The organism is Flavivirga jejuensis (genome assembly GCF_030540765.1).
GTDB lineage: Bacteria > Bacteroidota > Bacteroidia > Flavobacteriales > Flavobacteriaceae > Flavivirga > Flavivirga jejuensis.
Genome location: NZ_JAUOEL010000001.1, coordinates 519,044 through 576,714 on the forward strand (window position 1 = coordinate 519,044; position 57,671 = coordinate 576,714).

Below are 57,671 nucleotides of genomic sequence, written 5' to 3' on the forward strand. Positions count from 1 at the left end.
TGGTGATGGCGGTTTCCAAATGAATATCCAAGAGTTAGGAACCATATTTCAACAAAAAGTGCCTGTGAAAATTGTGGTGTTGAATAATGAGTTCTTAGGGATGGTTCGCCAGTGGCAACAACTGTTTTTCGATAAGCGTTATGCGTCTACAGAAATGACGAATCCTAATTTTGTTGCCATTGTTGAAGGCTATCATATCGAAGCAAAACGTGTTACAAAAAGAGAAGAATTGGCAGATGCCGTTAAAGAGATGATAGCATCTAAGGAGTCTTACTTCTTAGAGGTTTGTGTCGAAAAAGAAGGGAATGTATTTCCAATGATACCTGCTGGATCATCTGTTTCAGAGATTAGATTAAGTTAGTAGAATAAGAATAAAGACACCAAGAAAATAGAATAAAGAATCAAGAGAACAGAAAAGTAATATCATTCAGGTATATAAAATTCAATTAAAAAGATTTTTAATAATATTTTATCTCTTTTCTACCCTCTTTTATCTTATTATAAAATGAACGAAGAAATAAAAACATTCACGATCTCAATTTATACCGAAAATAATATCGGTTTACTAAATCGTATCTCAGCAATTTTTCAGAGAAGGCATATTAATATTGAAAGTTTAACAACCTCACAATCGGAAATTGAAAGCGTGAACAGATTTGTGATCGTTGTAAATATAACAGAAGCTCAAGCTAAAAAGATCGTAGGACAATTTCAAAAGCAAATTGAGGTGATTCGTGTTTATTATCATACAGATGAAGAAACTATTTATCAAGAATCTGGTATGTTTAAAATAAAATCTGACTTATTATTTAATGAGCCTCAAATTCAGAATATAATAAAAGAAAGTAATGCCAGAATAGTTACTGTAAACAAGGAGTTCTTTGTATTGGAAAAATCTGGTAGAAGAAATGAGATCGAATCACTTCGCAGAGATTTAAATATCTTTGGCATTATGCAATTTGTACGTTCTGGACGTATCTCAGTAACTAAAGAAGAAATGAAAATCACAGAAATGCTTTCAGCATTCAATAACCAATAATAACAATAAAATTAAAATGGGAAATTATTTTAACACACTTTCATTAAGAGATAAATTAGATCAATTATCAAAGTGTAGATTTATGGATGCTTCAGAGTTTTCAGATGGAGTAAGCGCTTTAAAAGGTAAGAAAATAGTCATCGTAGGCTGTGGAGCTCAAGGACTTAATCAAGGGTTGAACATGAGAGATTCTGGTTTAGATATTTCTTATGCGTTACGTGATGCAGCTATTGCAGAGAAACGTGCTTCTTTTGTTAATGCAACAGATAATGGATTTACGGTTGGTACTTACCAAGAATTAATTCCATCTGCAGACCTTGTGTTAAACTTAACTCCAGATAAACAACATACAAGTGTTGTGAATGCAGTAATGCCTTTAATGAAACAAGGTGCTACATTATCGTATTCTCACGGTTTTAATATTGTTGAAGAAGGGATGCAAATACGTAAAGATTTAACGGTTATTATGGTAGCTCCAAAATGTCCAGGATCTGAGGTAAGAGAGGAATATAAACGTGGATTTGGTGTGCCAACACTTATTGCTGTGCACCCAGAAAACGATCCAGAAGGAAAAGGTTGGGCACAAGCAAAAGCTTATGCTGCTGGAACAGGAGGCGATAGAGCAGGTGTTTTAGCATCTTCTTTTGTTGCTGAGGTAAAAAGTGACTTAATGGGAGAACAAACCATTCTTTGTGGATTGCTACAAACAGGTTCTATTCTTTGTTTTGATAAAATGGTTGAAAAAGGTATCGATGCAGGTTATGCTTCTAAACTTATTCAATACGGTTGGGAAACGATAACAGAAGGTCTTAAATATGGTGGCATCACAAATATGATGGATCGTTTATCTAACTCAGCAAAAATTAAAGCTTTTGAATTATCAGAAGAATTAAAAGATATCATGCGTCCATTATTCCAAAAGCATATGGACGATATCATGCAAGGAAATTTCTCTAAAGGCATGATGGAAGACTGGGCTAACGATGATAAAAACTTGTTAGGATGGAGAGCTGCTACGGGAGAAACAGCTTTTGAAAAAACACCAGCAGGAGACGTTGAAATCTCTGAGCAAGAGTTTTATGATAACGGTGTATTAATGGTAGCTATGGTAAGAGCTGGTGTAGAATTAGCATTTGAAGCTATGACAGATTCAGGTATTATAGATGCTTCTGCTTATTACGAGTCTTTACATGAAACACCATTAATTGCAAATACTATTGCAAGAAGAAAATTATATGAAATGAATAGTGTGATATCTGATACTGCTGAGTACGGATGTTATTTATTCGACCATGCATGTAAGCCACTTTTAGCAGATTTCATGAAGACTATTGATACCGACGTAATAGGAAAAGCCTATGCTAAAGATAATGGTAACGGTGTTGATAACGCTAAGTTGATAGAAGTGAATAACGCTTTAAGATCGCATCCAGTTGAAAAAGTAGGTGCATTTTTAAGAGCATCTATGACGGCTATGAAGCCTATAGTTTAAAACAAAATTAATATGAATAAGGAAAACGTCACATATTTTCCTAGTATTGATAATATTAAAGTAGCTGCCGATACTATTAAAAAAGTATCGGCAGTTACGCCTTTAGGCCCTAGTGCTAGGTATTCAAATTATTATAATGCTAATATCCTTTTAAAGCGCGAAGACCTGCAACAGGTGCGTTCTTATAAGATTAGAGGTGCTTATAATAAAATAAGTTCATTGACTACCAAAGAATCTAAAAAAGGGGTTGTTTGTGCCAGTGCAGGAAATCATGCGCAGGGCGTTGCATTATCTTGTAAACTATTAGAGATTGAAGGCACTATTTATATGCCAGCTCCAACACCAAACCAAAAAATAGAGCAGGTTAAAATGTTTGGTGGCGATTTTATCGAAATTAAACTTATTGGCGATACGTTTGATGATGCTAATCATGCAGCTATCTTAGAATGTGATCAGTTACATAAAACATTTATTCATCCTTTTAATGATAAAAAAGTTATAGAAGGCCAAGCCACTATTGGTTTAGAAATCTTGGAACAATCTACAGATCCTATTGACTATGTTTTTATAGCAGTTGGTGGTGGTGGATTAGCAGCAGGACTGTCTACCGTTTTCAAAGAATTATCACCTCATACTAAAATTATTGGAGTAGAACCCGAAGGAGCGCCCTCTATGTCTGTTTCTATTAAAAATAATAGAAACACAACATTAGACGTTATTGAAAAATTTATTGATGGTGCAGCAGTAAAACGAGTAGGAGATTTAACGTTTTCAATTTGTAAAGAGAACTTACATCATGTAATAACGATTCCAGAAGGGAAAGTATGTGAAACTATTTTGGAGCTTTATAATAAGGATGCTATTGTAGTAGAACCTGCTGGTGCATTAAGTATTTCTGCTTTAGATTTTTATGCAGAAGAGATAAAAGGTAAAAATGTAGTATGCGTTGTTAGTGGTAGTAACAATGATATTACCAGGACTTCCGAAATTAAAGAGCGTGCGTTATTGTATGCTAATTTAAAACACTATTTTATTATTAAGTTTCCGCAGCGCGCAGGTGCGTTAAAAGATTTTGTTGTTGACATTTTAGGAGAGAATGATGATATCACTTATTTCCAATATGCGAAAAAAACAAATCGTGAAAATGGCTCTGCTGTCGTTGGTATTCAATTAAAATTCGCTACAGATTTGGAGCCTCTAATAACTAAAATGAAGCGCCATAATTTCTATGGAGATTATCTCAATGATAAACCAGATTTATTTCAGTTTTTGGTGTGATCTCTTTCGTTTTAGCATAAGTTAGGTGTAAGATCGAACCCCATTAATATTAATATTTGTCACCTTATAGTGTCATTGAAAGGTTCAAACAGACATGGACATATAAACAATATCATAGTTAATCTAAATTTAACCGATTATTAATAACCGAAAACGTTTGAGTCATAAATATTTTCTTTACATGTAATTAAAGTGCTAAGAATTTCATATTTCTTTAAATAAGCCCTCTGGTTTAAACAGTTTAAGCTAAAATATAAATATATTAGCTATGGTATAAAAAACGATATTTTAGATATGAACACGACATTTTCAGAAATTCCAGAAGCTTATAAAATCACATCAATTTTACATCAAACAACATATTTGGTTGATGGTGAATTGAAACAATGGAAAGGCGAAACCGCAGAGGTGTATTCTACTATTTCGTCTACTAAAGACTATAAACCAACACTTTTAGGAACCATTCCTCAATTAGGAGAGAAAGAAGCTTTATCGGCATTAGATTCTGCTTGCTTAGCTTATGATAAAGGGCAAGGACTATGGCCAACTATGAAGGTTGTTGATAGAATTGCTTGCATGGAAAAGTTTGTAGAGCAAATGAAAACGAAGCGTGAAGAGGTTGTAAAACTTTTAATGTGGGAAATTGGTAAAAACTTAGCAGATTCTGAAAAAGAGTTTGATAGGACGGTAGATTATATTTATGATACTATTGAAGCTTATAAAGAAATAGATAGAAGCTCTGCAAAGTTTGAAAAAAACTCTGGAGTTTATGCGCATATACGCAGGGGTCCTTTGGGAGTCGTTTTGTGTTTAGGACCATATAATTATCCGCTAAACGAAACATTTACATTGCTTATTCCAGCTTTAATTATGGGGAATCCTGTAATTTTTAAACCAGCAAAATTAGGTGTTCTTTTAATTTCGCCATTATTGGAGGCATTTCAAAGTAGTTTTCCAAAAGGAGTTGTGAACATTGTTTATGGCCGTGGACGTACTTTAGCGACTCCAATTATGCAATCTGGAAAAATTGATGTGCTAGCGCTAATAGGTAACAGTAAGTCTGCTAATGCATTGCAAGCGCAACACCCTAAAGGAAATAGATTGCGAATGGTGTTAGGTTTAGAAGCCAAAAACCCAGCTATTGTATTACCAGATGCCGATTTAGATTTGGCTGTAGACGAGTGTATCGCAGGATCATTATCTTTTAACGGACAACGTTGTACAGCACTCAAAGTATTATACGTACATGAGTCTATAGTAGTAGAATTTAATAGACGTTTTTCTTATAAAGTCGATCAACTTAAATTTGGAAACCCTTGGGAATCTGGAGCCACACTAACACCGCTTCCAGAATCTGATAAACCAGGTTATATTCAAGAATTAATAGATGATGCTTTAGGAAAAAAGGCTAAGGTTTTAAATAAAAAAGGCGGAGAAACCAGTGAGAATTTTATTTTTCCAGCAGTATTATACCCCGTTACTAAAGATATGCGAGTCTTCAAAGAAGAGCAATTTGGCCCCGTGGTACCTATAATGTCTTTTCAGGATATAGAAGAGCCTTTAGATGATATGGCTGAGTCTAATTATGGACAACAAGTAAGTTTGTTTGGTAAAAACATTCATACATTATCTCCTTTAATCGATACCTTAGTAAACTTAGTGTGCCGTGTTAATTTAAACAGTTCTTGCCAAAGAGGACCCGATGTTTATCCTTTTACGGGAAGAAAAGATTCAGCATTTAGTACTTTAAGTGTACATGATGCTTTACGTTCATTCTCAATAAGAACTTTTGTAGCATCAAAAGATAACGATTATAATAATGCTATTTTAAAAGAGTTATTGGAGAAAAAGACATCCAATTTTATAAGTACAGATTATATTTTATAAGATTGTATTCTTTATTATTTTTACAACTAATATTATTTTTTAGGTATGAAAACATTTAAGTATTTGATTTTATCATTTTTTTCGATTTTAGTTCTAGTTTCTTGTGGTGGTAAAGAAGAAAAAAAGAAAGCAGGATTTAGCTATGAAAACAAAAAAGAGACGTCTAAAAGTGCAGAAGAGAAAAGTGCTAACGAGATAGCTATTTCGGGTAATGATAATATGCAGTTTGATAAAACTGAAATTAAAGTAAAAGCAGGACAAAAGGTAAAAATCACTTTAAGACATATAGGTAAATTAGATGTTAATGTTATGGGGCATAATTTCGTGCTTCTTAAACAAGGCGTAGATGTTGCTGGTTTTGCTGGTAAAGCAGCTGCGGCGGGTAAAGAGAGTCAATATATACCAAAGAAAACTAAAGATGTTATAGCTTATACTTCTTTAATTGGAGCTGGAGGAATTACTTCTGTAGAGTTTGATGCACCCGCAGTAGGCGTATATGATTACATCTGTAGTTTTCCAGGGCATTATGGTATGATGAAAGGTAAATTTATTGTAGAATAAAGAGTACCAATTACCACTCAAAACAATCCGTGTAATTTACATATAACTAAAATTTAGAACTTTCTAAATAGGCATTTATGACTCTTTTTTCACCTTCTTTACCGCTTACAGAATTTCCGTGTTCCATGCCTAAAATACCTTTATATCCTTTAGAGTGAATATGCTTAAAGATATTTTTATAATTTATTTCTCCTGTTGTTGGTTCTTTACGACCAGGGTTGTCGCCAATTTGGAAATAAGCAATCTCGTCCCAACATGCATCTATATTAGGAATTAGATTGCCTTCTTGTATTTGTTGATGGTAAATGTCGAATAATATTTTACAAGATGTCGAGTTTACCGCTTTACAAATTTGATATGCTTGAGGTGATTCTGTTAAAAATAACCCAGGATGATTTCGAAAATTTAAAGGTTCTAATACCATGGTTATTTGATGTGGTTCTAAAATGCCCGATGCTTGTTTTAATGTTTCAATAACATGCTCGGTTTGGTAATCCATTTTTTGTTTTAAATCGAGATGGCCTGGTACAACAGTTATCCATTTAGCATTCACACGTTTTGCGACTTCAACAGACTGTTTAATGTCATTTAAGAATTCATTTCGTTTATCAATATTGCCACTAGCCAAATTAGGTTCTTTCCAATAGATTTTATGAGCAACAAATACCCCCATGGTCATGTTCCTATCAACCATAGTTTTTGCCATACTTTTTTGAATCTCAACAGAACGATTTTTCATATTGTTATCCTCAAAAGCAGTAAAACCCTGATCTGCCATAAAATTCAATTGATCAATAGGATTGCTGCCTGCATGATGTTTAAACATGCCTATATGTGGTGCAAAATTTAATTTAAAGGCATTTTTAATTGTATTTGAGTCTAAAATATTCATGGCATTTATACCTGAAAAGCCCATGCCTAATAATGAAGCGGTAGCTGTGCTTTTTTTAATAAATGACCTTCTTTTCATAGTGATATGGTTCGCTTACACATTCAGTCTTTTTTCATAGTATAAAGAATGCCACCTAAGATATGTTTTAAAAATGTTTCATCTGTATAGCTTTCTTTAGTATGTCCTAATCCAGTGTGAAACACACGACCGCCTTCATGCTCATGAAACCATGAAATGGGATGGTTCTCTCCATTTTTACCACCCGAATAAGATGTTTCATCTAAAGTCATTAAAACATTAATGTTTGATCTTATTTGTTTGTAGTTGTACCATTCGTCAAATTTATGCCATGTATCACCCAGAAAGGACGTCGCTTTATGGTCGTGGTTAACAATATTAATCACTGCGTCTTGTTGTTTAGGGTGGCCTGCAAAATAAGCTCCAATTAATTTTCCGTACCAGGGCCAATCATATTCGGTATCGGTTGCTGCATGAATACCTACAAATCCGCCACCATTTTCAATATATTTTTTAAAAGCTTTTTGCTGATTTTCATTAAAAATGTCTCCTGATGTTGATAAAAATACAACCACTTTATAATTATTTAAATTTTTGATAAGCGTATCAGCATCCTCAGTGGCATCTACTAAAAAATTATTATCTATTCCTAATTTCTTTAATGCTTCAAGTCCAATTTCAATACTTTGATGACGGTAGGCTGCTGTTTTAGAGAAAACAATAACACTTGATACTTCAGCTTCTTGAGCATAAACAGTGTTGCATAAAATAAATAGTGCTAATACAAATAATTTATTGAGAGAAATAGCTTTCTTCATAGCTTATAAAAATTTAGTTTTTTAGTTACTGGAATTAGGGCGTTATTAAATTTATCATGTACATGTTATTTCTTTGGTAGCCTATCCGCCTGAAATGTCAATGTCAACTCAATAGCTGCTTTATAGGAATGTAACATTGTATCTCTATGTGTCGAAATTTATAAAGACCATGCGCGACCTCCAGTTGCTTCATCAACCGAAATGCATCCATCATATCTACCAGGAACAGGATCGTAAGCCAAAACACGCTCACCTACCTCTTCGGAGGTGAAATATCCAAATAACGTATAGTATTTGATTGATAATAAAAATTTGTATAAAGTGTATTTTTCTAGGTTAGCCTCGTCAATTCTAGCCAAAGGGAATCTTTGTTTTTTAAGTATATTTTTTGTTTCCTCTTTCGAAATATTAAAATAAGATGATAATGATTTTTCAAAATCTTCTTTTTTTCCATCTAAAATAGGACCGTTAAACTTTTTAGCAAAAACAGCAGCACCTTTTCTAAACAATTCCTGATTTTCTTTTTTTTCAAGATCGTGGTACATCAAATCTAAAAACTGAGGTATATTAACGTCTAATGCTCCAGGAGTATCAGAGCTTGGTAAAATTATATCTGCTAAATGTGTTACCATATGTTTTTCTTCGGGAGATAAAAATAGAGGCGTCCAGGTTTTTTTTTCTGCAGAGCAAGAAGCAAGCATATTAAAAATAGTTGGAGCAGCTACGGTATAGCCCAAACTCAAGGTCAGATTTTTTAAAGCGGATCTTCTATTCATAATCTTAACTTGTTTTATTTTTTTTAAATTCAGCAGCAGCATGATTTGCAGCTCTTGCTGTTAATGCCATATAGGTTAACGATGGGTTTTGACATGCGGAAGACGTCATGCAAGCACCATCGGTAACATAAACGTTTGGAACAGCATGTATTTGATTGTGTTTGTTCAAAACAGATGTTTTAGGGCTATGTCCCATTCTTGCAGTCCCCATTTCGTGGATGCATGAACCAGGAATAGGTTTTCCTATACGTCCTTTTACATTTTTGTAACCAGCAGCTTTTAGCATAGCAACAGCTTGGTTCATCATGTCTTGTTGCATCTTTAGTTCATTCTCTTTAAACTCAGCATCCATATCTAGAGTAGGCAGTCCCCATTTATCTAAAATATCATAATTTAAAGATACCTTATTTTCATGATAAGGTAAACATTCACCAAATCCAGTCATTCCTATAGTCCAGGTGCCTGGTTTTAAAATTTCATCTTTTAAATCTTTACCAAAACTTAGTTCAGCAACAGATTTTTTCCAATTCGATCTGCTTGCACCTCCTTGATAACCATAACCGCGTATAAATTCTTTTGTTTCCGTTTTTGCATCCCCTAAATTTCTAAATCTTGGAATGTAGAATCCATTTGGTCTTTTTCCCTTATAATAGGAATCTTCAAACCCTTCAATTTCTGCTGAGGCTCCTACTCCGTAATGATGATCCATAAGGTTATGTCCTAGCTCACCACTATCATTACCCATTCCGTTGGGAAATCGTTTAGATTTAGATTGTAATAAGATGCTTGTAGAACCTATAGCAGATGCGCAATTAAAAATAATAGAAGCTTTAAAAAAGATTTTTTCATGGGTTTCGGCGTCAATAATTTTAACACCAGAAGCTAGTCCCGTTTTTTCATCATATACAATTTCATATGCAATAGAGTTTGCGCGCAAATGCATGTTTCCTGTTCTTTCTGCTGCTGGTAGTGTTGATGAATTACTGCTAAAGTAACCGCCAAAAGGGCATCCGCGTACACATCTGGATCTGAATTGGCAGTTAGAGCGCCCTTCATGCATCGCATTTCCAGTTTTATTGGCTACCCGACCAATCATTAACAATCTATTATCGTCAAATTTACCTTTTAAGCTTTCTTGCAAGTCTTTTTCTGCACAATTTAACTCCATGGGATCAGATAATTTACCGTCAGGTAAATGAGAGAGTCCCAAGTTTTGTCCAGAGACCCCTATAAATGTTTCAACCTTATCATACCAAGGAGCGATATCATTATAGCGTATTGGCCAATCAACACCGTGCCCATCTTTTTTATTGGCTTCAAAATCCATATCACTCAATCGATACGATTGTCTTCCCCACATAATGGAGCGACCTCCAACATGATAGCCACGAAGCCAATCAAAGCCTTTAGATTCGTTGTACGGGTGGTCTTCATAATTTGCAAACCAATGGCCACTATAAGAATTTATAAAACCACTTCTGCGTTCTTTAGTTTGACCTTTTACTTCATCTGGATTAACTTTTCCACGGTGTTTTAAATCCCACGGATCTGTGTGCATGGTTGGGTAATCTTCAATATGTTTTACCATACGACCTCTGTCAAGAACCAGTGTTTTTAATCCATTTTCACAAAGTTCTTTAGCTGCCCAGCCTCCGCTAATTCCAGTACCTATAACTATGGCGTCATAAGTCGTAGGGTGTTCTTTAATGGTGTCTTCAGTCATTATTGTGTTTAGTATAAATGTGCTATGAATGTTTTTGTTGAATAACTATTGCAAATTTGCTTCGTTATAAAACATAAAAAACGGTGTTTAAATATAAAAATAAATGGAAATTTAACTAATTTGCATGATAATAATGTTCAAATTATTTCAATGAAAGAAAACACACAGGAAATAGAGCCTTATGAAGCAGATGGAGTTGTTTATCATGTAGATACTTGTTTACCATTAATTGATGCTTTTAATCGGAATAAATTAAAATTTAAGGCATTAGCGCGACATTCCTATCCAGGGGATAGGTTGGATGAAAATACACTAGGTCTTAATAGTATTGGATATTGGGATGCCAACGAGCCACAAGATTGGGGTTTAGATTGGCATCGAAATGAGGGTATAGAGTTTCATTTTTTGGAATCTGGATCGATGCCGTATTCTCAGGAAAACAAAGAAGTTTTATTAACTCCAAATCACTTAACAATTACACGTCCTTGGGAGGCTCATAAGGTAGGAAATCCTCATATTGGAATGGGGAAATTTTATTGGGTTATTATAGATTTAGGTGTTCGTAGGCCACATCAGGAATGGGTTTGGCCGGATTGGATTACATTAGTGCCTTCAGATTTAACAAGGCTCACTACTATTTTGAGGCAAAATGAAAAATCCATTTGGAAAACAGATCAACGTGTTCGGGATTGTTTTATGCGAATAAATAAAGCAATAAACAGAGATGTAAAAGGTAGTAATGCTTCTAGAATAAGGTTGCTTGTAAATTACTTATTGATTTTGTTGCTCGATTTATTGAATGCTGATAATATTGTTTTGAATGAATCGCTTACAGATAGTTCTAGAAGTGTACAATTCTTTTTAAAAGAGCTTGAGAAAAATCTTTCTGAAAATTGGACTATTGAATTGATGGCGCAGTCGGCAGGAGTGGGCTTGACGCGATTTACACACCATTGCAAACGATTAACAAATTTAACACCTATGCGTTATTTAACGATGAAGCGGTTAGAAATGTCTAAAGAAATACTTCGAGAAAATAAGGACTTAACAATCTCAGATGTAGCTTATATGTGTGGGTTTACTACGAGTCAATATTTTGCTACCGTGTTTAAAAAACATGAAAAATGTTCGCCTAATGAATATCGTTTAAAAACAGGTGTTAATAATTCTGAATTGGTTTAACTTAAATTGTAAATAAGTGTTTAAATTCTTTCACTGAATAAAAATACACAATATTTTAAATTCAAATCTCTACTTTCACATAATCATCTCTTTAAGATGATTAGATTACTTAAATAGTTTTTTATGAAACGAAGGTGTTTTGTTACAAAAACAGCCTATGTGAGTGCTGGGCTATCGTTATTGGGTTTGTACGGGTGCAAAAAATCTGAAAAAAAAGAAACACTATCGAATCAAGCTAGTAATGGTCATGCTTTGTTTTTTAAAATGTCTTTGGCTCAGTGGTCATTGCACAGGGCTCTGTTTGGTAATAAAATGAACCACTTGGACTTTGCTGCAAAGTCCAGAAGTTTTGGTCTGGAAGGGTTGGAATATGTGAACGGGTTTTTTAAAGACAAAGTAAAGGATCTGTCTTATTTAAAAGAGATGAATTTACGAGCAGATACTGAAGGACAAGAAAATGTTTTAATCATGATTGATGGCGAAGGAATGCTTGCCAATTCAGATGATAAAGAAAGAACTAAAGCGATTGAGAATCATTACAAATGGGTAGAAGCAGCTCACTTTTTAGGCTGCCATGCCATTCGGGTTAATTTAGCTGGCGGTGTAGATAAAAATGAGGCGGTAAAAACCAGTGTAGATGCTTTAAATAGACTTTCTGAGTTTGCAAAAGGGTCTAATATAAATGTTTTAGTAGAGAATCATGGTGGTTTTTCTTCAAATGGAAAGTGGATGACCGAGGTGTTTTCTCAAATAGAAAATAAAAATTGTGGGACTTTACCAGATTTTGGGAATTTCTGCATAGAAAAAAATAAGGCTGGTGATTGTGTTGAGGCATATGATAGGTACCAAGGGATGAAAGAATTGTTGCCTTATGCTAAAGCAGTAAGTGCAAAGTCTTATAATTTTAATGAGAAAGGAGAGGATACCGTTATAAATTATCTTAAGATAATGGAAATGGTTAAAGCATCAGGTTACAAAGGCTTTGTTGGTATTGAGTATGAAGGTGATATCATGTCTGAAGAAAAAGGCATTGAATTAACTAGAGATTTGTTGATACGTGCTGGAAACCAGCTTTCTTAGAAAACTAAACTAAATTAAACTAAATATAAAATGAAAGAAGTCAATAAAAATCAGATTTTTATAGCTGCTTGTATCGCATTGGTTGTAACGGCTATGACCTTTGCTATTAGAGCGGGAATACTAACAGATTTAGGCGTTCAGTTTAATCTCACCAATTCAGAATTGGGTTGGATAAATGCGATGGCTATCGGAGGGTTTCCTATAGCAACGATCTTAGGAGGGTTACTTTATAATCAATTGGGAGCCAGAAAATTAATGATTATGGCTTTTGTTTCTCATTTAGTTGGGCTTTTAATGACCATTTATGCAGGAGGGTTTGTAACCCTTTTAATATCATCTTTACTTATTGGTTTTGCTAATGGCTCAGTAGAAGCTGCTTGTAATCCTATGATTGCTGATATGTATACTAACAATCGAACAGCTATGTTGAATAAATTTCATGTTTGGTTTCCAGGAGGTCTAGCTATTGGAGCTTTAATTTCAGGGCTTATGAGTTATTTAGGATTGGGATGGCAAGCACAAATTGCTATTATGTTTGTACCAACACTTATTTATGGATTTATGTTTTTTAAACAAAAATTTCCAGAGAGCCAGCATATTGAAACAAATACAGGCTTAAATATTAAAAGTTTAGCAAGTCCTTTGTTTTTATTTATAGTAGTTTGTATGACTTTGTCTGCAACATCAGAACTTGGAGTTCAGCAATGGGTTGAAAAAATATTAGGAAGCACGGGTGTTAATCCAATGTTGGTTTTTGCTATGATTACTACTATTATGGCATTAGGACGTTATTTTGCAGGACCATTGGTGCATAAGTTAAACCCTGTTGGAGTTTTATGGATGTCAGCAATACTTACTACTATAGCAGTTTATTCTATGAGTGTGGTTGAAGGTTCTGCGCTTATTTATATCTCAGCCATATTATTCGCTGTTGGAGTTTGTTACTTCTGGCCAACAACCATTGGGTTTGTTTCCGAATATTTACCAAAAACAGGAGCATTAGGGATGTCGTTAGTTGGAGGTGCTGGCATGCTAGCTACGGGAATATGGCAACCTGTAATTGGCTCATGGTTAGATAAAGGAAGAGCGGCTGCTTTAGAATCGGGTCTTACAGCAGAAGCTGCAGAAGTTGTTGCGGGTCGGGAGACCTTAAGTTATATGGTGTTTTTTCCATTAGCTTTAGTAGTACTGTATGGTATTTTATTTTTAATTAGAAAGAAATTTGAGCATTTAAGAATTCAAACAGTCCATGAATAGGATTATTTAAAATATTAATAGACATATTAAATGATAAGAAAATTACGAATGGGAATGATTGGTGGTGGCACTGGATCATTCATTGGCGATGTACATAGAAGAGCGGCATCAATTGATGGTATGATTGATTTGGTATGTGGTGCTTTTAGCAGTAGTGCGGAAAAATCGATAGCATCAGGAAAAGATTTATATCTGCCTGAAGATAGATGTTATGGGAGTTATGAAGAAATGATTTCGAAAGAAAAAGAACTTCCTGAAAATGTACGAATGGATTTCGTAGCCATTGTAACCCCAAATCATATGCATTTTCCGCCAGCAAAATTAGCCTTAGAGAATGGGTTTCATGTGGTTTGCGATAAGCCAATGACTTTAACACTAGATGAAGCGATTGCTTTAGAGAAAATAGTTAGTGAAAGCGGAAAATTATTCGCACTTACGCATAATTATACTGGACATCCATTAGTAAAACAAGCCAAAGCAATGGTTGCAAATGGCGATTTAGGAGCTATTAGAAAAGTTCAGGTGCAGTATTTACAAGGTTGGTTGTCTACTGCTGTTGAAAAAACGGGACAAAAACAAGCCTCATGGAGAGTCGATCCTAAACGTTCTGGAATTGGTGGTGCGTTGGGTGATATTGGTACACATGCCGAAAATCTAGTAGCATATATCACAGGCTTAAAAATTGATGAATTAGCTGCCGATTTAGGTAAGTTTGGAGAAGGTAGAGTTCTGGATGATGATGGTAATTTATTACTTCGTATGGAAAACGGTGCAAAAGGAACGATGTCTATTTCTCAAATTGCTTTAGGAGAAGAAAATAATTTAGCGATTAAAGTATATGGTGAAAAAGGAAGTTTAGAGTGGCATCAGGAAAATCCAAATCAATTAATAACACATTGGCTTGAAGACCCCGTTAAAGTCTTTACGCCAAATGGAAACGATTTATATCCAGAAGCATTAAATGTATCTAGAATTCCTGCTGGTCACCCAGAAGGTTATCTAGAAGCTTTTGCTACTATTTATAAAAATTTTGCAACCCATTTAATGGCTGTCTTAAATGGAGAAACTATTGAAAACCCAGATTACCCTACAGCCAAAGATGGTGTTCGGGGGATGCAATTTATTTATGCAGCAGTAGAAAGTGATAAAAACAATGCAGCTTGGACAACGTTTAAAAAGTAATTCTTCGACGCTTTTGTCGAAGTTTCCATAGGAATTGTTATTCCTGAGACATCGGGAATCTAAAAAATAATAAAATAAATTAATAATTAAAAAATCCCTCCCTTTTGGGGAGGTTAGGAGGGGAATATGAAAACAATAAAAGGACCTGCTGTGTTTTTAGCGCAATTTGCAGGAAGTGAAGCACCATATAATAGTTTAGACGGTATGTGTAAATGGGCAGCCGATTTAGGGTATAAAGGCATTCAAATACCAACTTGGGAGTCGAGTTTAATTGATATTGAAAAAGCTGCTGAAAGTCAAACATATTGTGATGAGTTACAAGGAAAAGTGAATTCATATGGATTAGAAATCACAGAGCTTTCTACACACTTACAAGGCCAGTTAGTAGCAGTGAATCCTGCTTACGATTCTATGTTTGATGGTTTTGCACCAGAGGAGGTTAGAAATAATCCAAAAGCAAGAACCGAATGGGCTATAGATTTTGTTAAAAAATCGGGAACAGCAAGTGGTCGATTAGGTTTAAAATCGCATGCTACTTTTTCTGGAGCCTTAATGTGGCATACCATGTACCCCTGGCCACAGCGACCAAACGGATTAGTAGAGATGGGATTCAAAGAATTAGCAAGTCGTTGGTTACCAATTTTAAATCATTTTGACGAGCAAGGTGTCGATGTTTGTTATGAAATTCATCCAGGTGAAGATATTCATGATGGGATTACTTTTGAACGTTTTTTAGAAGCTACTGGTAATCATAAACGTGCTAATATACTTTACGATCCTAGTCATTTTGTACTTCAGCAATTAGACTATTTAGCGTTTATAGATTATTATCATGAACGCATTAAAGCATTTCATGTAAAAGATGCAGAGTTTAATCCTACTGGAAAGCAAGGAGTTTACGGCGGTTATTCCGATTGGAAAGACCGAGCAGGACGTTTTAGGTCTTTAGGAGATGGTCAAGTAGATTTTAAAAGTATTTTTTCAAAATTAACCAAGTACGAATGTGATGTTTGGGCAGTTATGGAATGGGAATGCTGTATAAAGTCTTCTACGCAAGGAGCCAGAGAAGGTGCTCCTTTTATTCAAAAACATATTATTGAAGCTGCTGAAAGAGGTTTTGATGATTTTGCAGGTGGTGAAACAGATAAAGCCTACTTAAAAAAAATATTGGGGATATAATTTAATTGGTATGAAAACAAAATATGTAATTCTAGTCATTTTATTTGGAGTGTTTTTTTCTTGTTTTGGACAACAAAAAATGAAACCAAAAGAAACTGAAATATGGGAACCTAAACCAAAAATAGTTACTCCAGGAAAAAATAATTCGGCACCAAGTGATGCTGTTGTACTTTTTGATGGGACTAATTTAGATCAATGGGTTTATGCAAAAGATGGAGCGCCTGCTAATTGGCACTTAAATGCAGATGGTAGTATGACGGTGAAAGATAAAGCTGGTGATATTAAAACCAAACAAGAATTTGGAAATGTACAATTGCATATAGAATGGAAATCGCCTATAGAAGTTCAAGGAAAAAACCAAAGTAGAGCAAATAGTGGTGTGCTTTTACAAAGTAGATATGAAATACAGGTTTTGGATAATAACAATAACGATACTTATGTTAATGGACAGGTAGCCTCGGTTTATAAGCAGTCTATTCCTTTGGTTAATGCATCTGCTTCTACTGGAGATTGGAACACTTATGATATTATTTTTCATCAACCAGAATTTGATGAAAATGGACAGGTTGTAAAAAAGGCAACCATTACAGTTATACATAATGGTGTACTAGTGCAAGACCATTTTACAATACAAGGAACAACAGCTTTTATTGGACACCCCAAGTATGAAAAACACGGAAAAGCGTCGCTTAAGTTACAAGATCATAGAGATAATAGTCGTGTGAGTTATAGAAATATTTGGATACGAGAATTATAAAGTAAAAATAATATTAATAAATAAAGTTATGGTAAATAATGTATCAAGAAGGTCTTTTATAAAATCAACAGCAGCCGCTTCGGCTGGTGTTTTAATACTCCCAGGTCTATTAAGTTTTTCTCCAAACAATAAATTAAATATTGCAGCCATAGGCGTTGGAAATAGAGGGGGGTCTAACTTAAAAAAAATCGCTGTAGGGAATAATGTTGTTGCTTTGTGTGACGTGGATGATCTTATGATGAATAAAGCAGCAGAAAACTTCCCGGATGCGAGGAAATTTAAAGATTTTAGGGTCATGTTTGATAAGATGGCTAATGACATTGACGCTGTAATAGTTTCAACACCAGATCATACGCATTTTGTAGCGACTATGGCAGCCATGGAATTAGGGAAACATGTATTTGTAGAAAAACCATTGGCTCATAATATCTGGCAGTTACGTACTTTAAAAAAAGCAGCAAAACATTATGGGATTGTTTCCCAAATGGGAAACCAAGGACATACGACTCATGGCATTCGATTAATAAAAGAGTGGTATGATGCCGATGTTTTAGGAGATGTAAAAGAAGTGTATGCGTGGCATGGTGTAAATAAATTTGGGCCAGGGCGTTATTTTACAAAACCTGAAAGTTTTCCACCACCAAAACACGCCATTCCAGAAAATCTTAAATGGGATCTTTGGCAAGGCTCAGTAAGTGAAAAGCCTTTTAATAAAGCATATGCTCCTAAATCATGGCGTGGATTTTATGATTATGGAAACGGAACCTTGGGCGATTGGGCTTGCCATACTTTAGATGCCCCTTTTTGGGCTTTAGATTTAGGAACTCCGTATAGTACTGAGGCTAGCGTTCCTGAAGGGAGTTTTAATGATAGGAGTTTTATGCCAGATTCATCCACAGTTACTTTTAAATTTAAAAAGCGTCATAACAAACCAGCCGTGAAATTAATATGGCATGAAGGATTTCAAACACCAGATATCGCTATTAAACCAGAATGGGGTATAGATAATTTGGAAAATAATCAAGGTGGAGGTATGATAATGGTAGGTAGTAAAAATGCATTAATAACAGGGGCTCGACCAGATAATCCCAGATTGTTGATGCCGAATGCCGAATATGATGCCTTTTTAAAAAATGCACCAAACCAAACCATTCCAAGAATTGAAGAAAATAACCCACATAAGGAGTGGTTGGATGCTATTAAAAATAATACCTTACCTGGTTCTAATTTTGATTATGGATCTGACCTTACAGAAATGGCATTAGTAGGTGTATTAGCACAGAGGTTTGGCGGTAAAATTAAGTACAATGGTGAAAAAATGAAAATTACAAATAGGCCAAAATTAAATGCATATATCAAAGAGCCTGTTCGTAAAGGTTGGGAATATGGAGAGGGGCTTTAAATGGATAATTTTACATAGAATTAAATATTTAATATTTATTTGCGTGTTGTAAAATTCTAAATTTGTTTAAAACATTAAAGGACAGGACAGTTGAATCTGAACAGCTTTAACAGGATTAGAAAGTTTGAACAGCCCTCTTAAAATCAGACCTGCTAAGGCGGGTCTTTTTTATTTAATGAGTCGATCTCTTATAAGCCTGAGTTCGATGTAAGAATCGTAGATAAAAGTCTCACATGTTATAAAGAGTCTAAAAACATATTTTATATACATAATTGTCTAATAAACAGTGTTAATAGGGGGTCTTGTTTTTCTTAGGTCGAACTCAGGTTTATAACTCAATACACTTTCACTATTTAAAGTTTCTAAATAATTTAAGTATCATTGAATTATTTAGAAAAAAAACATAAGAATATAGAGATATTAATAATTTTTATGAAAAAATGATTCATTTTTACAAGTAGTATTAAATAAAATTTTAGATTTGTACTATGAAAAATTTAAAAAATAAAATACGTTGTTCTGTTCCCGGTTTGCCCGCGCGCAATCGCCGCCGCCGCTTCTAGTCTTTCTTGTTAGCAAAACCAAAACGTCATTTTAATTTTTTTCATAGTGTCCAAAATATATTTCATAGCATTTCAAAAATTAGTTAACTTCTTAGTTAATAGATATATTATGCGCCGTATTTTTCCTCGTCGCCCGTAAGGGTGTGCTTCTGTTTTTGAACTAGGTGAGTCCAGTTCAGTAATCAAAAAAGGTTAAAATTCAAATTAAAAATAGATACAATAAATGGAGATTGTAATCGCCAATAAATCACATACTAAATACGCAGAAATTATTTGCGAGACCATTGCAGAATCGGCAAAGGTTAGAGGTACTGGTATAGCAAAACGTACACCTGAATATATTGCAACAAAAATGGGGAATGGTAATGCTGTTATTGCTTTAGATGGTGACGTATTTGCTGGGTTTTGTTATATAGAACTCTGGGGTCATGGGAAATTTGTAGCTAATTCTGGTTTAATAGTACATCCAAATTATAGAGGAAAAGGCTTAGCAAAAAAGATAAAGCACAAAGTTTTTGAGCATTCCAGAACAAAATTTCCAGATGCTAAAGTATTCAGTATTACAACTGGTTTAGCTGTTATGAAATTGAATAGTGATTTAGGGTATAAACCAGTTACATTTTCAGAATTAACAGACGATCAAACATTTTGGGATGGATGCCAAACCTGTCAGAACTATGATGTTTTAACACGCACCAACCGTAAAATGTGTTTGTGTACAGGGATGTTATACGATGGAAAGACAAAAGAAAAAATAGAATCAAAAAAAATAAAAGAAAAGGTTTTTAAAAGATTAAAACATATTAAAGAAACCATGTTCTTAAAAAAAGCGAAAAAAACAAAAAAATGAAAAAATTAGTAATAGCATATAGTGGCGGATTAGATACATCGTATTGTGCCGTTAGTTTATCTAAAACGTATGATGTACATGCAGTAAGTGTAAATACGGGTGGATTTACAAAAAGTGAAATAGAACATATTGAAAGTAACGCTTATAAAATGGGTGTTTCTACATATAAAAATATTGATGCAGTTGCTACATTTTACCAAAAAGTAGTGAAATATTTAATTTTTGGTAATGTTTTAAAGAATAACAGTTACCCATTATCTGTAAGTGCAGAGCGAATTATTCAAGCGATCGAGATTGTGGAATATGCAAAAAGTATAGGGGCAGAGTATATAGCACACGGTAGTACAGGTGCAGGAAACGACCAAGTACGATTTGATATGATTTTTCAAACATTGGCTCCAGATATTAAAATTATTACACCAATTAGAGACGAGAAATTAACAAGACAAGAAGAAATAGAGTATTTAAAATCTGAAGGAATTGATATGCCTTGGGAAAAATCAAAATATTCTGTAAACAAAGGACTTTGGGGAACAAGTGTTGGAGGTGTTGAAACTTTAGAATCAGAAAAACCATTACCTAATGAAGCGTACCCTTCTCAATTAGAGAAAGAAGGTGAAGAAAAAGTAACACTTACTTTTAAAAATGGTGAATTTACTGCTTTAAATGGCGAAGAAAATGATCCTCAGATAAATATTGAAAAGCTAGATGATATGGCTTCTAAATATGCCATTGGTAGAGATATTCATGTTGGTGATACCATTGTTGGTACTAAAGGACGCGTTGGTTTTGAAGCTGCGGCGGCTTTAATTACAGTAAAAGCACACCATTTATTAGAGAAGCATACATTAACAAAATGGCAATTACAACACAAAGAATATTTATCTAGTTTCTACGGGATGCATTTACACGAAGGTCAATATTTAGATCCTGTAATGAGAGATACTGAAGCCTTTTTGCAGAGTTCTCAAAAAATGGTTTCTGGAGATGTTGTTGTTGCTTTAAAGCCGTATCACTTTTCTTTAGACGGCATTGTTTCTGATCACGATTTAATGTCTAGTAAATTTAGTACTTATGGTGAAGAAAATAAAGCATGGACAGCAGATGATGCTAAAGGATTTATTAAAATTCTAGGAAATCAAAATAAAATATATAGACAAGTAAATTCTTAAGCTATGATTAAGGTTGGAATTATTGGAGGTGCAGGTTATACTGCTGGTGAATTAATTAGATTATTAATTAATCATCCTGAAACTGAGATTGATTTTGTGTTTAGCACGTCTAATGCTGGAAACAAAATCAGCAAGGTGCATCAGGATTTAGTGGGGTCTTTAGATTTAGAATTTACAGGTACCGTAAATCCAGAAGTAGATGTGTTGTTTTTATGTTTAGGTCATGGGAACTCGGTAAAATTTTTAAAGAATAATACGTTTTCAGATAAAACAAAGATTGTTGATCTGGGAAATGATTTTAGGTTAGAAAAAGACAAGGTTTTTGATGGTAAAAATTTTGTATATGCTTTGCCAGAGTTGCAAAAAGAAGCTGTTAAATCGGCTAATTATATTGCGAACCCAGGGTGTTTTGCAACGGCCATTCAATTGGCATTATTGCCATTAGCAGAAAAGAATTTACTAAATAACGATGTCCATATTAATGCCGTTACAGGTGCAACAGGTGCTGGAACGTCATTATCGGCAACCACGCATTATACATGGAGAGATAATAATTTTTCGTATTACAAACCATTTACGCATCAACATTTAGGAGAAATTAATCAATCGGTAAAGCAATTGCAAAATGATTTTTCTTCAGAGATTTTGTTTATGCCCAATAGAGGGAACTTTTCAAGAGGGATTTTTGCAACCGTTTATACAGACTTTGAAGGTACGGTTGAAGAAGCAATCTCTATGTATAAAGACTTTTATAAAGATGCAGCATTTACTTTTATTTCAGATGAGGCTATCCATTTAAAGCAAGTGGTTAATACAAATAAATGTATCATACATTTACATAAACATAATAACAAATTATTAATTACAAGTGTGATTGATAACTTATTAAAAGGTGCTTCTGGACAAGCGATTCAAAACATGAATTTAATGTTTGGCTTAGAAGAAACAACAGGGTTGCAATTAAAAGCAACTTATTTTTAATTCCCACCTAACCTCCCGAAAGGGAGGAATGGATTGAAAAAAAGTAAGAGTAAGCATCCCCCTCCTTCGGAGGGGCTAGGGGAGGAATTAGTGCGTTAGCGATTGCAGCGGCATCCTTTTTGGAGGCACGAAAAAAAGATATAGCGGAAAGCGCGACCCTTGTGGTAACGCCATAGAAATTAATAAAAATTAAAGAATTATCATGAAAATAGCCATTATAGGAACAGGGAATTTAGGAAGTTCAATAGCAAAAGGACTTATTAATAATAAATCGTTTACATCATTGTATTTAAGTGATAAAAATACATCGGCTGTTAAAGGTTTTGAGAATGAAGATTACGTAACGTTAACGAATGATAATGCTTTAGCAGTTGAAGCATCTGATATGGTTATTTTCGCACTTCAGCCAAAGCATATTGACCATGTTTTAACTAATGTTGCATCAAAAATAACCCAAAATCATGTTGTTATTTCTGTGGCTGCTGGTGTTGCGATTTCTAGAATAGAAGCTATTGTTGGAAGTGATAAAAACATCATCCGTGTGATGCCAAATACAGCGATTTCAATTGGTAAATCGATGACTTGTTTATCGGCTAATGAAAAAGGGCAGGATAAGATTGGACTGGCTCAAAAGATATTTAACCAATTAGGAACTACTATGGTGATTTCTGAAGATTTGGTGCAAGCAGCAACCGTTATTTGTGCCAGTGGTATTGCCTTTTGGATGCGCTTAGTACGTGCTACCACACAAGGTGCTATTCAATTAGGTTTTGAAGCAGAACAAGCACATGAATTAGCAACACAAACCTGTTATGGAGCGGCTAGTTTGTTATTAGAATCTGGAAGACATCCTGAGCAAGAAATAGATCGTGTAACCACACCAAGCGGCTGTACTATTGAAGGTTTAAATGCCATGGAGCATGAAGGGTTAAGCTCTGCTTTAATACAAGGTATTGTGGCCTCGTTCGAAAAAATTAATCAAATTAAAAAGAATTAAAATGCCATTATTTGACGTTTATCCATTATATAATGTAACCCCAGTTTCTGGGAAAGACATACTCGTTTATGATAACGAAGGAACCGAATATTTAGATCTTTACGGAGGTCATGCTGTGATCTCTATCGGACATGCACATCCAAATTATGTTGAAGCAATTACCAATCAAGTAAACACCTTAGGGTTTTATTCTAATGCGATTCAAAATCCATTACAAAAACAATTAGCAGATAAAATTGAAGCACTATCTGGCTGTAAGGATTACGAATTGTTTTTATGTAACTCTGGGGCAGAAGCTAACGAAAATGCATTAAAATTAGCCTCCTTTAAAACAGGAAAAGCACGTGTTATTGCATTTAATAACGGATTTCACGGACGTACATCGGCTGCTGTTGCTGCAACAGATAATGCTAATATTGTAGCGCCAATAAATGCACAACAAAAAGTCACCTTTTTAGAACTGAATGATGTAGAAGGTGTTAAAAGAGAATTAGAAAAGGGTGATGTTTGCGCTGTTATTGTGGAGTTCATTCAGGGTGTTGGTGGTTTGGATCAAGGAACTACAGCCTTTTTCGAACAAGTAGATGCGCTTTGCAAAGCTAATAACACAATGTTTATTGCAGATGAGATTCAATGTGGATATGGAAGGTCTGGAAAGTTTTTTGCGTTTCAGTATTATAACGTAACGCCAGATATTATATCCATGGCAAAAGGTATGGGGAATGGTTTTCCAATAGGAGGCATATTAATACACCCAGATATTGAAGCCAAATATGGGATGCTAGGAACTACTTTTGGTGGGAATCATTTAGCATGTGCAGCAGGTTTAGCAGTTTTAAATACGATTGAGGAAGAAAAACTTATTGAAAATACGAATACTATTTCTGAGTATTTTATTGAAAAAGCGAAAACAATTCCGCAGATAAAAAATATAAAAGGAAAAGGTTTGATGATAGGTTTAGAGTTCGATTTTGAAGTTGGCGAGCTAAGAAAAAAACTTATTTATGATGAACATATTTTTACTGGCGGCGCATCCAATAAAAAGCTGTTAAGAATTTTGCCTCCTCTGACTGTTAAAAAAGAACACGTTGATCAATTTTTTGAAGCGCTTAAAAAGGTTATAACGAAAAATAAAGAAACAGTTTAAAGACTATATATTATGAGATGTCTCAATCGTACCTCATGTCGACATGATAAAGTAATATTAATAGTAGTAGGTTATTTCGACTGAAAGGAGAAATCACAAAAAAACTTTAGAGATAGAGTGAGACTGAAAACTGTTTACTGAACACTGAAAACTAAAAAAAATGAACACACTATTATCCATAGAAAAAAGAAATGCCGTGTTACTTAAAATGGCAGTTCTTTTAGAACAAGAAAGAAACGCCATTATTGCTATTAATAAAACCGATTTAGAGGCTTATAATGGCGATGATATTTCGATGTTCGATCGTTTAAAAGTAGATGATTCTAAAGTCGATGAAATGATTAATGCTGTAACGCATTTAGCATCTCAAGAAGATCCTGTGGGGATAGAGCGTTTTAGTTTTAAACATGAGAATGGGATGCAGGTTTATAATAAAACGGCATCGTTTGGAACGGTGTTAATTATTTACGAATCCAGGCCAGATGTTACGGTAGAAGCTGCAGGGATTGCTTTTAAATCGGGGAATAAAATATTGCTTAAGGGTGGTAAAGAATCATTAAAATCAAACTTGAAAATTGTGGAGTTGTGGCATCAAGCATTAAAAGATCATGATGCATCAACCGATTGGGTGGAGTATATGCAATTCAATAGAACAGAAACTCAAGCCTTTTTAGAAAAACCAACACAGAAAGTTGATTTAATTGTTCCTCGTGGTGGTGAACGTTTAATTGCTTTTGTAAAGCAGCACGCTACATGTCCAGTTATTATAAGTGGTCGCGGTAATAACTTTGTTTATGTTCACAAAAAAGCCAATTTGGAGATCGCTTTAGATGTTATTATTAATGGGAAATCAAAAATATCGGCTTGTAATGCGGTTGATAAAGTTTTAATTGACAAAAACCTTCCTAATAAAGAAGCCTTTATAAAAAGCTTAATTTCTAAATTAAAAGCGTCTAATATTCAAATTTTAGGAGATGAAGCAACATGTGAGTTTGATGAGGTTGAGGCATTTGAATCTGATGATATTTGGTATGAAGAATTTTTAGATTATAAGATTGTTGTTGGAGAAATAGCATCGAATGCCGATGCTATTGCCAAAATAAATAAATATTCTGGCGGACATTCATCTGTTATAGTAACAACCCATGAAGCAGAAGCTAAATTGTTTATGGAAAATGTAGATACAGCTGCGGTATATCATAATGCTTCAACACGATTTACAGACGGTGGTCAGTTAGGACTTGGTGGCGAATTAGCTATAAGTACAGATAAATTACACCAAAGAGGTCCGATCGGTCTGCAACATTTGGTAACTAATAAATGGTACGTTCATGGAGATGGACAAATAAGATAACCATGAAAAAGAAAAGAATATTATTAAAAATAGGATCTAATACGCTTACCAAAGAAACCGATAATATTTCGAGAGGGAAGATTGAAGATATTGCAAATCAAATAGCGAAGTTGCAAGATACCTGTGAGTTTATTATTGTAAGTTCTGGTGCTATTGCTGTAGCAAAACAGTTTGTAAAACTTGAAAGTAAACGAAAAGAAATTTTTGTAAAACAAGCCTTAGCGTCTATTGGTCAGCCACATCTTATAAGAATATATCAAGAAATTTTTAGAGAGTTGGGCTTATTAACCTCACAATGTTTATTGTCGTATTCAGATTTTGAAAAGCAAGAAAGTAAAACAAATATTGTAAACACCATAAATGTATTAGTCAACAATAATTATATCCCTATTATTAATGAAAATGATACCGTAGCTACCGACGAAATTAAATTCGGGGATAATGATAAATTAGGCGCACTTACTGCTTCTCTTTTAAGTGCCGATCTATTTATAATAGCGACCAATACCAATGGTATTTATACTAAGGAGTCCATTGAAAAAGGAACTCCAAAAACCATTGAATTGGTTGAGGATTTTAATGCATTAAAACATCAAGTTGTAAATTCTAAATCAACTCACGGTACTGGTGGTATGCAATCTAAAATAGATGCCATTTCAGTAGCCAAACAATCAAACGTAGAAACATGGATCGTAAACGGATTAGAAGACAATTTTATAATAAATGCGCTTGAGAATAAGATCCTGTTTACTAAAATAAAGTAATTTTGAATATTTTTGAATTAAAATATGTAGCTATTAACAGCCCGCTTTATGATGCTGCGGTCGCATTAAGAGTAAAACTCTTTTTCAAAAATATGGAAAATAGTCATGATTTGATTCATGACGATCTTGAATCTAAAGGCATTCATTTAGTCTGTTTAAATGAAAAAGAAGTCGTTGGAACAGGACGATTAAATATTAAAAATAACACAAGCATAATTTCTCAAATGGCCATTAAAAAAGCCTTTCAAAAAAAGGGAATTGGCTTAAAAATATTAAAAGAGCTCATTGCGCTAAGTAAAGAAAATAAGGTATCTAGGATAGAACTTAATGCCAGAGAAACAGCTTTGCCATTTTATGAGAAACTTAATTTTAAAGCCTTAGGAAATAAATATCCATCAAAGAAAACAAAGATTATTCATCAGAAAATGGAATTGATCATTAAATAAAATCAAAATGAAACATTACACCTCCATACACGATATAGACGACATCAATTCTTGGATTGAAGAAGCCAAAGCGTTAAAGCTGAATCCCTTAAAAGATGGGGGCTTAGGAAAAAATAAAACCATCGGTTTATTATTCTTTAACTCTAGTTTGCGTACCCGTTTAAGTACCCAAAAAGCAGCATTAAATTTAGGTATGAATCCTATTGTTATGAATGTGTCTGGAGATGCCTGGGGTATCGAATTAGGAGATGGCACTGTTATGAATGGTAATACCGCAGAACATATAAAAGAAGCCGCAGCAGTGGTGTCTCAGTATTGCGATATTATTGCTGTAAGAGCGTTTCCAACGTTAACAGATAAAGCAAAAGATGAAAGCGAGCAGGTTTTAAAATCGTTTGTCAAATATGCATCGGTTCCAATAGTTAATATGGAGAGTGCTACAGGACACCCATTACAAGGGTTAACAGATGCGATAACTATTTCAGAGCATGCAAAAGTTGCAAAGCCAAAAGTGGTTTTAAGTTGGGCGCCTCATATTAAAGCTTTGCCACATGCGGTAGCAAATAGTTTTGTTCAAGCCATGCAAAAAATGGATGTTGAGTTTGTAATTACGCATCCAGAAGGTTACGATTTAAACCCAGAAATAACTGGTGATACACCAATAACATATAACCAGGAAGAAGCGTTTGCAAATGCCGATTTTGTGTATACTAAAAACTGGAGTTCATATTCAGATTATGGAAAAATTTTAAATGAAGATCCTAATTGGATGATTACGAAAGAAAAGCTAGGTGATGCTAAATTTATGCACTGTTTACCAGTAAGACGAAATGTGGTAGTAGAAGATGCGGTTTTAGATAGTGATAGCTCGTTGGTTATTCAACAAGCTAATAACAGAACCTATGCAGCACAATTGGTGTTGAAGAAAATATTAGAAAATTTATAAATTATAGACCATTTCACTTCGAGACATCTGCTAAAATTTTAGCAAGCGGATGTGATGATGTAATTGGGGTGTCATTTAGAAGAGGTAGGACTGAAGAATCTTTAGAGATTAATAATAAAGATTCTTCGACTCCGACAATTGTCGGAATGCTCTGAATGACAAATAATTGAAAATTAAGTGTTTATATATAATAAAAAAAACGTCAATGGTAGATCTGTGTTAAAAATTTTAACTAGCGGATGAAATGACTTAATTGGGGTGTCATTCAGAAGGAGGTACGACTGAAGAATCTTTAAAAATTAATTATAAAGATTCTTCGCTTTGCTCTGAATAACAAGCGATTACAAATTAAGTATTTATAAAAAACGTCAATGGTAGCGTAGTCGAGAAGCGAAACCTATATTAATAGAATAAATAAAAATGGGAAAATTATCCATAGTAAAAATAGGAGGAAATATTATTGAAGACGAAACGTCTTTAATAGCTTTTTTAAAATTATTTTCTAATTTAGAAGGAAAGAAAATCTTGGTGCATGGAGGTGGCAAACGTGCTACATTGGTCGCATCAAAATTAGGAATCGCATCTAAAATGATAAACGGCAGACGTATTACCGATGCCGAAACTTTAGAAGTGATCACCATGGTTTATGGCGGTCTGGTTAATAAAAATATTGTTGCCAAATTACAAGCCTTAAACACCAATGCCATTGGTTTAACGGGAGCCGATATAAATAGTGTCGCATCAGATAAAAGACCCGTAAAAGATATCGATTTTGGTTTTGTTGGAGATGTTAAACAGGTGGCTCACGAATCTATAGATAAGTTAATACAAGCCGATTTTACACCTGTTTTTTGTGCCATTACACACGATGGGAACGGACAGTTATTAAATACCAATGCAGATACCATTACATCACAAGTAGCAGTAGGTATGAGTAAGCTATACAAAACATCCATTTATTATTGTTTTGAATTAAATGGCGTTTTAGAAGATATTAATGATAAGAATTCGGTAGTAAAACACATCGATTCAGAGAGATACAAAAACCTATTAGAAAAAGGTATTATTGCCGATGGGATGTTACCAAAGCTAGAAAATTGCTTCGATGCCTTAAATAATGGTGTTAGTACAATTAATATGGGAAATACATCGATGTTAACCCAAGAAAATGATAATTTTACAACCATAACTTTATAACATGACGCAGCAGGAATTAATAAACGATGCCATATCACTTTTAAAAAAGTTGATAGAAACACAGTCGTTTTCTTCAGAAGAAGATCAAACGGCGTTGCATATTGAAGATTGGTTTAAACGCTATCATATTGATTATAAAAGAACACAAAATAATGTTTGGGCCATCAACAAGTATTTTGATGAAAGTAAGCCAACGTTGTTGCTAAATTCACATCACGATACCGTAAAACCCAATAGTGCCTATACCAAAGATCCGTTAAAAGCTATTGTAGAAGATGGGAAATTATATGGTTTAGGGAGTAATGATGCAGGAGGATGTTTAGTTTCGTTAATTGCCACATTTACTCATTTTTATAATCATGAGGATTTAAAATATAACCTAGTAATTGTCGCTTCCGCGGAAGAAGAAAGCAGCGGGCCAAACGGATTAAATAGTATGCTAGCCGTTATTCCAAAAGTAGATGTAGCCATTGTAGGCGAACCAACACTCATGAATTTAGCAGTAGCCGAAAAAGGGTTAGTGGTTTTTGATGCTGTAGTTAAAGGAACACCAAGTCATGCCGCACACCCTAATGATAACAATGCCATTTATAATACCATCGAAGTACTTCAATGGTTTAAGGATTTTAAGTTTGAAAAAGGCTCCGAAGCATTAGGCGATGTAAAATTAACGGTGACACAAATTAATGCAGGAAAACAGCATAATGTAGTTCCAGCAGATGTACAATTAGTAATAGATGTACGAGTAAATGATGCCTATAGCAATTCAGAAATTGCGGACATATTACAGGAGAAATCACCGTGCACAAGTATAACACCACGTAGCCTACGTTTAAATTCGTCAAGCATTCCATTAGACCACGATTTAGTTAAAGCAGGAATCGCCATTGGAAGAACAACCTACGGTTCACCAACGCTATCAGACCAAGCCGTGTTATCCTGTCCGTCATTAAAACTAGGCCCTGGAGATAGTACGCGCTCGCATTCTGCAGATGAATTTATTTATGTGAATGAAATAGAGGAAGGTATTAAGATATATGTTGAATTATTAGAAAAGGTGTTGTGAAATGAGTTTGAAGTTTGAAGTTTGAAGTTTGAAGTTTGAAGTTTGAAGTGTTCGTTAACAGACTTTTTTCTCGATTCTAAAATTAAAAAATTAAGATTTATGTTGAGTTGTGTAATTGTTTAACAGTTCTGTCATTCCCGCGAAGGCGGGAATCCATATAAGTAAGAATAAAGAATAAAAGATTCCCGCCTTCGCGGAAATAAAAAAAAGTATATAAGATGAAACTCTGGGATAAAGGTATATCAATCGATAAAAAAATAGAACAATTCACTGTTGGAAACGATAGAGAAATAGATATTCATATAGCGAAGTACGATGTTATTGCATCTAAAGCACACGCTAAAATGCTTCAGAAAATTGGTATTATAACAATTGAAGAATTGGTTGAATTGTTAGGCGGATTAAAGATTCTAGAAACCCAGATTGAAAACGGTACGTTTGTTATTGAGCCTCAGTTTGAAGATGTACATTCTAAAATAGAATTCGAATTAACCAAATCGTTGGGTGAGGTTGGTAAAAAGATCCATACAGCACGTTCTAGAAACGATCAAGTTTTAGTGGCTTTACATTTATATTATAAAGAGAATTTAGGTATTGTAAAAGAAAAAACAAAAACGTTTTTTACAACACTTTTAGAATTAGCTGAAACGCATAAGGATAAAGTCTTACCAGGGTATACGCATTTACAAGTAGCCATGCCATCATCCTTTGGGTTATGGTTTTCTGCCTATGCAGAGTTAATGATAGACGATGTATATTTATTAAATGCCGCCATTCAAACGGTTGATCAAAATCCGTTGGGGTCTGCTGCTGGTTATGGAAGTTCATTTCCTATAGATCGAGAATTAACCACCAAAGAAATGAACTTTACTACTTTAAAATATAATGTAGTTGCAGCTCAAATGAGTCGTGGGAAAAGTGAGCGAACTATTGCGGCAAGCTTAGGGAGTCTTTGTAATACGATGTCTCGTTTTGCTATGGATGCTTGTTTGTATATGAGTCAGAATTTTGGATTTATTTCCTTTCCAGACGAACTGACTACAGGGAGTAGCATTATGCCTCATAAGAAGAACCCAGATGTATTTGAATTGATTCGCGGCAAGTGTAATAAAATACAAGCCTTGCAAAGCGAAATGATTTTAATAACCAATAACCTACCAAGTGGTTACCATAGAGATTTTCAGTTATTAAAAGAAAACATCATTGCTGCTTTCGAGGAGGTAAAAGATATTCTGGATATTTTCAATTATTCCATTCAACAAATTATTGTGAAAGATATTGATGTACATAGCGATTTGTACAAATACCTATTTACGGTTGATAATATAAATACTTTGGTTGTGGAAGGGCAAAGTTTTAGAGAAGCTTACCAGAAAATTGGCGGACAAGTACAAGATGGAACCTATGTTGCTGATACTTCTAAAAAACATACGCATGCGGGAAGTATTCACAATTTGTGTTTAGATGGGATTAGAGCTAAATTTCCTGAATAATAATTTTTTGCCAGTCTTATGAAAACAATCTTAGCATACATTTTTTTCCTTTTATGCATAGGAAATGTATTTTCCCAAACAAATGCAATTCCTAGAGTTTATGAGATTTGGGATGATAAGCCAGCACCAAACAGAGGTAGTGATTATGCTATTAAAAAGGCAAGAGGCTATCCTTATGATGAAGATTGGGAATTAAAGTCTTATCCAATAGGTAATGGATATATGGGAGCTAACCTATTTGGAAGAACAGACACAGAACGTATTCAGCTTACAGAAAAAACACTTGCTAATGAAGGTTTATATGGTATAGGAGGTCTAACAAGTTTTGCTGAAATTAATCTGGATTTTGGACATCAAAACCCTGAGAACTATAGAAGATCTGTAAATATAAATGAAGCTATAGCCTATGTAAATTATAACTATAAAGGTGTTGAATATACAAGAACGCATTTTATTAGTTATCCAGACAATGTATTAGTAATAAAACTGAGTGCAAATAAAAAAGGTAAAGTTACTTTTAAGCTTAGACCCGAAATACCATATCTGAGAGATTCCACAGAAATAAATACAAGAAGTGGGAAAATGGTAGCCCAGAATGATTTAATTACTATGTCTGGTTTTATTAACCACTTTAGTATTAATTATGAAGGGCAAATTAAAGTTATAAATGAAGGAGGGGAATTATCAACGAATCAAAAAGATGGTAGATCAGAGATTATTGTAAAAAATGCAGACAGTGTTATTTTGTTAATTGCGGCTGGAACGAACTATAAATTGAGTGAATCTGTTTTTAATGAAGAAATTAACAACCAGAAATTAGATTCAAGTGTTTTTCCACATGAAAAAGTAACAGCACTCATTAATTCTGCAACTATTAAAAGGTTTGAAAAATTGAAAGCTGACCATTTAAGCGATTACCAAAATTTATTTTCTAGGGTAGAACTTAATTTTAATAGTGAAGTACCAAAAGGAACTACTAACGAATTACTTGAAAGCTATAAGTCGAAAGTTACAAGTCATTATCTAGAAGAATTAATGTTTCACTATGGTCGTTATTTACTTATTTCTACATCAAGAAAGGGCGCCTTGCCATGTGGTTTACAAGGTGTTTGGAGTCAATACGAAGTAACCCCTTTTACAGGCGGTTTTTGGCACAATATTAATGTGCAAATGAATTATTGGGGCGCTTTTAATACCAATCTGGCAGAAACTTTTACACCTTATGTAGAGTTTCATGAGGCGTATCGCTCTAAAGCAAATAGTTTAGCCACAGAATATCTTAAGAAGAATAATCCACAAGCGATAAATAATGATAGTACAGACAATGGTTGGACTATAGGAACAGGAACTACGCCACATAAAATTGTTGGTCCTGGCGGTCATTCTGGTCCAGGTACAGGAGCACTAACAAGTAAAATGTTTTGGGATTATTATGAATTTACTATGGATACTACTTTTTTACGAGAAAAAGCATATCCTGCTCTTTTGGGTATGAGTAAGTTTCTTTCTAAAACGTTGGTTCCTGTTGGTGACGATTTATTACTTGTAAACCCATCGGCCTCTCCTGAGCAAAAACATGATGGAGGTAATTATATTACAGCTGGTACTACCTTTGATCAAGAATTGGTTTGGGAAAATCATAATGACTTACTTAAAGCTTCAGCGGTTCTTAACTTAAATGATGATGCTTTTTTGGAAGTTGTGAAGCATCAAATTACTAAACTAGACCCTATTATTGTTGGTAAATCAGGACAAGTAAAAGAGTTTAGAGAAGAAGAATTTTATGGCGAAATAGGTCAAAAAAAACATAGGCATATCTCACACCTTTGTGCTTTATATCCAGGAACACTTATAAACTCAACCACAAAAGAATGGATGGATGCCTCTATTGTAACTTTAGATTTAAGAGGGAATAATACAACAGGTTGGGCTATGGCGCATAGAATGAATTTGCGAGCTAGAACTAAAGATGGTGAGCAAGCTCATAAAGTTTATACAAAATTTATAAAAGAACGCACGTTGCCAAATTTGTGGACAACGCATCCTCCTTTTCAAATAGATGGTAATTTTGGATGTATGGCTGGAGTTGCCGAAATGCTTCTGCAAAGTCATGAAGGTTATATAGAACCTCTTGCAGCACTTCCTGGTGCATGGAAAGATGGGGAATACAGAGGTTTGGTAGCTAGAGGGAGTTTTGAAATATCAGCTGTTTGGAAGCATAGTAAGGCGGTTTCATTTGAAATCACTTCTAATAAAGGCGGCGTATGCCGTATTAAATATCCTGGCATTGACAATATTATTTTAAAAGATGATTCTGGAGAAATAATACCTTACGTTATAGAAAACTCAGATGTCATTCATTTTAAAACTATTAAAATCGGACGTTATTTTATAGTTTTTAAATGATAAATAATTTGAAATTTCTGAGAATCCATTTTCATAGGTGGATTCCTGCCTTCGGAAGAATGATAATTGGTAGGGCGGTGAAGGGATTTTATTTTATAGACATTCTATATGACTTTGATAAAGTGAAAAATTAATTACAATTTTCTGTGTAAGTAATATCGTTAAACGAATTGCACTCCCGCGTTAGGGATTGAAGCGGCATCCTTTTTACATCATTTCTGATTTAAAAATACTCAAAAAATGTTTTAGTGTATAATTCATATCCAGTAATAGATTTAACTAACTCTGGCTTGAGTTGATTGACCATCACTGTAATTTTATTTTGTAATATCTTTATAGAGTTTCATGACCACTTTATTTTTCATCCATTGCCAAATTTTTTCAGCAGGATTTAGCTCAGGACTGTAAGGTGGAATTCTTATAAATATCACAGGCATATAAAACAGGAATATCGATTAGAAGATATCCAAATCAAAACATTCAACGACCTATAATCGTTGCTCGCAATAATAACCATCGCGATACATATGATATACAAAAAAATAGCTTCTTTATGCACACACAGATTTATTGTTGGGCTCAGGATATAATTACCTTAACAAACATATATTCAGAGAACTTACCAATTTTATTTACTATAAAATATTAAAGGTAGTATCCATCCTTTTGATGCCAACCAAAACTAGATGGAAAATACAAAATACAGAGCCTCCAACAAATCAAAACCAGCTCAATTTAATATTCAGATAAGATATGACATTCTCTAAACCTCTTTAAAAACCTATAAATTGACCAATTTGTGACTACGATTGACTGATTTGTGACTACAATTGACCGATCTGTGATTCTTTAATTTCCGTTATTGTGAAATCAAAATTTAATAATCAAATAACCATTTTATGAAAACAAATTTTTTAATTAATTCAAATAATACCTTTTCGGTTTTAAGTAAACAAAAATTTACGAAAAGGATTTGTTTAGTACCTCTTGTAATTGTTTTGTTATTCTCTATACACACCAATGCACAATACATAGGAGTTGGAAAAGGTAAAGATAGTGAAGGAGTAAAAAGAGTAGTAAAAGATGAAGGCTTTACGAGCGATTTTCACAAAAAACATAATAAAGAAATCGTATTTATGAAAAAACCTACTGAAAGTGATGTGTTTACGGAAGAAGACATCGTAACAACATATACATACGGAGACGACCTTTATTTTAGAACGTTTTTTACGAGATCATTAATTAATGAAATATCAAGATATAAAAAAGCAATAACTCTTTTGTATAACGCCGCTTATTATAGAATGGAAATAACCTTAGATGGTAAGTATAAAAGTGCTCAAACGATTAATGGAAGTCATTTTGAAAAAAAAGGTTTGGAGAAGAGAACAACTTGGTATGGGGTATTTCTTCATGAAGCTAAAGCTGGAGTCAGTTATATAAGAGCTGGTTTTGATAAATTGATAATAAAACATGGTGATAAAATTACGGCTGGATCTCATAAACTTGAATTTAAATTATTTCCATCATACTCATACGGAACATCTTGGGAAGATGGATTAATTACAGAGGAAGAATTGAATGATGAAAAATTAGAACCAATGGCTTCAGGAATGTTGACCATTAACTTTAATAAACCCCTAATCGATCCGAATAATGCTGATGTATGCATGCCAAAAGCTCTAACTTCGGATAAAGAATTAGAAGAAGCAATGATTACAGCCTTTAAAAACAGAGGGTGGGAACAAACCCCTTTAAAAGCTAGAATTTTAGGAGACTATTATGTGGAACGAAATAAACTTTCTGGCATCGTTGAGAGAAAATTAATAAAAGGAGCTGTTGGGTATAAAAGTGACGAAGGGTGGTGTAAATATCAAATCTATTACTTTGCGAAAGAGCATGATGGATCTGATTTTAATGGAAAAATTTATTTATATTCAATAGGAGGTTCATCTGATATTTCATGCGGATGTTTAGAAGGTGAAGATTAAGTAGAATAACTTATACATCCCCCGAAAATTGATTAATATTCTTAGTTAAGCCTTAATATTACTGATGATTTAGAGTGTTTTTTTTGAATTTCAAACAAAATGAATTCCACAAACCCACTATTAACTAATAATCTAATCTTCTTTTAAGGTTTCTTTAAATTAGACTTTCTATTAAAAAAGCACATCGATTAAGATGTGCTTTTCGTAAATCCCAATAATTTTAATTTGGTGACTAACTCAAATAATTAAATGATTGTGGACTGTCCTAAATGTATGTTTGTAAAATTTAAATTGGTTTCTTCTGGGTTGTTTATAAAATCCTCGATAAAATCACCAACTTTAGTGGTGGTTATATGATCGTATTTGGTGTTTAGATCTGGTGTTGTGATATGAAGCTTTAATGACTTATCGACACCATCTCTAATTAAAGCAGCTTCTTCGTGTAATTCGAAATGATCTAACAGCATGGCAGCCGATAAAATGGATGCAATTGGATTTGCGATACCTTTATTAGCAGCTTTCGTATAAGCACCGTGTATAGGCTCGAACATAGCATGTTTGTCACCAATAGATGCCGATGCTAATAAACCTATAGAGCCTACAATAACGCTGGCTTCTTCAGATAGGATATCTCCAAACATATTTTCGGTTAAAATAACATCAAACTGTCTTGGGTTAATAATGAGTTCCATGGCAGCGTTATCTATAAATAGAAAATCTAATTTTACATCGGGATATTGAGGGCCTAATTCTTGAACCACTTTGCGCCACAAGCGCGAACTTGCTAAAACATTAGCTTTGTCTACCAATGTTAATTTGCCCTTTCTGGATTGTGCAGCTTTAAATGCTAAATGTGCAATACGTTCTATTTCGAAACGTGTGTATTCACAGATATCGGACGCTGTATTGCCATCTTCACTTAGCTTTTTTTCTCCAAAATAAATACCACTTGTTAGCTCGCGGTAAATAAGAATATTAGTATCCTTAATTTGCTTTATCTTTAACGATGATTTATTTAATAAATCATCATAAGCTATAACAGGTCTAATGTTAGTATATAGATCTAGTATTTTACGAAGTCCTAAAAGACCTTGTTCTGGTCTTATTTCCGTAATAGGATCTATATCATATTTTGTATTGCCAATAGCTCCAAATAAAATAGCATCTGCTTTTTCACAGATATTTATTGTTTCTTCTGGTAAAGGGTCTCCTGTTTTGTCTATTGCAGAAGCTCCTACAGATCCAGTTTCGAAAGTAAATATATGGTTAAATTCCACAGCAATAGCTTTCAATGCCTTGACAGCTTGAGCTATGACCTCTGGACCTATACCATCGCCTGGTAAAACGGCAATATTTAGTTTCATTTACTTTTATTTAATTTTCTGCTTTCACTTCGACAAACTCAGTGAGAACATAGTAATAATAATATTAATGAATCCCTAGAGTGTGATACCCTTCGGAATTCTTTTTTCAATTAAGCAGAAGTAATTATTTCGTTATATACTTTGCTGCTTTCTATAATCTGATGGATATCACTATCATTAACCTCTTTCTTTTTGTCGGCAAAATTCAAGAAATTTACATAAATTTCATCCAACTGAAGTTTTGTTAATTCGTATCCAACATTTTTTGCTCTATATGCTAAAGCGGCTCTTCCACTTCTTGCAGTTAATACAATAGCAGATTCTGTTACACCAACATCTTTAGGGTCTATAATTTCGTAAGTTTCACGGTTTTTAATAACACCATCTTGATGAATTCCAGAACTGTGTGCAAATGCATTTGCTCCAACAATAGCTTTGTTAGGTTGCGTATAAATACCCATGCTATCTGAAACCAATTGGCTAATACCATAAAGCATTTCAGTTTTTATTCCAGTATCTAAATCTAAGTATGGGTGTTGTTTTAAGATCATAACCACTTCTTCTAAAGCAGTATTCCCAGCGCGTTCCCCAATACCATTAATAGTACATTCAATTTGTCTTGCACCATTAATAACACCTTCAATAGAATTGGCCGTTGCTAAACCTAAATCGTTATGGCAATGGCAAGATAAGATAGCTTTCTCAATACCTTTTACATTCTCTTTTAAGTATTTAATTTTGGCACCATATTCATGTGGTAAACAGTAACCAGTAGTATCTGGAATGTTTAAAACCGTTGCTCCTGCTTTAATAACAGCTTCACAAACTCGTGCTAAATATTCGTTATCGGTTCTACCAGCATCCTCAGCATAAAACTCCACATCTTCAACAAAAGATTTAGAATAACTAACCGCTTTAACAGCACGTTCTATAATAGCTTCATGTGTTGTTTTAAATTTGAATTTTATATGAGAATCAGAAGTGCCAATACCTGTATGTATTCTTGGTTTTTTAGCATATTTTAATGCTTCGGCTGCTACTTTTATATCATTTTCAACAGATCGTGTTAAACCACAAACAGTCGCGTTTTTTACAATTTTAGAAATTGCCTCAACCGATTTAAAATCGCCAGGACTAGATACGGGAAAACCAGCTTCAATAATATCAACTCCTAAATTATCCAACTGTTCTGCAATGATTAATTTTTGCTCAGTGTTTAATTTACAACCTGGGACTTGCTCGCCATCTCGAAGCGTAGTATCAAAAATTTGGACGTTTTTATTCGACATTTATTAAAATATATTTTCTTATTGTATTACGAATTTATATTTTGGTTTCCTAAAAGCGGAGTTAAAGCTTTCATTTTTACGATGTTTAACTTAGGTATTACTTAATTAAAAAGCTGTAAATCAGTATTTTAGTATTGATTTTAAAACTATGACAAGAGAGCAAAAAGATAATTTGTTTGTATTAGTGAAGTCACTATCTAAATCTGAAAAGAGACAGTTTAAACTCTATGTTGGTCGTTTAGGTGTAAATGAGGATTCAAAATTTTTGACCCTTTTTAATATTCTTGATAAACTTTCTGTTTACGATGAAGCTGTTATTCTTAAAAAAGGAATTGTAAAAAAACAACAACTTTCCAATTTAAAAGCACATTTATATAAACAAATTTTAATTAGTTTAAGATTAAATCCATCACATCAAAATGTTAGAATTCAAATTCGCGAGCAATTAGATTTTGCTACCATTTTATATCATAAAGGACTTTACAAACAAAGTTTAAAAATATTAGACAAGGCGAAGAGTTTGGCTATTGCCAATGAAGAGAAAAACATTGCTTATGAGATCGTTGAGCTGGAAAAAATAATAGAATCTCAATATATTACCAGAAGTCTTAATAATAGGGCAGACGAGTTATCTGTACAAGCAAAAAAATTAAGTCAGCAAAATGTCATAGCTAGTAAATTATCTAATCTATCACTTCAGTTATACGGCTTGTTTTTAAAAACAGGCTATATAAAAAACGATAAGGAAAACCAGAGAGTTACTAAATACTTTAATGATAGGTTGCCAAAATACGATATAAACGAATTAGGGTTTAGAGAGAAACTTTGGTTATATAAAGCCTATTTGTGGTATAGTTTTTTAACCTCAGATTTTTTAGCAAGTTATAAATATGCCTCTAAATGGGTGGATTTATTCTATAAAAATAAAGATATGATTATTTTAAATCCTGTCTTCTTTTTAAAAGGAAATCACTATTTACTTGAAGCATTATTTTATTTAAGACAATACGATAAGTTTAAAGAAGCGCTCAATAAATTTGAAGGGGTTACAAAAGAAAAATGGTTCCCTATTGATGATAATGTAGACGGGTTAGCTTTTTTATATATTTATAATAATAAGTTTAATCTGCATTTTATTAATGGAAGTTTTAAAGAAGGCTTGCCTTTAATTGATGAGATATTAGAACGTTTAAAAAACTATAAAGACCGTATAGATGAGCACCATATCATGGTATTTTATTATAAGATAGCAAGTATGTATTTTGGTGCAGGAGAGAATAAAAAATGTATTTACTTTTTAGAAAAGATAATAAGCAATAAATCTTTGCAAATGCGTGAAGATCTATTGTGTTTTTCAAGAATTTTGAATCTTGTGGCGCATTATGAAGCAGGTTTGGATTATAATCTTGATGTTTTAATAAGAAGCACGTATAAGTTTTTAATTAAAATGGAAGATTTATATGAGGTGCAAAAAGAATTCATTAAGTTTTTAAGAGGTTTAGGAGATATTTATCCAAATGAAGTAAAAAGGGAGTTTATCAAACTGCATAAGAAGTTGAAACAATACGAGAACGATCCTTATCAAAGTCGTGCTTTCCTATACTTGGATCTTATTTCGTGGCTGGAATCTAAAATTGAGAACAAACCAATTGACTTGATTATTAGAAATAAGTTTCATGATAAATTAGCCAGAAAATAAATTTTTATAAAATTTCTTGAAAAAAATTAGGATTTTAACTTTTTCTGAACGAATATTTGCATTCACAAAGTTCAATAACTTATTGAAATGTTATCAAGAAAGGCGGAGGGATTAGACCCATTGAAGCCTTAGCAACCCTTTACTAGTAAAGAAGGTGCTAAATTCTACCCCGATCTGGACATGTATCAGATATCACGGATAGATAACCAAACGAAATTACTTTCAGTAATTTTTAAATTTTCTTTTTAACATTTTTCTATATAAGTACGTTATTCATAACGCATTTTGACTTTTGGTTTATTTGATTATTAACTAAAAAATTAGAAAAATGAGCACACAAAAATTAGCAACAAACGCATTACATGCAGGTCACGATCCAGCAACCAATGGAGGTACAAGAGCCGTACCTATTTATCAAACATCATCTTACGTTTTTAACGATTCCGATCATGCAGCAAATCTATTTGCTTTAAAAGAATTAGGGTTTATTTATACCAGACTAAATAACCCAACCAATCAAATTCTTCAAGAGCGTTTAGCAGCTGTAGAAGGTGGTGTTGGAGCTGTTGTGTTTGCTTCTGGTACTGCGGCAATTTCAACAGGTTTATTAACGCTTTTAAAAGCAGGAGATCATATTGTTGCATCCAGTAGTTTATATGGAGGAACCTATAATCTATTAAGTGTTACCTTACCTCGATTAGGTATTACAACAACATTTGTAGATGCTTCTAACCCCAATAATTTTAAGGATGCTGTACAAGATAATACGAAAGCATTTTTTGTAGAATCTTTAGGGAATCCGAAGTTAGATGTTTTAGATCTAGAGGCTATTGCTGTACATTCTAAAGCTGCAGGTGTTCCTTTTATTGTTGACAATACGGTAGCAACACCAGCATTATTGAATCCATTAAAACATGGTGCAAATATTGTGATTCATTCACTCACTAAATACATTGGGGGTCAAGGAACTTCTTTAGGAGGTGCTATTATTGATGGTGGTACTTTCGATTGGGCCAATGGAAATTTTCCTGAATTTACAGAACCATCAGCAGGATATCATGGTTTAGTTTATCACGAAGCTTTAGGCGCTGCATCGTATACTTTTAAATTGATTTTAGAAGGATTGAGAGATTTTGGAGGTGCTTTAAGCCCGTTCAATGCCTTTCAGATTATTCAAGGTTTAGAGACCCTAACAGTGAGAATAAAACAACATAGCGAGAACGCTTTAGAGCTGGCAAAATGGTTAGAAGAACAAGATGAGGTTGCCTGGGTGAACTATCCAGGTTTAGAAAGTAGTAAATACAAAGCTTTAGCCGATAAATATTTGCCTAAAGGACAAAGTGGTATCGTTACTTTTGGAGCAAAAGGCGGATATGATGCTGCAAAAACGATAGCAGATAAAACAAAACTATTTTCATTATTAGCAAATATCGGAGATACAAAATCACTAATCATTCACCCAGCAAGTACAACCCATCAGCAATTAAGTGATGAAGAACAAGTATCTGCAGGAGCCACTAAAGATTTAATTAGATTGTCTGTTGGGATAGAAGATATAGAAGATTTAAAAGCCGACTTAAAAGCTGCTTTTAGTGAAATTTAAGTTCTAAATAATTACTAATGAAAGACGCATTGTCACATATTATAATTCCAAAATATACTACCGAAAGTAATGTTTTGGTCTCAGAAATTAAACTGAGTTACCAGCTTTTTGGTAAAACTTTGGGTACAGCACCTATCGTTTTGGTGAATCATGCCTTAACAGGTAATAGTAATGTTGCGGGTGATGATGGGTGGTGGAAAGATCTGGTTGGTATCGATAAAGTAATAGATACTAATTTATATACTGTTTTAGCATTTAATATCCCTGGAAATGGTTTTGATGGTTTTGTAATTGATAACTATAAAGATTTTGTTGCCAGAGATGTTGCCAAGCTGTTTCTAGCGGGGCTTAAAGCATTAAAGACCGATAGACTTTTTGCTATTATAGGAGGCTCTTTAGGCGGAGGTATTGCTTGGGAAATGGCTGTTATAGAGCCTGATGTTACAACCCATTTAATAGTTGTAGCAACGGATTGGAAATCGACAGATTGGCTAATTGCTAATTGCCAAATACAAGAACAGTTTCTGTTAAACTCAAAAGAACCCGTGCATGATGCCAGAATGCATGCTATGCTGTGTTACCGTACTCCAGAATCATTCAAAGAACGTTTTCATCGTTCTAAAAATGAAGATCTAGAGATTTTTAATGTAGAAAGTTGGTTGCTACATCATGGTAAAAAATTGCAAGAAAGGTTTCAGTTGTCGGCTTATAAGTTGATGAATCAATTATTAAAAACAATTGATGTTACTAAAAATAGAGCAGACGATTTTAATATTTTAGAACGTATTGATGCTAATATTCATATTGTGGGGGTAGATTCCGATCTCTTTTTTACAGCAGAAGAAAACAGGCAAACCCATAAACAATTAGCGTTAACACATCCCAATGTAACCTACAATGAAATACATTCAGTACATGGGCATGATGCCTTTTTAATGGAATACGAACAATTAGAAAAAATTATAGAAGGCATTTTTGTGCCAGATTCTAAAAAAAGAAAAATGAAAGTATTAAAATTTGGAGGAAAGTCGTTAGCCAATGGTGATGGCTTAAATAAAGTGCTTTCCATTATTGAAAATAAGGTTAATAATGGAGAACGCATTACCGTAGTAGTTTCTGCAAGAGGAAACGCTACAGATGAGCTAGAAGACATTTTAAGTAAAGCTCTAAAAGGGGAGCCGTTTCAAGACGCATTAGAAGCTTTTAAAACATATCAAAAAGCACCATTAAATACCATAGATTTTTCTGAGCAGTTTTCAATTCTCGGGAAACTTTTTGAAGGTGTTAGTTTGTTACGAGATTGTAGCCAAAAAACGAAAGATGGCATTTTAGCACAAGGGGAATTATTGTCTAATAAATTGGTTGCAGAATTACTTAACCAACGTGGTATTAAAGCAAAAGCTACCGATGCGAGAACATTAATTAAAACAGATGATGCCTTTGGGAATGCACAGCCTATTTCGCAATTAACTAAAGATAATGTTAGAAATTATTTTAAACAAAATAATGGCGACACCGTTAATATTGTTACAGGGTTTATAGCTTCAAATGAAAAAAATGAGACAACTACTTTAGGTAGAAATGGAAGTAATTATACAGCCGCTTTATTAGCCAATTATTTGGATGCAGATGAGTTGCAAAATTATACCCACGTAAATGGAATCTATACAGCCAATCCTGATCTGGTTGCAGATGCACAAAAAATTAGAGAATTATCGTTTGGTGAAGCCAATGAGCTAGCTAATTTTGGAGCCACTGTTTTACATGCCAAAACCATTATTCCTTTAGTCGAAAAGAATATCAATCTGCGTATTTTAAACACCTTTAATTCTGATGATGAAGGGACACTTATCACAGCAAAACGTAGTTCTAAAGAAGTAACATCCTTATCGGTTTTAGATGATGTTGCCTTATTGAATTTAGAAGGACGTGGTTTGCTAGGTAAGGTTGGAGTAGATGCCAGAATTTTTAAGGCATTAAGTATTCATAATATTAATGTGAGTATTATTTCCCAAGGATCTTCAGAAAGAGGTATTGGATTGATTATAAATGCAGAAGAAGCTACACAAGCAGTTATTGCATTAGAGCGTGAATTTGAAAATGATTTTTATTCGCAAGATGTTAATAAAATTGAAGTAGTTGATGATGTTTCTGTAATTTCAATCATTGGAATTGAATTAAGTTCGTTCCATAAACCATTTAATGCATTGATAAAAAACCAGATCACGCCTTTACTGTTTAATAATACAGTTACAGGTAGAAATGTGAGTTTGGTAGTTAGAAAGAATCAATTGCACAAAGCCATGAATGTGATCCATGGTGAGGTTTTCGGAATTTCAAAAAAGATAAACATTGCCATTTTTGGACACGGTTTAGTTGGAGGTGCTTTAATAAACCAGATCTTAAAGTCTAAAGATGATATTGAAAAAAGAAAAGGCATTAACCTAAATGTATTTGCAATTGCTAATTCCAGAAAACTCCTTTTAAGTAAAAATGGTGTTGAAAATAATTGGGAAGAAGCTATAGAGACGACGTCGCAAGAAAGTTCTATTCAAGATATTATTGATTTTGCAAAGGTGCATCATTTAGAAAATTTAATAGCGGTAGATAATACAGCAAGTTCAAATTTTTACACGAATTATATACCGTTGGTTGAAGCTGGTTTCGATTTAGTATCATCAAACAAAATAGCCAATACAATTTCACATGAGTTTTATACAGAGTTGCGTTCACAATTACACGAACATAACAAACAATATTTGTATGAGACTACGGTTGGTGCAGGTTTACCATTAATAGATACGATCAAGCTATTACATGAATCTGGAGAAAATATTACGAGAATACGAGGTGTTTTTTCAGGAACATTGAGTTATTTGTTTAATAATTTTTCAGTTGAAGATAAACCGTTTAGTGAGATCATTCAGGAAACTATTGATAAAGGTTTTACAGAACCAGACCCAAGAGAAGATTTTTCTGGAAATGATGTTGCTAGAAAACTATTGATTTTAGCTAGAGAATTAGATCTGCAAAATGAATTTGAAGATGTAGCGGTTCAGAATTTAATTCCAGAAGCTTATCAGAATATTTCAGTTCAAGAATTTTTAAGTCAGTTGGATGTTTTAGATGATGAATTTCAAAAGATAAAAGATGAGCAAAAAGAAGGCCATGTATTAAGATATATTGGTGATTTATCAGGAGATTTATCTCAAGATAAGGGGAACCTTGATGTGAAATTGGTCTCAATTCCAGAAGATAGTACTTTGGGACATATAAAAGGATCGGATGCTATTTTTGAGATTTTCACAGAATCTTATGGAGAACAACCCATCGTTATTCAAGGAGCAGGAGCAGGAGCAGAAGTAACAGCAAGAGGTGTTTTTGGAGATATTTTGAGGCTGTCTAAACATATAAATTAATTGTCAGGTTGAGCGCAATCGAGACCTAAAGAAGATAAAAATGAGCAAAGAGAAAAAGAAGTTTGAAACAGAAGCCATTCGTACACAATTAGAGCGTACCGAATTTTTAGAACATACAAGTCCGTTATATTTAACATCAAGTTTTGTTTTTGAAGACGCAGAAGATATGCGAGCATCTTTTACAGAGGAAAAAGACCGCAATATTTACAGCCGATTCACAAACCCAAATACCACTGAGTTTGTAGACAAAGTTTGTAAAATGGAAGGTGCAGAAAGTGGGTATGCATTTGCAACGGGAATGGCTGCTATTTATGCCACTTTTGCAGCACTCTTAGAGAGTGGCGACCATATAGTGTCTGCACGGTCGGTATTTGGTTCAACACATACCTTGTTTACCAAGTATTTCCCAAAATGGCATATAGAAACAACATATTTCGATATCAATAAACCAGAAACTATTGAAAGTTGCATCACGCCAAAAACAAAAATTCTATATGCAGAGTCACCAACAAACCCTGCGACCGATATTATTGATTTAGAGCTGTTAGGCGATATTGCTAAAAAGCACAATCTGATTTTAATTATTGACAACTGTTTTGCAACACCTTATTTGCAACAGCCTATAAAATATGGCGCGCATTTGGTGGTACATTCGGCAACAAAGTTAATGGATGGTCAGGGACGTGTGCTAGGGGGGGTAACTGTTGGTTGTGCCGATTTAATTAGAGAAATCTATTTATTTGCTAGAAATACAGGCCCAGCATTATCACCTTTTAATGCATGGACTTTATCTAAAAGTTTAGAAACCCTTTCGGTAAGAGTCGATAAACATTGTGAAAATGCCTTAAAAGTAGCCGAATTTTTAGAAACCCACGGACAAGTTAATTGGGTGAGATATCCATTTTTAAAATCACATCCGCAATATGAGGTGGCTAAAAAACAGATGAAACTAGGTGGTAATATTGTAGCTTTTGAAGTTAAAGGAGGCATTGAAGGAGGACGTCAATTTTTAAATGCTATAAAAATGTGTTCATTGTCTGCTAATTTAGGAGATACAAGAACGATTGTAACACACCCAGCATCAACAACACACAGTAAATTGGCTGAAGCAGATAGACTGGAAGTGAGTATTACAGATGGTTTGGTAAGGGTTTCTGTCGGTTTAGAGCATGTTGATGATATTATTGGAGATTTAGAGCAGGCTTTGGGTTAATTGTTTTTAGTCTTAGAAATTATAAAGAGGTCTAAAAATGACACTTTTTAGAACTCTTTTTCTATACCTTAAAATTGAATTTTTACGTCACATTCAGGTTTAAAAACACCTGTTAAATGGCTTCCTCTTTTCTCCAAAATATTGTTGATTGAGTTCGTTTTGTGTTCATATTTTCATGAAGTAAACGCATTCAATAATAATCACAAAAAAAGGCCATCTCAAAAGATAGCCTTTTATAATTATTATGAGCCTTTTTATTGTTTGATAAACCTTTTGGTAGTTGCTAACCTTTTAGAAACAAACCTTACAAAATACATACCTGACATAAATTGAGATACATCAATAGAATGAGAACCTTTACTAGGTTTTACCTTTTTAATGATCGCTCCCGTAGATGTAAATATTGTAATTTCATCAAAACCATTCTCCAAAATATCAATAGTTAACCTTGAATTTGCAGGGTTAGGATACATGTTAATATTTTTGTTTGAGGTTTCTGTGAATGTCTTCAATGCTTTAGCATTAGTATTAACTGAGTTTCCAATTCCAAGGTTAATTGTATAGTCCTCCACTTCACCATAAGTGAACGTTTCACAAGAAGTCGGAATTCCATTATACTTCAATGAAACTCTCATTCTAACCGAAGTTCCAGAAGTTCCATTAGGAACTGTAAAAGTCCCGCTATTGGAAGTATCAGTTGAAGGGGATTTAGACCAAACTAATTCACCTGTATCATCAAAACTTCCATTATTATTGTAGTCGATCCAAACGGCATAAGCTTCAGGGTATGTAGTTCCTGTCCAAGTCGGAACAACCGTTACAGTATATGTATCACCTTCGTTTAGATTTGTAGAAATTGAAGTGAAATCTGAATAAAATTGCCCACCTGAATTATTGTTAATAGTATTTAACTGAACATTGCCAATAAATTCGTCGTCTATATTTGTACTTGCAGAGCTACAATAATTAATATTATTAGCAATTGTAGTAAACGAAACAGTGTCATTTCCTGAAACATTCCCCGCAGCATCTTGAGCAGTCACAGAAGCAACATATGGAGTTGAAGGGGAAAGTCCTGTAACATTAAAGCTAGTAGTTGTAGAAGTACCAACAAGAGTACCGCCTATAGAGATATTATAGAGAACTACACCTACATTATCTGTGGATGCGATCCAGCTAAGTGTTGCTCCACTAGCTGTAATATTGCTAGCAGACATATTTGTTGGGTCTGTTGGCGCTTCAGTATCAGGAGTGCCAGTTCCAAGGTTAATTGTATAGTCCTCCACTTCACCATAAGTGAACGTTTCACAAGAAGTCGGAATTCCATTATACTTCAATGAAACTCTCATTCTAACCGAAGTTCCAGAAGTTCCATTAGGAACTGTAAAAGAACCACTATTAGAAGTATCAGTTGAAGGGGCTTTAGACCAAACTAGTTCACCTGTATCATCAAAACTTCCATTATTATTGTAGTCGATCCAAACAGCATAAGCTTCAGAGTATGTGCTTCCTGGCCAAGTCGGAACAACCGTGACAGTATACGTTTCACCTTCGTTTAGATTTGTAGAAATTGAAGTGAAATCTGAATAAAATTGCCCACCTGAATTATTGTTAATAGTATTTAACTGAACATTGCCAATAAATTCGTCGTTTATATTTGTACTCGCAGAGCTACAATAATTAACATTGCCAGCGATTGTAGTAAACGAAACAGTGTCATTTCCTGAAACATTCCCCGCAGCATCTTGAGCAGTCACAGAAGCAACATATGAAGTTGAAGGAGAAAGTCCTGTAACATTAAAACTAGTAGTTGTAGAAGTGCCAACAACAGTACCGTCTATAGAGATATTATATAGTACTACGCCTACATTATCTGTGGATGCAATCCAGCTAAGTGTTGCTCCACTAGCTGTAATATTGCTAGCAGCCATATTTGTTGGGTCTGTTGGTGCTTCAGTATCAGGAATACCAGCTTCAATTTGAAATTTTCCAACAACACCTTTTCTACTACCATTAACATACTCGGTAATATACCAAAACGAAGAATCATCCGACGGATCTACATCAATCTTGCTATAATCCCCATATCGATAACTAGGAATATTTCCATTTCCATTTGCGATAAGCTCTTCTGCACTTGTCATGGTTCCTAATGGGTCAGAACTCAATCTGCCTGTAAAATAAGAACTAACTCTAACTGTTGTTGGGGTTGTAGGTCCAGACATAGATGTATATCCCATTCCTATATTGCCCTGTCCATCCATTGCCAGACTTGCTGTCCAGGCATGTCTGCCATCTGGTGCGGTATAGGTACCTTCTTGATATAAAGACCAAGGTTGATTATCACCACTTTGCCTAAACTCGTACCAACGTATTCCTGCCAGTTCACCAGAACTAGCATCTGTGTCAACTACAAAATTAAATAGCGCTGAATTATGAGTTGCAAATTTTCTAAATTGAGCTTGATTCATAATCGTTGCTTGTAATGCATCAATAGTAGCACCTCCTCCAGGTTGGCTTAAATTAGAAAAACTTCCATTATCAAAAACACTAATAAAAGGTGTTGTATTGATTTCCTGAGAGTTTGAAACCGTTGAACTTCCTGGATTATTCCAATCTAGATCAGCAGTCCAAACTTTAATATGATCCTGAGAAACCCCGCTCCAAGCATCGTCCTGAAGATAGATTATAGTAGCGCCTCCAGGAGCAGGTAAATTAGCATCGGTAACATTTAATACTTGCGGACTATAAAATCCACTGGTTACAATCCCTGGAAGGTTAAATCCAATAATTTGAGCTCCAGAACCTCCTGTTAACATGACATCTCTTTCTAATGCCCATAGTTTATTAGAACTTGAGCTATTATCAGTAATATAATATCCATCACTCCAGATAGATAATTTTTGATAATCTTGTATCGCTGAAATATTATATACATACCATCCTGCTGTTAATGGGTTAGGCCCATCTGAAACTGCTATTTGAGCTCCAGATCCAAGAAAAGAAAGCACCCATCTGTCTGCTGCGTTATCATAGGATACCGTAAGATCGCAACATCCACCCGAAGGGAAAATAGCTGGATTTGGAGACGTTTCACCTAACAATTGATTCCCAGATTTATCATAAACCATAAACCCTGTATTAAAAACTACCATCACGTGATTAGGCCCTACAGCCATGGAAGGATCTGTAGGTTGAGAATTTGATGAGTAGGTGTCAAAAACAAGACTGGCAGGAGCTCTTTGTGTACTTTGTTCCTCTTCATGCTTATTTATTAAATAATAATCATTTGTCGTTTGAGGGTCTTTACCTGAAATAATTTGATTTCCTAATGATCTTTTATCTTTTGCCTCCTTAAATGAATTGTCTGGGGAAGTGAGATCATGGGGTCTTGATAACATGGAAGAAACATGCTCTACAGATGATATCTTTCCATGATAAAAAGCTTTGTTTTGATTTTCTTGTGCGTACGCCATAAAGGAAAAGACGAACAATAAAGGTAATAATAGGTACTTGTGTTTCATTTTTGGTTGTTTTAAGTTTTTTTAATTAGACGGCAAGGCATATTTATAATACGAACTAACCTTTCTCTTACCTATTTCTTTTAAGAAATGGTATTCGGCTCACATAGTGTTAGTTAGTATATGTGTCTTTTGCATAATCAACCTTTTTTGGATCATTTTCTTTTCGATGATCATGATTGATTAATCTCCTTTAAAATTAAACCCAATTTCGTTTTTGTCTCTTAACTAGTAGAACGGCTATAATATTTTATTATAAGCCTGGTTAACCTAAGTTTGATTAGTGGTTTAGGTATAATTTAGCAGTAAAAAAATAGATTTCTTAGTGAATTAAAAACACTAATAATCTATAGTTTAAAGTTACGGAAATATTTTGTATTACTTAACTGAGAATATGATAAAAATAGTAATAGATTATTGCTATATTGATTTTCAATATTTAATAAAGTATTAACAATAAATGAGAGCCCATATTTAAAATATCTTTGGCTTTTCTTCGCTGTCTTTTTAACTATTTCCATTTCAATATTTTTTCAAATATGTATGTATCAATATTTGTGTCCAAACGGTAGCCTTGGGGCGGGCTTGCCTGTAAGCAAAGGCTGGGATAGTCAGTTTTAAGAATTTTTTATTGTCAAACTCACTGGATCACATAATGAACCGCTAAAAAAGGCATATACGAAAAATAGTAGTTAGTTGTTTAGCGCCTTACAAAAGATTGTACCTATTTGTAAGTTCTGCCAAATCTGAGCTTTAGCATTTAACAAGAAGAGAAAGATAAATAACAAGCGCAATTTGGCTTTACGGTAAACCGAGTTTTTGTACTTTTAGGGTAATTATAAACTGTCAGGCTGTATAAATAAATGAATACAATAATAGAAACAGAAAGATTAATTCTAAGGGAATTCACAATGAATGATTTTGAAGCAGTATATGAATTCAATTCTAATACCGAACTTCATAAATATACTGGTGATGAGATAATAAAATCATTAGACCATGCAAAAGAAATCATTAAAGATATTTGGATTCAAGACTATAAAAAATATGGCTATGGAAGATGGGCTACAATTTACAAACCTGAAAATAAAATTATTGGCTTTGCTGGACTTAAATATTTGCCTGAAATAAATGAAACCGACATTGGATTTAGATTTTTACCTGAATATTGGGGGAAAGGGATTGCTTCTGAAATTACCGAGGAAATTATAAGATTTGGATTTGAAAATTTAAGGCTGGACAAAATTATTGGAATCGCTATGCCAGAAAATGTCGGATCCTGGAAAGTTCTTGAAAAGAATGGTTTAACCTTATATAAGGTGGGCGAATATGATGGAGATGGGAAAGATTATAAATGGTATAAAATAAAGAAGTAAGAACTACTTAAACGTCATCAAAAAAATAACTAAAACCTTAATATTAATTGAAAGATTAAAATTAAGATTGATTGGCTTATCAGATTTAGATGCCATATATAGAAAAGTTAAAAAAATATTTGTTGTTTCTAACCTATTGTTTAGATTTGTATTGAATTGAGAAATTCATGGCTAGAAAAAAACAATATATAGAAGAAGAGGTTATTGATAAAGCAATGCAATTGTTTTGGAGAAATGGCTATGAAAACACATCAATGCAAATGCTTGAAAAAAAAATGAACATCAATAAATTTTCAATATATTCTAGTTTTGGGAGCAAACATGGTGTTTTTTTAAAAAGCTTACAATGTTACAAAAGAAAAGTAAGCGCCATGTTTGAAAAATTCAAAAATGCTACTAATGGTGTTGAAGATATTAAAGCGTTTTTCTACGATTCTGTTGATATTTGCTATCAAGACGGGAATCAAAAAGGCTGCTTATTAACCAGTACCTACCATGAATTTTCACAAAGTGAGGACAAATTAGTGAAAAATGAAATGGAGGCATTTATGGAAAACTTAAAAAGCCTATTTGTTAACAAATTAAGGATGGATGTCACCAAGGATGAAGAGACAATAGAGAAACAAGCAAATTTTTTATTACTAGCAAAGCATGGTTTGGCTACAGCTACAAGAGTTAACAGTCAAAGAGAAATTCAAGACTATATTGAAATGACATTTAATAATATCTAATATTTTTTATTCAATATCTAAACGTTTGTTTAGTTATTTTGATATGAATTATAACAACATTAAAAATTCAAACTATTGAAAGTACCTTTAAATTAATATATTATAAAAACAACAACATGAAGTTCAGTTTATCAGTAATCACAATCTTAAGTATCCTTTTTTTTTCTTGTAATAGCAAAAATAAAACAGAGTCTCAACAAGAGACGCATCAGACTTTTAAAAACAAGGGACATGAGTTAATTTATAAAATGGTGGAAAAAGTGGGTAACTACAATTCACTTAGGAAAAAAAAGGATGTAATTTATACGTATAAGTATCAAACTCCTGATGGTAAAAGTGATGTTTCAACAGAAAAATACATATTTAACGGAGAATTGTCTTACGGTTCTTACAAGCAACATCAACGTACTTTTCCTGATTTAGAAGGAGAAATAGAGCAAGGTTATGATGGCAGTGAGTATTGGCTTAAGCATAATCAAAAAGTCTTAAATGATACAACCCGATTAAAAAGAGTCGCTTTTAACAGGCCAACAAACTTTTATTGGTTTACAATGTTCCAAAAATTATTGGATACAGGACTGAACTACGAATATATTGGAGAAAAAACATTAAATGAAATAGCATATGATATCGTTAAAGTCACCTTTAATTCAAATGAGGGAAAACTAACAGACATTTATCAACTTTATTTAAACAAGAATACACTACTGGTTGATCAATTTCTTTTTACCGTAGCTGATTTTGGAATTATGGAAACACCGAACTTGATGACAGTCCAATATGAAGAAATAGATGGCATGTTGATTCCAACAAAACGACGTTATAAAAAATCGAATTGGAATGCAGAAGTAAGCGATAAGCCTTGGATAGAGGTAACTTGGTCTAATATTCGATTTAATAATGATTTGAATATGACCGATTTTAAAAAATAAATAAAAGCTGGCAGAACAAAGATGTGTAAAAGCAATAGCGGTTTGGGTTACAACCCAAGCCGCTATTGCTTTTATGTTTAATATAGCTATCTGGAAAGTAAGTGAATTTAATTCATTGCTGCTCTCATACTAACCGTTAGACTGTGCGAAAACCTATTTTGAAATAAAAAAATCTTGAACTAAGAAAAGTAGTATTAAATCTCAACCAAATTCATTTTGAAACATTTGCTCATAGCCCCAATTATATCTAAAACGACAGTTCGTAGGAGGATAGGTAGCCGTATTTAATAAATGTTTTAGGTTGTTGATATTCTTTATAAATATCATTAACAATATTAGTGAGAGCTAAATTTACAAATATAGCAAACACACCCATGAATGCCGCTAGTAACACTGATAGAGACAGATTATTATGAGAAATACTTAGTTTAAAAAAACAAAAAAAAAGAGTTGATTTAGTAATTTTTTCTATATTTGCTATACTTTTATATACCACAAGCACACTTTTAAAAAATCACATTTCTACTATTAGCTTTTTGTGTATTTGTTAAATACAATATTATAAAGTTATAATATTTATAAATTTAGTTATTTAACAAATATTTTTAGACCAACAACAGCTGTATGAAGCTAAACGTCATAAAAACTAAATAGTGTTATGTTTAAAAAAACCACAGGAGTTATTAATATAAATGACAATAGCAATTTTAATATTACCATAAGGCATCATGTCATATTTTGGGTAGTCTATTTTCTGTTTACAACATTTAGATGGGGAAGTTACTTTAATGACTATGAGTATGCTTTTAAAACCACTCTTTTAGGTTTTTCTATTCATATGACATTATGTTATTTTAACTTATATTACTTAATGCCTAAGTTTATTTATACCCGTAAATACTTTGTGTATGGTATTGTTCTAAGTGCTTCTTTGTTTTTTATGCTTATTATAAAATTTAATTTAACCTACTTTTTGGTTAGTAATAATGTATGGCCAGAAGGACCAGAAGTAACCTCAACACTTACTTTAAATTATGCTATTGAAATGATGATGGGGGAACTGTATGTTATAACATTTGTAACAGCAATAAAAGTAACATTTGATTGGATTAGAGAGCATAAAAGGCTTATAGATATGGAAAAGCTGCAGTTGGAAACAGAGTTGCGATTATTAAGAACTCAAATTTCCCCACATTTTTTCTTTAATACCTTAAATAATATTTATTCTTTAACTATTGAGAAATCTGATAAAGCTCCAAGGATAATTCTTAAATTATCAGAATTGATGAGGTACCTTTTGTACGAAACAAAACAAAAAAGGCAAAGCCTAACAAAAGAGATCATCTGCTTACAAAATTATCTGGATTTAGAGCGTATACGATATGGTGACCAATTAAAGATAAATATAGATATTTCTGGAGACATAGAAGATAAAGAAATTGCCCCGATGTTATTACTATCTTTTATAGAAAACTCTTTTAAACACGGGGCAAATAAAAACATTGGGGAGGTAAAAATTAATATTGATTTTAATGTTATTGGAGATTTTCTTCACTTTAGAGTTTCTAACCCAATCGCAGCATTGAGAGATAATAATGCCATAAAAGAGACCCATGGCGGCATTGGTATAGATAATGTAAAAAAGAGATTGGAATTAGGTTATAAAGAAGGTGAATATTATCTTGATATCAATAGCGATGATGAAGAATATATTGTGACTCTTAAAATAAAAGTAGTATGAGTTTGAAATGTGTTATAGTAGATGATGAGCCATTGGCAATTAATGTTATTAAAAGTTATATAGAGCAAACGAAAGGGTTGAAGCTGTTTCGTTCTTTTAGTAATGCAGTAGAAAGTATTGATTATATAAGAAACAATACTGTGGACTTACTTTTTTTAGATATTAATATGCCTTTATTAGATGGTTTAAATCTTTTAAAGAGTTTAGATAAAAAACCTATTACTATTATAACTACTGCTCATGAAGAATTTGCAGTGGAGAGTTATGAATTAGAAGTTTTGGATTATTTAGTTAAGCCCATTCCTTTTCATAGGTTTATTATGGCAATAAACAAAGCATTTAAAGCACATAGCCAGACCAAGGATATTATTATGCCTAATGAGAGAGCTTTTATCTTTGTTAAAGTCGATAAAAAGAAAATGGCAAAAGTTTATTTGGATGAGATCTTATCTATAGAAAGTTTAAAAGATTATATAAAAATAAATACGCATACAAATAGGTATATTGTACATCAAACCTTAGGGAGTTTTACGGATGAATTACCATCTGATAGATTTATAAGGATACATCGTTCTTATACAATTCCAATTGAAAAAGTGGAAACTGTTGAAGGTAATAGCGTTGAGATAGCTGGTATAAGATATACCATAGGTAGGAGTTATTTAAATGAAGTAAAAAGCATTATCCTAAAGAATAATGCTTCAAATGAATAATTAATAGAATTAAGTTGAAATAATAAAAAAATTCTTGAAACTGACTATCCCTGTCTTTGTCAGCAAACAGGTTCGAACCAAGGGTCTGAGAATTTTTAGATTAAAAGTTATTGACCAATTACAATTCAAAAAATACTAATAAAAATAAGGCCTATTTTTTATCAAAAGTTTAGATTAGTAAGAGGTCTCTTAGTTAATGTTGAATCCATAGGTTTTGCCTAACATTTGGTACATGCTTTAAATTAAGTATATTAGCACATGCTATCTAAAAAAACGAAGTACGGATTAAAAGCGCTTACTTACATCGCTAAAAGCGAAGGAGATGCCCCTGTTCAAATAAGTGAGATATCAAAAAACGAAAATATTCCACAAAAATTTTTAGAGAGCATTATGTTAACTCTTAGGAAGTCGGGTTTCTTAGGCTCAAAAAAGGGAAAACATGGTGGTTACTATCTTATAAAAGAACCGTCCCAAATTAAAATGTCAGATGTTATGCGTATTTTAGAGGGGCCTATTGCCATGGTGCCTTGCGTGAGTCTAAACTTTTATGAGAAATGTGATGACTGTCCAGATGAGCATGAGTGTAGTGTTCATAAACTTATGATTCAAGTGCGCGATAATACTTTAAAAGTATTAAGAAATAATACCTTAGAAGATCTATCTTCCTCTCCAACAGTGAAAACTTCATAAAATAAAACAGTATTTTCTTTTTTTCAGCTGGGCTAACTCCATTTTTTTTGGCTTAATATTAATAGTTAAAACATATAAAAATTAAAAAAGTGCACATGAATAAAATTCACATACACTTTTCGTTTTTTAAAAAAGACTACTAGTTTTTAATAAATTTTTGGGTTTTTACGGTTTGTGTATTGGTGTTTATTATTTGTAAGAGGTAAAGCCCTTTAGCTAAGTTGTCAAGGTTATCTAAAGAAGCATTAGAATTTATCGTTTTTTCTCTAATGGTCTTACCAACTAAGTCAACTAGTTTTAAAATAATAGTATCATTCGTATCTGTGGTTATATTAATCGTATTAGAAAAAGGATTCGGATATGTTTTAAATTCTAATACAGCTGGGCTGTTAGAAACGATTTTTTTTGTATCTGTTTTAGCAGTACTTGTACCTGCACAAATAATTTCAAAGTCGGCAATCGCTACCCATGTACCTGTATAGCTATTAGCTCCTGTAATAGTAAGTTTTACATAACGTACTTCTTGTGTAGAAAAAGTTTTATTAATAGGGCTAGAGCTCGTGTTGTTGCTAGCATCCACTAAAGTAGAAAAACCAGAACTAGCAGAAGTTGTAGAGCCTTCTACAGTAAATTGATAATCTCTGTCATTATAGGTTGCTAAGTTAATTTCATTCACATTATAATTGTCGCCTAAATCAATTACGGCGTATTGAGGAAACCCAGAAGCAGACCATCTATTGGTGTCATTCCCATCAATAATATTTAAAACTGTGTTGGTAGTATTTTCTTGTGTACTAAAATCGACGATTGTCGCATTTAAAGATAAGTTTGTTCCAGCAGTACAAGGTGGTGGTGTAGTATTAGTGCTTGAAGTAATATCTAACCAGTTAATATTCCAACCTGATCCTGTAGCTAGTAATTTTAATGTTTGGTTTCCTTCTGTAAGATTCACATCAACAGAAACTGTTTCCCAAGCAAACCAACCGCCAGTAGCTGGACTAGACATACTACCTATTAGAGACATTCCTTGATATATATCGAATTCGACACCTTGACTTATAGAAGCAATTCTAAAGTCAATAGAATATGTTCCAGAACTAGGAACATTAATATTGTAGATTAAGTAATCGCCACTATCTATCCATCCAATAGAAGTGCCATTATCTGTATCATGTGAAGCTTCACTTTGAGTTCCAGATTGAGAAATGAAACTTTCAGCTTCAATTAAAGAAGGTATAGAAGTGTAATTAGTTTCGTTGTTAACATTTGAAAAACCACCAATAGTAATTCTTACGTTACTAGGAACGGTAGATTGAATGGTTGAAGAAAAATCAAATACATCATCATAAGCAAAAGCATAAGTTTCACCTTCAAAACTAATATCTGTAGAGTGCCAAAATTTCACATATTCATTAAATGGATCATTCGTGAAAAATTCATCTTCATTTGACCATTCGATTATTTCACCATTATCTGCATTAATA

Annotated in this window: 46 protein-coding genes and 1 riboswitch (2 of these 47 running past the window's edge); of the genes, 37 read left to right on the forward strand and 9 right to left on the reverse strand. The window is 33.5% G+C overall.

From position 1 onward, the window contains the following. The 6 genes from ilvB to azu all read left to right on the forward strand — a co-directional run. Positions 1–361 carry the 3' portion of a biosynthetic-type acetolactate synthase large subunit gene (gene ilvB / locus Q4Q40_RS02310; RefSeq protein ID WP_303300059.1) on the forward strand. Its footprint begins 1,376 nt before the window's first position, so 361 of the gene's 1,737 nt are visible here — the last part of the coding sequence; its start codon lies beyond the left edge, outside the window; its stop codon occupies positions 359–361. 144 nt (positions 362–505) lie between these two features. Beyond that, positions 506–1,039: an acetolactate synthase small subunit gene (ilvN, locus tag Q4Q40_RS02315; RefSeq protein ID WP_303300060.1), complete on the forward strand. Its 534-nt coding sequence runs from the start codon at positions 506–508 to the stop codon at positions 1,037–1,039. Between the two features lie 16 nt (positions 1,040–1,055). Beyond that, the gene (gene ilvC / locus Q4Q40_RS02320; RefSeq protein ID WP_303300061.1) at positions 1,056–2,531 is read left to right on the forward strand and encodes a ketol-acid reductoisomerase; all 1,476 of its coding nucleotides are present in this window, start codon (positions 1,056–1,058) and stop codon (positions 2,529–2,531) included. Between the two features lie 12 nt (positions 2,532–2,543). Beyond that, positions 2,544–3,809, forward strand: a complete 1,266-nt coding sequence (ilvA, locus tag Q4Q40_RS02325) for a threonine ammonia-lyase IlvA (RefSeq protein WP_303300062.1) — start codon at positions 2,544–2,546, stop codon at positions 3,807–3,809. A 294-nt stretch (positions 3,810–4,103) separates the two neighbouring features. Further along, a complete protein-coding gene (locus tag Q4Q40_RS02330) occupies positions 4,104–5,696 on the forward strand; it encodes an NADP-dependent glyceraldehyde-3-phosphate dehydrogenase (protein ID WP_303300063.1) in 1,593 nt (530 codons plus the stop codon). A gap of 45 nt (positions 5,697–5,741) precedes the next feature. After that, positions 5,742–6,257 carry an azurin gene (azu, locus tag Q4Q40_RS02335; protein ID WP_303300064.1) on the forward strand — a complete coding sequence of 172 codons (516 nt, stop codon included), beginning with the start codon at positions 5,742–5,744 and terminating at the stop codon, positions 6,255–6,257. A gap of 46 nt (positions 6,258–6,303) precedes the next feature. Here azu and Q4Q40_RS02340 read toward each other — a convergent pair whose 3' ends face one another. From Q4Q40_RS02340 to Q4Q40_RS02355, 4 genes are all read right to left on the reverse strand, one after another. Then, positions 6,304–7,227, reverse strand: coding sequence for a hydroxypyruvate isomerase family protein (locus Q4Q40_RS02340; protein ID WP_303300065.1), 924 nt, complete (start codon positions 7,225–7,227; stop codon positions 6,304–6,306). 23 nt (positions 7,228–7,250) lie between these two features. Then, positions 7,251–7,985, reverse strand: a complete 735-nt coding sequence (locus Q4Q40_RS02345) for a ThuA domain-containing protein (protein ID WP_303300066.1) — start codon at positions 7,983–7,985, stop codon at positions 7,251–7,253. Positions 7,986–8,143: 158 nt separating this feature from the next. Then, the gene (locus Q4Q40_RS02350; RefSeq protein ID WP_303300067.1) at positions 8,144–8,761 is read right to left on the reverse strand and encodes a gluconate 2-dehydrogenase subunit 3 family protein; all 618 of its coding nucleotides are present in this window, start codon (positions 8,759–8,761) and stop codon (positions 8,144–8,146) included. Positions 8,762–8,765: 4 nt separating this feature from the next. Next, complete coding sequence (locus tag Q4Q40_RS02355) at positions 8,766–10,484, reverse strand: GMC oxidoreductase (protein WP_303300068.1); 1,719 nt, start codon at positions 10,482–10,484, stop codon at positions 8,766–8,768. Between the two features lie 150 nt (positions 10,485–10,634). On the opposite strand from Q4Q40_RS02355, the gene Q4Q40_RS02360 reads away from it, so the two are divergent. From Q4Q40_RS02360 to Q4Q40_RS02455, 20 genes are all read left to right on the forward strand, one after another. Next, positions 10,635–11,666 carry a helix-turn-helix transcriptional regulator gene (locus tag Q4Q40_RS02360; protein ID WP_303300070.1) on the forward strand — a complete coding sequence of 344 codons (1,032 nt, stop codon included), beginning with the start codon at positions 10,635–10,637 and terminating at the stop codon, positions 11,664–11,666. Positions 11,667–11,789: 123 nt separating this feature from the next. Then, positions 11,790–12,746 carry a sugar phosphate isomerase/epimerase family protein gene (locus Q4Q40_RS02365; protein ID WP_303300071.1) on the forward strand — a complete coding sequence of 319 codons (957 nt, stop codon included), beginning with the start codon at positions 11,790–11,792 and terminating at the stop codon, positions 12,744–12,746. Between the two features lie 30 nt (positions 12,747–12,776). Next, the gene (locus Q4Q40_RS02370) at positions 12,777–14,003 is read left to right on the forward strand and encodes an MFS transporter (protein ID WP_303300072.1); all 1,227 of its coding nucleotides are present in this window, start codon (positions 12,777–12,779) and stop codon (positions 14,001–14,003) included. A gap of 30 nt (positions 14,004–14,033) precedes the next feature. Next, entirely contained in the window at positions 14,034–15,185 is a 1,152-nt protein-coding gene (locus tag Q4Q40_RS02375; protein WP_425555854.1) for a Gfo/Idh/MocA family protein, read from the forward strand. Between the two features lie 126 nt (positions 15,186–15,311). Then, positions 15,312–16,364 (forward strand): sugar phosphate isomerase/epimerase family protein, encoded by a 1,053-nt coding sequence (locus Q4Q40_RS02380; protein WP_303300073.1) that lies wholly within the window; start codon positions 15,312–15,314, stop codon positions 16,362–16,364. A gap of 10 nt (positions 16,365–16,374) precedes the next feature. After that, on the forward strand, positions 16,375–17,121 hold the full coding sequence (locus tag Q4Q40_RS02385) for a 3-keto-disaccharide hydrolase (protein ID WP_303300074.1): 747 nt from the start codon (positions 16,375–16,377) through the stop codon (positions 17,119–17,121). Positions 17,122–17,149: 28 nt separating this feature from the next. Then, the gene (locus Q4Q40_RS02390; RefSeq protein ID WP_303300075.1) at positions 17,150–18,523 is read left to right on the forward strand and encodes a Gfo/Idh/MocA family oxidoreductase; all 1,374 of its coding nucleotides are present in this window, start codon (positions 17,150–17,152) and stop codon (positions 18,521–18,523) included. 786 nt (positions 18,524–19,309) lie between these two features. After that, the gene (locus Q4Q40_RS02395) at positions 19,310–19,936 is read left to right on the forward strand and encodes a GNAT family N-acetyltransferase (RefSeq protein WP_303300076.1); all 627 of its coding nucleotides are present in this window, start codon (positions 19,310–19,312) and stop codon (positions 19,934–19,936) included. Next, a complete protein-coding gene (locus Q4Q40_RS02400; protein ID WP_303300077.1) occupies positions 19,933–21,108 on the forward strand; it encodes an argininosuccinate synthase in 1,176 nt (391 codons plus the stop codon). Before Q4Q40_RS02395 ends, Q4Q40_RS02400 begins: the two co-directional genes overlap by 4 nt. Positions 21,109–21,111: 3 nt before the next feature. Next, positions 21,112–22,089 carry an N-acetyl-gamma-glutamyl-phosphate reductase gene (argC, locus tag Q4Q40_RS02405; protein WP_303300078.1) on the forward strand — a complete coding sequence of 326 codons (978 nt, stop codon included), beginning with the start codon at positions 21,112–21,114 and terminating at the stop codon, positions 22,087–22,089. 202 nt (positions 22,090–22,291) lie between these two features. Beyond that, the gene (gene proC / locus Q4Q40_RS02410; protein ID WP_303300079.1) at positions 22,292–23,086 is read left to right on the forward strand and encodes a pyrroline-5-carboxylate reductase; all 795 of its coding nucleotides are present in this window, start codon (positions 22,292–22,294) and stop codon (positions 23,084–23,086) included. A gap of 1 nt (position 23,087) precedes the next feature. After that, on the forward strand, positions 23,088–24,233 hold the full coding sequence (locus Q4Q40_RS02415; protein ID WP_303300080.1) for an aspartate aminotransferase family protein: 1,146 nt from the start codon (positions 23,088–23,090) through the stop codon (positions 24,231–24,233). A 160-nt stretch (positions 24,234–24,393) separates the two neighbouring features. Next, the gene (locus Q4Q40_RS02420; protein ID WP_303300081.1) at positions 24,394–25,587 is read left to right on the forward strand and encodes a glutamate-5-semialdehyde dehydrogenase; all 1,194 of its coding nucleotides are present in this window, start codon (positions 24,394–24,396) and stop codon (positions 25,585–25,587) included. A 2-nt stretch (positions 25,588–25,589) separates the two neighbouring features. Then, positions 25,590–26,351 (forward strand): glutamate 5-kinase, encoded by a 762-nt coding sequence (gene proB, locus Q4Q40_RS02425; protein ID WP_303300082.1) that lies wholly within the window; start codon positions 25,590–25,592, stop codon positions 26,349–26,351. Between the two features lie 2 nt (positions 26,352–26,353). Then, positions 26,354–26,797, forward strand: a complete 444-nt coding sequence (locus Q4Q40_RS02430; protein ID WP_303300083.1) for a GNAT family N-acetyltransferase — start codon at positions 26,354–26,356, stop codon at positions 26,795–26,797. A gap of 7 nt (positions 26,798–26,804) precedes the next feature. Next, a complete protein-coding gene (locus tag Q4Q40_RS02435) occupies positions 26,805–27,743 on the forward strand; it encodes an N-acetylornithine carbamoyltransferase (RefSeq protein ID WP_303300084.1) in 939 nt (312 codons plus the stop codon). A gap of 420 nt (positions 27,744–28,163) precedes the next feature. Further along, complete coding sequence (gene argB, locus Q4Q40_RS02440) at positions 28,164–28,940, forward strand: acetylglutamate kinase (RefSeq protein WP_303300085.1); 777 nt, start codon at positions 28,164–28,166, stop codon at positions 28,938–28,940. Position 28,941: 1 nt separating this feature from the next. Continuing rightward, entirely contained in the window at positions 28,942–30,006 is a 1,065-nt protein-coding gene (locus Q4Q40_RS02445; RefSeq protein WP_303300086.1) for a M20 family metallo-hydrolase, read from the forward strand. A gap of 218 nt (positions 30,007–30,224) precedes the next feature. After that, entirely contained in the window at positions 30,225–31,499 is a 1,275-nt protein-coding gene (gene argH / locus Q4Q40_RS02450) for an argininosuccinate lyase (protein WP_303300087.1), read from the forward strand. 18 nt (positions 31,500–31,517) lie between these two features. Next, positions 31,518–33,905 carry a glycoside hydrolase family 95 protein gene (locus Q4Q40_RS02455; RefSeq protein ID WP_303300089.1) on the forward strand — a complete coding sequence of 796 codons (2,388 nt, stop codon included), beginning with the start codon at positions 31,518–31,520 and terminating at the stop codon, positions 33,903–33,905. A gap of 317 nt (positions 33,906–34,222) precedes the next feature. Here the strand turns inward: Q4Q40_RS02455 and Q4Q40_RS24035 are convergent, their stop codons facing one another. After that, on the reverse strand, positions 34,223–34,342 hold the full coding sequence (locus Q4Q40_RS24035) for a transposase (RefSeq protein WP_367892776.1): 120 nt from the start codon (positions 34,340–34,342) through the stop codon (positions 34,223–34,225). A gap of 462 nt (positions 34,343–34,804) precedes the next feature. On the opposite strand from Q4Q40_RS24035, the gene Q4Q40_RS02460 reads away from it, so the two are divergent. After that, complete coding sequence (locus tag Q4Q40_RS02460; RefSeq protein ID WP_303300090.1) at positions 34,805–35,896, forward strand: hypothetical protein; 1,092 nt, start codon at positions 34,805–34,807, stop codon at positions 35,894–35,896. A 245-nt stretch (positions 35,897–36,141) separates the two neighbouring features. Here Q4Q40_RS02460 and leuB read toward each other — a convergent pair whose 3' ends face one another. Continuing rightward, positions 36,142–37,260 (reverse strand): 3-isopropylmalate dehydrogenase, encoded by a 1,119-nt coding sequence (leuB, locus tag Q4Q40_RS02465; RefSeq protein WP_303300091.1) that lies wholly within the window; start codon positions 37,258–37,260, stop codon positions 36,142–36,144. 110 nt (positions 37,261–37,370) lie between these two features. Further along, complete coding sequence (locus Q4Q40_RS02470) at positions 37,371–38,549, reverse strand: 2-isopropylmalate synthase (protein ID WP_303300092.1); 1,179 nt, start codon at positions 38,547–38,549, stop codon at positions 37,371–37,373. Between the two features lie 148 nt (positions 38,550–38,697). Here Q4Q40_RS02470 and Q4Q40_RS02475 point away from each other — a divergent pair, with 148 nt between their 5' ends. From Q4Q40_RS02475 to Q4Q40_RS02490, 4 genes are all read left to right on the forward strand, one after another. Then, the gene (locus Q4Q40_RS02475) at positions 38,698–40,248 is read left to right on the forward strand and encodes a hypothetical protein (protein WP_303300093.1); all 1,551 of its coding nucleotides are present in this window, start codon (positions 38,698–38,700) and stop codon (positions 40,246–40,248) included. An 87-nt stretch (positions 40,249–40,335) separates the two neighbouring features. After that, positions 40,336–40,457: riboswitch (SAM riboswitch) on the forward strand. A 119-nt stretch (positions 40,458–40,576) separates the two neighbouring features. Next, positions 40,577–41,851, forward strand: coding sequence for an O-acetylhomoserine aminocarboxypropyltransferase/cysteine synthase family protein (locus Q4Q40_RS02480; protein ID WP_303300094.1), 1,275 nt, complete (start codon positions 40,577–40,579; stop codon positions 41,849–41,851). A gap of 17 nt (positions 41,852–41,868) precedes the next feature. Beyond that, complete coding sequence (thrA, locus tag Q4Q40_RS02485; RefSeq protein WP_303300095.1) at positions 41,869–45,270, forward strand: bifunctional aspartate kinase/homoserine dehydrogenase I; 3,402 nt, start codon at positions 41,869–41,871, stop codon at positions 45,268–45,270. Between the two features lie 40 nt (positions 45,271–45,310). Then, on the forward strand, positions 45,311–46,483 hold the full coding sequence (locus Q4Q40_RS02490; protein WP_303300097.1) for a trans-sulfuration enzyme family protein: 1,173 nt from the start codon (positions 45,311–45,313) through the stop codon (positions 46,481–46,483). A 254-nt stretch (positions 46,484–46,737) separates the two neighbouring features. Here the strand turns inward: Q4Q40_RS02490 and Q4Q40_RS02495 are convergent, their stop codons facing one another. Then, positions 46,738–50,007, reverse strand: coding sequence for a GEVED domain-containing protein (locus Q4Q40_RS02495; protein WP_303300098.1), 3,270 nt, complete (start codon positions 50,005–50,007; stop codon positions 46,738–46,740). An 860-nt stretch (positions 50,008–50,867) separates the two neighbouring features. Here Q4Q40_RS02495 and Q4Q40_RS02500 point away from each other — a divergent pair. From Q4Q40_RS02500 to Q4Q40_RS02525, 6 genes are all read left to right on the forward strand, one after another. Continuing rightward, the gene (locus Q4Q40_RS02500; protein WP_303300099.1) at positions 50,868–51,380 is read left to right on the forward strand and encodes a GNAT family N-acetyltransferase; all 513 of its coding nucleotides are present in this window, start codon (positions 50,868–50,870) and stop codon (positions 51,378–51,380) included. 167 nt (positions 51,381–51,547) lie between these two features. Continuing rightward, entirely contained in the window at positions 51,548–52,111 is a 564-nt protein-coding gene (locus tag Q4Q40_RS02505) for a TetR/AcrR family transcriptional regulator (protein WP_303300100.1), read from the forward strand. 116 nt (positions 52,112–52,227) lie between these two features. Continuing rightward, a complete protein-coding gene (locus Q4Q40_RS02510) occupies positions 52,228–53,043 on the forward strand; it encodes a DUF6503 family protein (protein ID WP_303300101.1) in 816 nt (271 codons plus the stop codon). Positions 53,044–53,701: 658 nt separating this feature from the next. Next, positions 53,702–54,784 carry a sensor histidine kinase gene (locus Q4Q40_RS02515; protein WP_303300102.1) on the forward strand — a complete coding sequence of 361 codons (1,083 nt, stop codon included), beginning with the start codon at positions 53,702–53,704 and terminating at the stop codon, positions 54,782–54,784. Further along, a complete protein-coding gene (locus Q4Q40_RS02520) occupies positions 54,781–55,497 on the forward strand; it encodes a LytR/AlgR family response regulator transcription factor (RefSeq protein ID WP_303300103.1) in 717 nt (238 codons plus the stop codon). Before Q4Q40_RS02515 ends, Q4Q40_RS02520 begins: the two co-directional genes overlap by 4 nt. A 258-nt stretch (positions 55,498–55,755) precedes the next feature. After that, entirely contained in the window at positions 55,756–56,187 is a 432-nt protein-coding gene (locus Q4Q40_RS02525; RefSeq protein ID WP_303300105.1) for an RrF2 family transcriptional regulator, read from the forward strand. Between the two features lie 139 nt (positions 56,188–56,326). On the opposite strand, the gene Q4Q40_RS02530 is transcribed toward Q4Q40_RS02525, so the two are convergent. Further along, positions 56,327–57,671, reverse strand: partial view of a beta-1,3-glucanase family protein gene (locus Q4Q40_RS02530; RefSeq protein WP_303300106.1) — the 3' portion only. Its footprint extends 1,040 nt past the window's final position; the window shows 1,345 of its 2,385 coding nt (coding positions 1,041–2,385); the start codon falls outside the window, past its right edge — the gene reads right to left on this strand; the stop codon is at positions 56,327–56,329.

Coding starts and splice junctions, on each gene's coding strand:
- Q4Q40_RS02415 (WP_303300080.1), top strand. CDS start 23,088: ATGCCATTATTTGACGTTTATCCATTATATAATGTAACCCCAGTTTCT.
- argH (WP_303300087.1), top strand. CDS start 30,225: ATGAAACTCTGGGATAAAGGTATATCAATCGATAAAAAAATAGAACAA.
- Q4Q40_RS24035 (WP_367892776.1), bottom strand. CDS start 34,342: ATGCCTGTGATATTTATAAGAATTCCACCTTACAGTCCTGAGCTAAAT.
- Q4Q40_RS02445 (WP_303300086.1), top strand. CDS start 28,942: ATGACGCAGCAGGAATTAATAAACGATGCCATATCACTTTTAAAAAAG.
- Q4Q40_RS02525 (WP_303300105.1), top strand. CDS start 55,756: ATGCTATCTAAAAAAACGAAGTACGGATTAAAAGCGCTTACTTACATC.
- Q4Q40_RS02370 (WP_303300072.1), top strand. CDS start 12,777: ATGAAAGAAGTCAATAAAAATCAGATTTTTATAGCTGCTTGTATCGCA.
- Q4Q40_RS02455 (WP_303300089.1), top strand. CDS start 31,518: ATGAAAACAATCTTAGCATACATTTTTTTCCTTTTATGCATAGGAAAT.
- Q4Q40_RS02385 (WP_303300074.1), top strand. CDS start 16,375: ATGAAAACAAAATATGTAATTCTAGTCATTTTATTTGGAGTGTTTTTT.
- leuB (WP_303300091.1), bottom strand. CDS start 37,260: ATGAAACTAAATATTGCCGTTTTACCAGGCGATGGTATAGGTCCAGAG.
- Q4Q40_RS02475 (WP_303300093.1), top strand. CDS start 38,698: ATGACAAGAGAGCAAAAAGATAATTTGTTTGTATTAGTGAAGTCACTA.
- thrA (WP_303300095.1), top strand. CDS start 41,869: ATGAAAGACGCATTGTCACATATTATAATTCCAAAATATACTACCGAA.
- Q4Q40_RS02520 (WP_303300103.1), top strand. CDS start 54,781: ATGAGTTTGAAATGTGTTATAGTAGATGATGAGCCATTGGCAATTAAT.
- Q4Q40_RS02470 (WP_303300092.1), bottom strand. CDS start 38,549: ATGTCGAATAAAAACGTCCAAATTTTTGATACTACGCTTCGAGATGGC.
- Q4Q40_RS02515 (WP_303300102.1), top strand. CDS start 53,702: ATGTTTAAAAAAACCACAGGAGTTATTAATATAAATGACAATAGCAAT.
- Q4Q40_RS02350 (WP_303300067.1), bottom strand. CDS start 8,761: ATGAATAGAAGATCCGCTTTAAAAAATCTGACCTTGAGTTTGGGCTAT.
- Q4Q40_RS02435 (WP_303300084.1), top strand. CDS start 26,805: ATGAAACATTACACCTCCATACACGATATAGACGACATCAATTCTTGG.
- Q4Q40_RS02420 (WP_303300081.1), top strand. CDS start 24,394: ATGAACACACTATTATCCATAGAAAAAAGAAATGCCGTGTTACTTAAA.
- Q4Q40_RS02390 (WP_303300075.1), top strand. CDS start 17,150: ATGGTAAATAATGTATCAAGAAGGTCTTTTATAAAATCAACAGCAGCC.
- Q4Q40_RS02510 (WP_303300101.1), top strand. CDS start 52,228: ATGAAGTTCAGTTTATCAGTAATCACAATCTTAAGTATCCTTTTTTTT.
- Q4Q40_RS02400 (WP_303300077.1), top strand. CDS start 19,933: ATGAAAAAATTAGTAATAGCATATAGTGGCGGATTAGATACATCGTAT.
- Q4Q40_RS02505 (WP_303300100.1), top strand. CDS start 51,548: ATGGCTAGAAAAAAACAATATATAGAAGAAGAGGTTATTGATAAAGCA.
- azu (WP_303300064.1), top strand. CDS start 5,742: ATGAAAACATTTAAGTATTTGATTTTATCATTTTTTTCGATTTTAGTT.
- Q4Q40_RS02500 (WP_303300099.1), top strand. CDS start 50,868: ATGAATACAATAATAGAAACAGAAAGATTAATTCTAAGGGAATTCACA.
- Q4Q40_RS02355 (WP_303300068.1), bottom strand. CDS start 10,484: ATGACTGAAGACACCATTAAAGAACACCCTACGACTTATGACGCCATA.
- Q4Q40_RS02490 (WP_303300097.1), top strand. CDS start 45,311: ATGAGCAAAGAGAAAAAGAAGTTTGAAACAGAAGCCATTCGTACACAA.
- Q4Q40_RS02495 (WP_303300098.1), bottom strand. CDS start 50,007: ATGAAACACAAGTACCTATTATTACCTTTATTGTTCGTCTTTTCCTTT.
- Q4Q40_RS02380 (WP_303300073.1), top strand. CDS start 15,312: ATGAAAACAATAAAAGGACCTGCTGTGTTTTTAGCGCAATTTGCAGGA.
- Q4Q40_RS02360 (WP_303300070.1), top strand. CDS start 10,635: ATGAAAGAAAACACACAGGAAATAGAGCCTTATGAAGCAGATGGAGTT.
- ilvC (WP_303300061.1), top strand. CDS start 1,056: ATGGGAAATTATTTTAACACACTTTCATTAAGAGATAAATTAGATCAA.
- Q4Q40_RS02345 (WP_303300066.1), bottom strand. CDS start 7,985: ATGAAGAAAGCTATTTCTCTCAATAAATTATTTGTATTAGCACTATTT.
- Q4Q40_RS02330 (WP_303300063.1), top strand. CDS start 4,104: ATGAACACGACATTTTCAGAAATTCCAGAAGCTTATAAAATCACATCA.
- proC (WP_303300079.1), top strand. CDS start 22,292: ATGAAAATAGCCATTATAGGAACAGGGAATTTAGGAAGTTCAATAGCA.
- proB (WP_303300082.1), top strand. CDS start 25,590: ATGAAAAAGAAAAGAATATTATTAAAAATAGGATCTAATACGCTTACC.
- ilvN (WP_303300060.1), top strand. CDS start 506: ATGAACGAAGAAATAAAAACATTCACGATCTCAATTTATACCGAAAAT.
- Q4Q40_RS02375 (WP_425555854.1), top strand. CDS start 14,034: ATGATAAGAAAATTACGAATGGGAATGATTGGTGGTGGCACTGGATCA.
- ilvA (WP_303300062.1), top strand. CDS start 2,544: ATGAATAAGGAAAACGTCACATATTTTCCTAGTATTGATAATATTAAA.
- Q4Q40_RS02395 (WP_303300076.1), top strand. CDS start 19,310: ATGGAGATTGTAATCGCCAATAAATCACATACTAAATACGCAGAAATT.
- argB (WP_303300085.1), top strand. CDS start 28,164: ATGGGAAAATTATCCATAGTAAAAATAGGAGGAAATATTATTGAAGAC.
- argC (WP_303300078.1), top strand. CDS start 21,112: ATGATTAAGGTTGGAATTATTGGAGGTGCAGGTTATACTGCTGGTGAA.
- Q4Q40_RS02340 (WP_303300065.1), bottom strand. CDS start 7,227: ATGAAAAGAAGGTCATTTATTAAAAAAAGCACAGCTACCGCTTCATTA.
- Q4Q40_RS02365 (WP_303300071.1), top strand. CDS start 11,790: ATGAAACGAAGGTGTTTTGTTACAAAAACAGCCTATGTGAGTGCTGGG.
- Q4Q40_RS02460 (WP_303300090.1), top strand. CDS start 34,805: ATGAAAACAAATTTTTTAATTAATTCAAATAATACCTTTTCGGTTTTA.
- Q4Q40_RS02480 (WP_303300094.1), top strand. CDS start 40,577: ATGAGCACACAAAAATTAGCAACAAACGCATTACATGCAGGTCACGAT.